The organism is Legionella nautarum (assembly GCF_001467895.1).
In the GTDB taxonomy this organism is placed as follows: Bacteria; Pseudomonadota; Gammaproteobacteria; order Legionellales; family Legionellaceae; genus Tatlockia; species Tatlockia nautarum.
The window spans coordinates 1-57,671 of record NZ_LNYO01000019.1 but is presented as its reverse complement, the minus strand read 5'-3'; the positions used below and the strand labels follow the sequence as shown (position 1 = coordinate 57,671).

The following is a 57,671-nucleotide window of genomic DNA, read 5'->3' as shown; positions in this document are numbered from 1 at the left end:
CCAAAGGCTGAATTTTTCCAACCACCAAAAGGATGGTTAGCAATGGGTACAGGAATTGGAATATTCACACCGACCATGCCTACTTGTACACGCTGGGTGTATTCACGGGCACTGTAACCATCACGGGTGAAAATCGCAGTACCATTGCCGTATTGATGTCGATTGACTAAAGATAAGGCTTGGTCAAAATTATCCACGCGAAGCACGACGAGGACGGGACCAAAAATTTCATTTTGATAAATCGACATGGATTCATTGACTTGATCGAATAAAGTGGGGCCAACAAAATAACCTTGCGGATGTTTAGCGTGCTTAAATGAGCGGCCATCAACGACTAACTTTGCACCCTCTGTTTCACCTTGATCGATAGCAGCAAGCACACGTTCCCGGTGAGCAGCACTAATGAGTGGACCCATATCAGATCCGGCAACATCACCTGCATCAATACGAATAGTTTTGATCAGCGGAACTAATTTTTCGATAAAACGGTCGGCTGTTTCGTTTCCTACCGCCACGACGGCAGAGATAGCCATACAACGTTCTCCAGCTGAACCAAAAGCAGCACCGACAATGGCATTAGCCGCTTGATCCAAATCCGCATCGGGCATAATGATAGAATGATTTTAGCACCGCCAAAAGTATGGGCGCGTTTGCCATGTGTTGTTGCGCTGGTATAAATGGCTTTAGCCACGGGGGTAGAGGCAACGGCGGTGAAGGCGCTAATATCGGGATGCGCTAATAAATAGTCGACTGCTGTCTTATCACCTTGTAAGCAATTAGCTACGCCAGCAGGCAAACCCGCTTCGGTTAATAATTCCAGCAGACGAACTGGCGCAGAAGGATCTTGTTCTGAGGGTTTCAATATAAAGGTATTACCGCAGGCGATAGCAGGGATGATCATCCACACAGGAACCATGACAGGAAAATTAAACGGAGAAACTCCCGCACAGATACCCAAAGGTTGGCGAATGGTATGGCAGTCGATATGCGTTGTCACGTCGGCAGAAAAACTACCTTGCAATTGATTAACCAAGCCGCAATGAAATTCAACGACTTCAATCGCGCGGGCAACAGAGCCTTTGGCATCTTCCAGTGTCTTTCCATGTTCTTTAGTGACTAGCTGGGCTAGGTCGCCCTGATATTTTTCTAAGAGATCCCTAAATTTAAATAAAATCCTTGCGCGTTTGATAGGCGCTGTTTCTGCCCATGCGGGGAAAGCGGCTTTGGCTGCAGCGATTGCTTTGTCACACACGTCTTTATCGGCAAAGTTGACTTTGCCAATGGCTTCTCCGAGTGCTGGATTGTAAATCGTATGAGAATTTGCGCAGGCTACGTCTAATTTTTCACCATTAATATAATGCGGAACTGTATAACCCATTATCGACTCCCTGTAGCAGTGGTTATTGGTCATTGTACTAGCTGGATTTTCATTATCTCCCCAAGCCGGAAGATGAAGAAAATTTTTTAATCTAAGAACGCGGTAATCGTGGCTTGGTAGTGCCGCTTGTTTTCTCCGATTTGCGAACCTCGAGTTTCAATGACCTCAAAGTAAGCATGTTCGCCGGCTTGCAGCAATGCATTTTCGATCGCTTCATCAATGCCAGACTCAGAGTATCCTATGTAATCTCCTTTTTTCACTGTTATCATTTTTTTACCATCCGTAGAGATTAGGGGGACACCAGTGTAGCACGAACCTTTTGTCAGAATGAACTATCCATTCAAGAAGAAGCTTGGGTTTTGATTTTATTCGAAAAGTATAGTGAATATAAAAATTGTATCGTGAAAGAATTTATTGAATAATAAATACCCTATGCAACCAAAGGATTGTCGTCATGCCAATAAATAAAATAGTTCGTGTCGCTGAGGGGATTGAGCTTACTGAAGAGTTACTCGCTAATCTGAAACGCATTTTGGATGTAGAAAAAATCACAATAGAACGCCCTAGTGATTCACCCAAGCTGCAGAAGATATATAAGAAACGCATTGAGATCTTATACCAAGCGTTTAATTTTGTTTTGGAAACAACGCCGCTGAAACCTGGCTCAGATCTGAAGCTACTTAAGAAATATCTTGTATGGTGTAAGGCCCAATGTGCCTTGCCTGATGAGGCGGATATTAAAATCTATCAAAATCTTCTCTCGCAATATACAGCTCTTTTAATTGGTGGTTTACTCGATTATTGTGATGTAACCCATAGTGACACAGCAAAAGGAGCAGAGGAGATAGCAGCCGAATTATTAAATGCAGCCGAAGAGTATGTCATCATGAAAAAAGGAGGTTATGACATCGTAACTCTCGTGCAAATGGATATCTACAATCCTAAAGATCTTGTTATGTTGTGGGATGAGCAACTTCCTCCTTGTTCTGAAGAAACGCTTGCTGACTTAGAAAGAATCGATAAAAGTCCTATCCAAACTACCCCCCAGTGGTTCCGTCAGCTACCCAGTGAGCAGCAAATTTATTTTCATTCTATCAAAAATCTCGATATTTCAATTCGCGATTTAAAATTTCAATTAAACAATTTTCAATTAACAACTTGGCCTGCTATCAAAGCCTTATACGAAGCCAAAAAAACTCACTCCGCGGTTTTTCAACAATCACTTAAATCGATTAGAGATAATGTGAGGTTACCTGCCTGGTTCACTGCCTTATCTTTTGAGCAACAACGATTTCTTAAGCAATTAATCACTGCCAAATCAGAAGAGCTGGGTTCTAACACGACGCTTTTGCAAGATTTGGCAGGTATAAAAGAGCAGCGAATGCCCGCTTGGTATTCATTTATAAATTCTGATCAGCAAAATTTTATTGGGGCTTTATTTTCTTCACAAAATAGCACGATTACTGATTTCGAACTCTGCATTAAAAAATTGGAAGAAACCTTTGCTGATATTGCTTCGAAAAATTCTGAAAAGTTTGTTAAAGACGTGGAGAATTTGAGAAAATTACCCTACTGGTTTTTAACCTTAGAAAATTATGAACAACGTTTTCTAAAAACAGGTATACATCAAGTCAGTAAAGAAACCGGTAAGCTTGCTGACGCAGTGGCATTTGTTCCTAGCCGGCAACGCCGCGTACCTGGATTGGCTAATTTTCGCAGATTGCACTCGTCTATTCTTGACATCCAGGGTAATACTCTAGAACAACACGAGCCAAGCTACGGTTTTGCCCACCTAGTTCCTCGAGATGAGCTAAAAAAACCTCAGCATGTTTTGGATGTTCATACTCGTCGCAATATGAAGACTGTTCTCCAATATGGTGATTTCTTTATATTTCAGACTCTAATTAGCCCTGTTCGAGGAAACTATCCAGATTATGAGCTTGAACAGCAACGTCAAGGAGTCTTGAGGTGGGTGGCTGAAACGAAAAAAGAGGTAACGATTATTCCCACAAACCATGCCCTTAACTTTGCAAAACACTTTGATTACACGACTTCGGATAACCCAAACTGTCTTCTTATTTTGAAAAGGGCAGAATCCTTTCTTTTATTGAACCAACTCCCTGAATTAGAAGGTAGTTGGGATGAATCAGGGATAAAAGAGTTGGTGGCAGAAGCGTTTTCTGATTTGAAGAAATCACCGCTTGATGAAAGCAAAATCAAAGATAAATTAATTGGGTTTATTAAAGCTAATATTGAAAAGTTTCAACCCTCGTCAAATTGGCAACCAGTATTCGTTAAACATTTATCTACCCTATATCGTCGAGAGTCAGATGTAGAAGGTTATGCAGCTTACAGGCAAGAACAAAAGGATTTGGCTGAGCTCGCACGCGAGTATAAAAGTATTCTCAATTCGGGTCCGGGTACGGCAACTTTTCGGGATTACAATGGCAGAGAACTGTTCTTGAGTACTTATGAGCGTTTATTGGCTCCTAAAATCGGTGCAAAAATTTGTGGAGGTTGTGTTAGTTGTAAGGATAGAGAATGGATTGTGCGTTGCCACACGATGGCGGCGCTTGTCTATCAAAGAAAATATGGCGAATGTCCAAGCTTATCTGATCTCGGCAAGAAGCGAGAAAACTTTGTTAATATTGTTGCAGATATTTTTGCCTGGGGGCATGGTTTTGCGGGCGCCGATAAAAATGCTGAAGGTTGTTTCGGCACAAAACATATCGATTCTTATCTGCCCAGCGACATCGTTACGGCAATTAAGGAACGAGTAAAAAATCCGAGTGCAATAGAAATCTACAATACGTTGGCATCGAATAACGAGGTTGCGGAGATTGGTAATGCCCTTGACTTAATCAAACCCGGCTTTTCAAAATTTATCATGCAAGCCTTAAAGTTATCGGATGAAAATCAACTAGAGACACTCAGCCGTCTAAGTGTTGTACTGCAAGAAAAGAAATATTGGCAAGCTAATATTTCCTATATGGCGAGCTTTTTCAAGTCAGGACCCAATGGAATTGGACAAATGCAAGATCGTATGAATACGCGTAAGGAAAGGGCAAATAGGGTCTTTATTTTAGCGGATATTTATTCAGATACTCAGCTACTTCCCAAAGAGAGATCCGATAGGTTTGACCCGACACAAAGAATTTATGATTGTATTTTAGAACTCAATGCAGCGCCCGATCCTAATGCTATCGTGCCGGATATTCTCAAAAGGTTGGAGCAAATTAAAATTGAAGCTTATGAATACAATTCCGGTATTATGAAGGTGGGGGTTTAGGATCTATGTTGGGGCCAAGATCCTGAAGAATCAGCCGATATTAATAGCTTATTTCTTTCGTACCTCTATTCTGAGCCCTGTACGTCATCTACAAAGATGACGTACAGGGTGATCAATCCCTAGAAGTTTCACTAATCGCCCAGCAAACTTTCCAAACCATAGTAGAGCTTATTCAGCCCAAGTACCCGCTGGCAGGCAAGAATAATACCGGGCATAAAAGAGGCTCTATCGATGCTATTGTGAGTTATCGTCAAGGTTTCTCCAAGAGTACCAAAAATAACTTGTTGATTGGCGAGGAAGCCGGGTAAACGCAGCGAATGGATTTTCACTCCCTGATGGGTTCCGCCTCGTACTCCTGGGGTTAGTTCATGCAAAGCCGGCTCCTTGTTGGGAGCGATTCTTGCCTTGGCAATCATTTCTGCGGTTTTCATGGCGGTGCCGGAAGGGGCGTCTAATTTTTGTTCATGATGAGTTTCTATAATTTCAACCTCAGGTAAAAATTTGGCCGCTTCGGCAGCAAAACGCATCATTAAGACAGCAGCAATTGAGAAATTGGGTGCGATAATTCCGCCCAAATGTCGTGTCTCACATTGATCTTGAAGCACTCGAATTTGCTCATCAACTAAGCCACTGGCTCCAATAACGGGACGAGCCCCACTCTCAATGATGGCTAAGCTATTGTCAAAAACGCAATCGGCACGAGTTAGGTCAACAACCACATCTGCTCTAGAGGCGGTAATAGTTTGGCGTAAATTGTCTTCTCTACCTAAGGCGCCTACCAGTTGAAAGTCGGGATGATTTTGAATTGTTTTGCAAGCAAGTGCTCCCATTTTTCCTTGCGCGCCATTAACGATTACTCGCGTTTGCATAGTAGCTCCAAATTAGAAAGAGACAGAAATTTATTCGATGTCTTTTTTAGTTTCTTCTGATTTTGCGAGGGCTTCTTTCTCTGCTGCTTGAGCGGCTTCTCTCGCTGCTTTTTTAGCGGCCTTTTTAGCTGCTTTTATTCTTCTTTTTTCTGCGAATTGAATTTTATTAGCATCACGAACAGTTCGCCAAGCCCAAATGCTTGCTGGAAGCCAACCAATAACGGTCGCTTGCATGATTAAAGCAACAAGGGCACCGCCAGGATTATCTTCGATTAACAAGGCTAACCAGGGGAAAAAAATTGCTAATAATGCCATAAAAAAAAGTTTAATCATCGGCAAGTTACCTAGGATTGACCTAAATAAAGTATACACTCATTAATTTTAAAATAGCGAACCCGAAAATATTCTTAACCTTTTCTTTGCGTTGCAATTATTAAATACAGGGCTTGCAAATCAACGGTAAACGCTGTACATTGTATGCGCATTTTGTAGCCGGAAATTTAGCAACCACATCCCCGCACTAGTTCTGAATAATCCTTTTAAGCGGTGTTGTTCTTGCTACAGGTAAAAGTTATCACACAAGGGTAGTAGCATGAGAAGACAAGAGCTTCATCCGCGTACAGCTGTAATTAATAAAGCACAAAAAAATAAATCTAAAAAAGCTCGTAATGAAGCTTTATCATGGTTAGCAAGTGCTTTTCCACAAATATTTGATAATAGTTTACGAATTCGACCCCTTAAAACAGGAATTATGCAAGATATCCTCGCTTATTCTGAACAAGCATTAGAGGCAGGAATATCGAAGAGTAAACTCCGCGAAGCGGTAGTGCTATTTACTCGCCGTATCGATTATTTAACTTGCCTCAAAGCGAGAGAAATGCGCATCGATTTACAAGGTAATCCAGTTGAGATGGTTACTGAAGAAGAGGCTGAGAAAGCTGCGCTCAAAATAAAAAAACGCGTTGAAAAAAGTGCACGTAATGCGCGTAAAAATCTAGCTAGTAAAATGCCAGGCCATAGCCCGAGAATAGCAAATTCGGCGAATAACCCTCAAACGAGTGCGGAAATGAGCTTTTCTTATCCAGAGCGGGCACCAGCCTACAGTGCGCAAAACGTAGCTCCACAAGCAAGAGTTGCTTCTGTGGTTGTGAAGCACAAAAGCACCCGTCAATTTGATCCCGATGCGGTCGCTCGATTAAAAGAAAAATTGGGTATTTCTCGTAAAACGGAAATTGAGAAGGAAAATATCGAATAAGAAGACCTATAGTTATGGATTAACTATAACCGTTCGGACTCTGGGATATCCCCACGAGATGAGTATCCAAGAAATTTGGGTTCATTTTCTCCCGTTCAGCCTGAGAAGCACGCATAGCGTGCGTCTCGAAGGCCTGTCCTGAGGCTCTCGAAGGGCCTGTCCTGAGGCTTTCCGACACTTCGAGACGGCGCTATGCGCCTCCTCAGTGCGAACGGTGTAAACATAACGCTTGATGAACTAAACCAGTCTATTTAATTTCGTGGGGATATTTCGGAGCCCGAACGGAGCTAGTTAGGAAGATCTTTTGCTAGGTTACGGGTTGAGCAGCTACACTAACGGCTCAACCAATTTTTTAAGCCCCTCAGGCAAAGGAACGGATTGACCCTTGTTATAATCTACCCATACGATTTTACTAGTCCCCTGTGTCATCAATTCCTCACCTTGATATATATCATGATCAATAACCAGGCTAGAGCGGCCGGGGCTGTGCAAAGAACTTGTCAATCTAAGCGTAGCCGGGTAAACAATAGGTTTTAAAAAAGTGCAACCCACGTGAATGACAACCGGACCTGTACCTTGCTTCATATCCAAATTGATACTTTCCAACCATTCAATGCGCGCTTGTTGGAAATAGTCGAAATAACGGCCATTGTTCACATGGCCTAAAGCATCCATATCACCCCATTCAATCGAAAAGATTTTTTGATGAACGGCAATTTTCTTAGTTGTTGTCATGATAAATCCATCGGGTCGATATCCACATTCCAGCGAACATTATTGCTTAATTTGTTCCTTGTCAACCAGAGTCTGAGCCTCGTCAGCGCGTTATGCAGTACTTTCCGTGAAGAAGATTTCACTAATAACTGCATGCGATATTGGTCGGCTTTACGAGCCAAGGGAGCGGGTGCTGGTCCAAGTACTCGGATTCCTTCTGTTTCCAATTGCTCTTTGCTGCTATGAAGAAAATGCAGCACTTTAGCGGGGAGTTTGTCTTGCGCACGAATGACTGCTAAAAAATGATAGGGCGGTAATTCGGCATGCTGACGCATCGCCAATAAAGCTTTAGCAAACGCATCATAACCTTGTTGAATGAGCAAATTCAGTAAGGGATGATTAGGGATATGAGTTTGAATCAGCACTTGTCCAGCATGTTGTGCCCGCCCTGCGCGTCCGGAAACTTGGGTTAAAAGTTGTCCTAGGCGCTCCAGCGCACGAAAATCTTGATTATAAAAACCAGCGTCGGTATCCAGCACGACCACTAAGGTTAAGCGTGGAAAATGATGGCCTTTGGCCAGCATTTGCGTACCGACAATTAATTGGGCTTCCCCATTATTAATTCGTTCGAGTTGCTGGTCGAGTTCATTCTTTTTTCTAACTTCGTCGCGATCAATACGCAAAAGATTCGTGTTAGGAAAATAAGTTTGTAAAAACTCATGTACGCGTTGAGTACCAGCGCCGATAGGAAGCAATTCCGTATTGTGACAAGAACGGCATTGGCTAGGAATTTTTTTTATTATTCCACAATGATGACAAACAAGCCGGCCTAATTTGCGATGTAAAGTAAGGTGGCTATCGCAGGCATCGCAATCAGCCATCCAACCGCAATGATGGCAAAGTAATACAGGAGCAAAACCGCGGCGATTGATGAATACTAAAACCTGATTTCCCTGAGCTAAATGTTCAGCAATGAGAGTCAAACTTTTAGCAGCTAAACCCTGTTGCAAATTAACATTGCGAATATCAAGAAGTTGATAGTGCAGCGGAGAAGTTGCCAGTGCCTTTTGATTAAGCCGTAAAAGCGTGTATTTGTTCAAAACGCAATTATGCATACTCTCTAGACTAGGGGTCGCGGAACCTAAGACTATGGGAATTTTAGCTAAATAAGCACGCATTAACGCCGTGTCGCGGGCAGAATAACGTACACCGTCCATCTGTTTTAAAGAAGCATCATGTTCTTCATCGATAATGATTAAGCCCAAGGATGGCATGGGAGTAAAAACTGCTGTGCGGGTGCCGATCACTAATTTGGCTAAATTATCGTTAGCTAATTGCCAAGCCACTTGCCGTTCTGTTTCGTTTAAGTTGGAGTGGATGACGACCATAGGTTCGCTGAATCGTGCCCTAAAGCGGGCTAATAATTGCGGCGTGAGACCAATTTCGGGAACCAAGATCAGCACCTGCCGTCCTTGCTTTAACAGCTTAGTAATGAGTTGTAAATAAACTTCCGTTTTCCCACTCCCTGTGACGCCTTGTAATAAAAAACAGTGATAAGTTTCTAGGTGTTCTGTCAATTTATGGAGCGCAAAAGCTTGTTCTTCATTCAAGGCTAAGGGTCTGTCTGATGGTGGGCTGGGTTGTTCTGGGAGGGCAATTTTCTGAGTGCTTGAAATAAGATTAAGCGCTAACAAGGCGTTTAATTGCGATGGACCAAACCCTTCTTTCACCAAAGCCGCTTTACTTAGAGGACCTTGCTGATTTAGATAATCAAGCAGTGCCAATTGTTTTTTTGCCCGAGGACTAAGGCTTTTTTCTGCTGTCTCTAGCGGCACAAGCAATTCATAATAATCGCAGCTAGGTAATTCTCTAGGGGCTCCTAAACGATATTTTTTAGGCAAGGCAAGAGGAATTACCTCCGATAAAGGCGATTGATAATAAGTACTGACCCATTGACACAATTCGAGTAGCGTTTCACTAAATAGCGGTTGCTCATCAATCAGGCTAGAAATTGATTTGAGTTGAATCTTGCCGTCTTCAGATGCGTGTTGACCAATTACTAGACCTAAACGAGTTTTATTGCGAAAAGGTACCCAAACACGAGCGCCGATAGAGGGATTTAAATTTCCAGCTTGATAGTAAAAATAATCGCGATTGGTATGCGGAATGCAGATTTTATATCGCGTGTTCAACTGCGTTGCCATTCGTGGCTTGCCGATTGGCCAGGCGCTGAAAACACTTTGATTAGGACTTTTTCAATGCGATGGCGATCTAATTCCCCCTTGTCTTTAATTAACTCCTCGACAAACCAGCGCGACAATTCTTCGACAGTGATATTGGTTACTGGCATGAGTGTGACATCTTCTTTGAGAAATGGAATTTTCTTATGGTTAAAGGTGAAATAATAATAAGCCTCATCTTCAGCATATTCCAAAAAAGGGGAAAATTGCGGCATTAAAAAAGTTTGATTTAAATAACGACATAATTTATGAACACGTTCTTTATAATAGCGATAATCAAAGGTCATCCCATTTTCTTCTACCCAAGTGGTGAGGGCTAAATAAACAGCATACATGTGGCCATGCAACGGTTCGCGCTCTGTTGCTGAGAAAATAGTGGTGTGGCCGGCTGAAAATTTCATCGACTCTTTTTGTAATTCCACAGTAGTTAAGTATTTTTTTATCATAAACTCGCTCGTTTATCTTGTAATTGAAAACCAGTTAAGGTCAATTCTATTTGTTTAGTGAGGGCAATCACCTTGAACAATTCGCCCATTTCACTGGGTTGAATGAGTTGTTTAACCGCTTGCTGAGTTTTCAATCGTTCAGGCCCATCAGCCAGATTTTCCAATAAGCTTAGCAAACCGTTAGCCAGCAAAAAAGAGGCTTGATTGCAGTAGCCTGCAATATGAAAACCGGCGGCATAAGCGGCTTCAGCGAGATGGGTAAAATCCACATGCGCAGTAATATCTTGTTCGCCGACATGAATGAGTGGATTCGTATGTGCCTGATGGTGATAGTGGCACATTAATGTGCCGGTATTGCGATCCGGGTGATAATATTCATGCCTGGGGAAGCCATAATCAATGATAAACATCGCGCCTTGATTGAGCATCTTAGAACACTGCAGGATCCAATCATCGATAAATAAATTCACTTCAGAAAGATAAGGGACTTGCTCTTTGGGAAAATTAGTTTCGAGATAAGCGAGTAACCGTGGATTAGTACAAGGTTTAAAAATTTCGATTAACTCGCCTTGATCATTAAGGCGAATAAAACTTTCCTGAATCCCTTCTGGCGTTTGTAAAAAGCGATGAACAGGCATGGCATCAAGTACCTCATTGGCAATGATCACGCCGTTGAATGCTTGTTCAGGCCAGCGTTCTAGCCAGGTTAGGCGATCAAACAAATGCGGAATTTCTTGTTGAATTAGCTCAGCCTGCCGTTGACGTAAATTAGCACTGACTTCAAGGATATAATAAGTTTGCGGCAAGCAGCCCATGCGCTCTAATGAGGTTAAGAGATCAACGCATAAACGTCCTGAACCAGCGCCGAATTCAAACAAAACCGGTGAGGACAGCGTTACTAGTAATTCTTTGCATTGATGGGCAAGCGTTTGTCCAAATAATGGCGTTAATTCGGGGGCTGTGATGAAATCGCCATTTATACCGAATTTTTGTAATCCTGCACTATAATAACCAAAATACGGTGCATAGAGCGCTTGCTGCATAAACTCAGCAAAAGGCAGATCGCTCTGCTCTAATTGAGTGTGAATCGATTTTAATAAACTCATAAACTGATTAAAATTTATAAAACGAGGAACATTACCTTGAATCAAGCCAATAAACAAGCGGTCAGAGTCGCATTAGTGACTGGAGCAAGCCGACGAATAGGTGCTGCGATCGCTAAACGACTGCATCAGGCCGGTTTTAAAGTGCTCATTCATTGTCACCATTCCTCGGACGAAGCGAAGAATTTAGCAGCCCTGCTCAATCAACAACGTCCCTGTACAGCACTTGTTTTACAATATGATCTTTGCGCGGAGGAGACAGCGAAGCGTTTGATTGCCGAGGCCATCGCCTGGGCGGGGCAGTTGGATCTTTTGGTAAATAATGCTTCAATTTTTACCCGTACTGAGTTAACTCATTTTGAGGGGAGTGTTTGGGATGCGCTATTCACGACTAATGTAAAAGCGCCATTTCTAGTTAGTCTTGAGGCTTATCCACATCTTGCAAAACAGCAGGGGGCGATTATTAATCTGACTGATATTCATGCAGAGAGGCCCCTCAAAGACTACGCCGTCTATTGTCAAACGAAAGCGGCACTGGTCATGCAAACAAAAGCCTTGGCGCGAGAATTTGCTCCACAAGTACGTGTTAATGCGGTTGCACCCGGGGCGATTGCTTGGCCCGAGCAAGCAAATGCAATTTCTTTGGAGTTACAGAAGGAAATTATTGCCAAAACACCATTAAAACGCCACGGCGACCCGGATTTTATTGCGCAAGCGGTCTTGGCGTTGGTGGAAAATTCTTTCATTACTGGGCAGATTCTTGCTGTCGATGGCGGGCGGAGTATTTAGTTCATTGATCGCTTTGTTAATACCGTTCGCACTGAGGAAGCGCGCAGCGCTATCTCGAAGTGTCGTTAAAGGCCCCCTCCCTTCGAAAGCCTCAAGATAGTTGTTACGCCTCCTCCTGACTTTTAACCAATAACCGATTTGCAAACGCGATAGAAAGTACCGACAGCAGCAAAGTCAAATGAATAACAACCTGCCACATCACTGTATAATTAGTTTGTTTCGTTGGATCAATAAAAGTTCTTAATAAATGAATGGATGAAATACCAATTAAGGCCAGAGCAAGTTTAATTTTCATTGCGCCTGCATCTAAATGATCCAACCACTCGGGTTGATCTGGATGAGTATCTAAATCAAGTCGTGAGATGAAGGTTTCATAACCACCAAGTACCACCATGATCAGTAAATTGGCAATCATGACCACATCAATGAGATCCAAAACACCCAACATGATATGAGTATCATTAAAGCCATTGATGTTCATGACAAGATGAAATAATTCAATCAGATAACGATAAACATAGGCTGCTAAAATAACTAAAAGACCTACGTAAAGAGGTAATTGTAACCATCGGCCCATAAAAAAAATCCGGCCGATAATTGTTTTGAGTTTAGACATTTATTTTTCCTGTTATGTTTCATAAAGCTACACAGTGTAGGCATTATGCACTGGCATCGCACTTAGTCAAGAGTAGATCTAAGCCAGGGTTCTATTTGCTCAAGTTGGTCCAAGCGATAAAAAACCTGTAATTGATTCGCGTTGAGTTGATTTCGGAAATAATACCGAACCAGCGATTTGCTTTGTAATAAAGCCTTATATTCGTTTTCTAAATCAGCCAAGCCTTGTAGATGTTGGATAAAAAGACTAATTAATCCATTGGTACTGATTTGCAGAGTTTCTTGCTTGAGTAAAGCTTGATATAGCCAAGGTTTACCAGTTCCTGCGCGAGAAATCATGAAGGCATCACAGTGAGTTTGATTCAAGGCTTTTTGCAAACTTTGGTGTTCAGAAATATCGCCGTTGGCAATAACAGGAATGGTTACTACCTGCTGCTTTATTTGTGCTATCTGCTCCCAGTTATTAGCTTGATCATAATCCTCAGTCCAGCGTCTACCATGGATGATTAATGCATCGGCGCCAGCTTCTTCAATCGTTTTAGCGAGCTTAAAATCAGACTCACTACCCAAAATACGAAGTTTAACGGTGAGTGGAATTTTAATGCTTTTGCGTACTGCGCTAACAATCCTCAGCAGTTCCTCGGGTTTTTCCAGTAAAGCACTACCTGCCCCTTTTTTGCGAATTTTGGTTTTAGGGCAGCCGCAATTAATGTCGATCAAATCAGCACCAATGGTTTCAAGGCGAGCGGCTGCCTGCGCCATAATTACCGGATTGGTGCCCGCAATTTGATAACAGAGCAACCCTTCATCGGCAGCGCGATGTAAGTAGCGTGAATGCAGGGCATGCTTATGAATGACATCATGGGCCGAAATCATTTCCGAAACACAATAAGCCGGGGGTATAAATTGCGCAAATAGTGTTCGGAAAGGAGCGCAACTAAACCCGGCCAAAGGTCCTTGAATAAGACGATGTGCTAAATTTAAGGAGCCTATCGATAGTGGACTATTGAAGAAAGAATGCATATCACTGAACTAGGAACGGATGAAATAAACGGCGATTGCGAGTATTATACCGCCTGTCTTTGTTTTTGGGTAAATGAATGGATAAAAAATATTATTCGCCTTTAGAATTGATTAAAATTGCGACTCAGCATGCTTATTGCGCCGAGCATTTATTGCAAGATAATGCGGAAATAATCCTTTCTGGGCGAGGAGTCATTGATACATTGGCCCCTGCCGTCAACCTTATGTATTCGGCGTTTGAATTAACGTTGAAAGCCTATCTGCTTCATGACTATAAAACGAACAATCAACACAAAAATCTCATCGAGTTGCTTGAATTAAGTTCCGAGCTGGGATTGGACAATAAGGATATTCAGTTACTAAAAAAACTTTCTCGGCAATATGCTTTTCGTAAAGGGGTTGACTACGAATTGTGGGATGATCGACAACAATTATTAGTTTTTTGTGCTGAAATAATTGAACTTTATGAGCGGATACAAGAATTAATGCCACTTGAGTTGCAAAAAGATTATCAATAGTGATTCCATGTCGTCCCGCCTCTTCTCCCAATCATCCCGAGCATAGCCCGGGATCTCTGCATGAGTAATGCAATGCCCGGTCATGGAGAACTCACGCTCGCGATGACGCGAGCTCATTTTCTACTAGAAAATCGTCCACTTTCTGGAAATGATCATCCCAAGTCGGCTTTTTAAAATGCTGCAACCGTATCATTTGAGCAGCCCTGTTTGCGCTATTAGGCTGTGCATAATTGATAATGAGCTCTTCCCAGCGTTTTCCATCTAAAGGGTCGACATAGTCAGGAATATCTCCGGCGATTTCTCGGTAAACAGGTAAATCACTGGCAATCACGGGGACCCCTAGAGCAAGCGATTCGACTAAGGGTAAACCATAGCCTTCTATAAACGAGGGAGTTAATAAAGCTTGACTATGGTGAATAAAATTTAATAATTGATAATCTGCACAGCCCGAAATTTCTGTAACCACTCCCTTAAGCAAACGGCAGCGATCCAATAGATCCAACACATTTTCGCATTGCCATCCGCGGTAGCCAATGACGAAGAGATGAGGGGTTTGTTCTCCTAAGCGTTGTGCTAAGCTGCGCCATATTTGCAGTAGTAACATATGATTTTTACGAGGTTCGATGGTACTTAAAATGACAAAATACGGTTTCCCGATAGGCCGCTCTCCAGGAGGGCTTAAAGGAATCCCGGATGCTAATAAAGCAACTTTAGCGGGAGGCATCATTTGGTGGGTTAACTTAGCATAGCGCTGTAAATCTTGGAGGGTTGCAGCAGAATTAGTAATTACCCCCGATGCAATTTTTAAAATGTAATCCATTTTTTGCCGATGCCTCAGGTCTTCCCCTGGATCACAAAACTCAGGGTAGTCTATAGCAATTAAATCATGGACAAAAAAAATAGGTTTAACATCTAACTTGCGAGTCAGCCGAAAATAATCGGATTGCCCAAGGCCAATATGCCCTGTGTTGATTAAAAAGGTATTTCCTTTATTGTTAAACTTTGAAAAAGAAAGAATTCCTTTGCCAATAATTTTCATTACAGCTGATTTTGAGCAAGGTGCAGCTAGCTTAGTAAATAATTCTTTGGATTTTTCATGAGATAAGATCCAGCTGCGACCCCACCAGCGTACCAGCGCGTAGGAGGTAGATTGATAATATTGCATATAAGCGATAGCAACCCGATCGATACCCGTTACCGTCATTCCTTTCATACGACGGCGAACTACCCGAGTAACATCAATAATAATATTCATGGTTTTCCCTTTATTAGGGTTTATGCAAAAATAATTTACCAGTGTTGAGCTTTCAGAATTAGCGAATTTTAGACTAATATGCTAATTGTTGCATTAACTTATTTATAAGCGGAATGATGATGGAAAAACGTATTTTACTTGGGGTTTCTTCTTGCCTTATTGGTGAAAAAGTTCGCTTTAATGGAGGAGATAAGCGCAATAATTATTTATGCGACCTTCTTGCCAATTATGTTGATTTCCTACCGATTTGTCCTGAGGTTGCAATTGGTTTGGGCGTACCGAGACCGGCTATCCGTTTGGTGGGTGATCCTAAATTCCCGCGTCTTGTCGAGGTCAATAATCCGCAACAAGACCACAGTCAGGCGATGATGGAGTTTGCTAGTTCAGCGATGAAACAACTCACTCATATCAGTGGTTATATACTAAAAAGCCAATCGCCAACCTGCGGCCTGAAGCGGGTTAAAATATATCAAGAAAAAGGAGTGGCGCCCAAATTAGGGCAGGGTCTATTTGCCAAGGTACTGGCAGAAAAATTCCCCTGCTTACCTATTGAAGAAGAAGGGCGATTAAACGATCCGAAGCTGCGTGAAAATTTTATTGAAAGAATTTTTATTTATCATGATTGGCAAACCACTTGCGAAAACGATTTTACAGCGAGTGCGCTCGTTAAGTTTCACACCCGTTATAAATTAACGCTGATGGCTCATCATCCTAGTAGAAGTCGAGAGCTGGGACAATTAGTAAGCCAGGTAAAGCAAAAAAATTTGTCCGCTTTGGCAGCAGAATATATTGATAACTTTATGAAGATTTTGTCTTTAATTGCAACACCTAGTAAGCATGCGAATGTTTTACAACATTGCCTGGGCTATTTTAAATCAGTTCTCAGTAAAAATGATAAACAGGAATTAGTTACCATTATCAATAATTATCGGCAGGGATTATTGCCTCTCATTGTACCCATTACCCTAATTAACCATCATTTAAGTCATTATCCGCAACCCTATTTAGAGAATCAAAGTTATTTATCTCCTTATCCTGCTGAGTTAATGCTAAGAAATCATATTTAATCCGCTGGTTATTTGATTGATTTATACTTTTCAGGGCTAATTGCCCTGCCTTATTATGCTCAACGATGGGGTGGGGAATAACCACTGCCTAAATGAATGGGAAATTTATGCGCTGGTGCCTCCTAAGGTTTATGGAGCTATTTAAGTGGTAGGGCTGCTAATTCAGGGCCCAGGTGTTCTACATACTCTCCCGAACGGTCAAATTTTTAGATCTAATCGGGGATCATACTCAGAACCGTCTTGGCATTGGTTTAGTTTCACGTTAGGATAATATTTTTTTGCACACAAGGTTAAACTTAATGGAGCAGTTAGATCTTAGTTCAACGCAAGCAGTGCAACAGCAACTCTTACAATTGAGTGAGTATCTTAATGGGCGCATTCTTGGACAAAAAGGATTAGTATCGCGTTTATTAATCGCTTTGCTTGCTGATGGTCATTTATTGGTAGAAGGGGCGCCAGGACTTGCTAAAACACGTGCTGTGAAAGAATTGTCCTCTGTGGTTGAAGGTGATTTCCATCGCATTCAATTTACTCCCGATTTACTGCCGGGTGATTTGACTGGAACGGATGTTTATCACCCGGAAAATGGCTCTTTTGTTTTTCAACCCGGTCCTATTTTTCATCATCTCATTCTCGCTGATGAAATTAATCGCGCTCCTGCGAAAGTACAATCTGCGTTGTTAGAAGCAATGGCAGAGCGACAGGTGACGATTGGTGGAAAAACTTATCCTTTGCCGGAATTATTTTTAGTGATGGCAACACAGAACCCTATCGAACAAGAAGGAACTTATCCCTTACCAGAAGCCCAGTTGGACCGTTTTTTAATGTATGTCCGCATTGGTTATCCTGATGCAAAAATTGAATATGACATTTTAACCTTGGCTCGACGAGAAGCGGCAGGTGATGAAGGAAGTCAAGCGCAAGCCATTCAGCCCTTGAGCCAAGTGACTTTATTTGATGCAAGGCAGCAAGTCTTGCAAGTCCACACGAGTGAAGCTTTAGAAAATTATTTGGTCCAACTAGTCGTCGCCACACGAAATCCGGCAGTTTATAGCGATGAGTTGGCGCGTTGGGTGCGTTTTGGAGCAAGCCCCCGAGCAACGATTGCCCTTGATCGTTGTGCAAAAGCACATGCCTGGTTAGCCGGCCGCAATTATGTCACACCAGAAGATATTCATGTGATTGCTCATGATGTGCTGCGCCATCGTATTCTGTTAAGTTTTGAAGCAGAAGCAGAAGGAGTAACCAGCGATGATTTCATCGATTCCCTACTGCGATTGGTTGCAGTGCCTTAGGATTCACTATGACTGAAGGGGTTACAGTTCAACTGGATGAATTAATCGCTCTAAGGCGTTATGCTCAACGAGTGAATTATAAACCCACGGGGAGCGCGATACGGGCGGGTAATCATCTGTCTAAATTACGCGGCCGAGGTATGGATTTTGCCGAGGCCCGCAATTATCAAGCCGGTGACGAAATTCGCCATATGGAATGGCGGGTCACAGCGCGTACGGGCCGCCCCCATGTTAAGCTTTATCAAGAAGAAAGAGAACGTCCGGTTGTTATTCTCAGCGATTTTAATCCCTCAATGTTTTTTGGTACCCGATTAGCGTTTAAATCGGTCATTGCTGCCCGTTTAGCCGCAATGCTCGCTTGGACTGCAATAAAACAGGGCGATCGCGTAGGCGGTTTATTTTTTTCAGCAAAAGAACATAATGAATTCACTCCTCGTAGTCGAGAAACAGGGGTTTTACCTTTATTAGCGTCTTTAAGCCAGTACACGCAGAGAGGAGTGGCGAATAATGGCGCTCAATCAAAACCCTTAAGTGATGCCCTAATTCGTGTTCGTCGCGTGATGCGTCCAGGTAGTATTTTAGTGTTGATTAGCGATTTTTATAATATGGATGCTGATAGCGAACAACATCTAAGTCGCTTGCGCTACCATAATGATGTCTTGGTTTATCACATCTGCGATCCTTTGGAGCTTTCCCCCCCAAAACCACAACATTATGCGATCACTGATGGGCAGCAAGAACTGTTGCTTGATACAACTATTCATGAGGTTACTCAAGGTTATAAAAAATATTGTGAAGAGCGTATTGCTCTTTTAGAGGCGCAATTTAAGCGCTTGCAAATTCAATATGTGCAATTGACCGCCGAGGCAAATTTACCGCAGGTTGTACGTCAGACTTTTCCTAGGAGGTCGCGTGGCTGAGTCACAAGCAATCTTGGCAAAGTTACATGATATTAAATTACCTAGCCCCATTGGTTGGTGGCCTTTGGCACCTGGATGGTATCTCTTGCTCGTGTTAGTTTTACTTCTTATCGCTGCTTTAAGTTATCTAGCGCGGCGTGCCTATCTCAATGGCAGACCAAAACGTCAAGCTTTGCAATTACTTGAGACTTATAAGCAGGAATATCAACATGAGCCTAATAGCCAAGTTTGTAGTATGAAAATATCTGAATTATTGCGTCGTGTGGCCTTGGTTTATTTTCCTAGGGAAGAAGTAGCGAGTCTTCAGGGTGACGCTTGGCTTAATTTTTTGACTAAGACTTCAAAGAAAATCGATTTTAACAAGCTGCGGGCTTATCTGTTAGAAACACCCTATCAACCGGCGAGTAACGTGGATTTAGAGCCCTTGTTTCGCTGCGCAAAAGCTTGGATCAAGCAACGAGGTGCGCCATGTTTGAGCTAGCTGCCCCTTGGGTTTTATTGGGTTTGCCCTTGCCTTTTTTGATATGGTTTTTAGTTCCGCGTGCGGTGCTGCAATTACCTTGTGCGTTGAAGGTGCCTTTCTACAAAGCCATGTTGTCAATTGTCGATAACAAAAAAACGGCTTTTGCAGGACAGGCTCAGATTGGTCTGTTCTTTGTTATTTGGTGCTTATTAGTGATTGCCGCGGCGGGACCGCGTTGGGTCGGTGAACCTCAAGCTTTGACCCGCGAAGGTCGTAATATCATGTTAGCTTTAGATTTATCGGGGAGTATGGAGTTGTCCGATATGCTGCTCAATGGTCGCCCTGTCAGTCGCTTAGCCGTAGTCAAGCGTGCTGCAGAAGAATTTGTGAAAGCGCGGGTGGGCGATCGCATTGGTTTGATTTTGTTTGGTACTCGTGCTTATTTACAAACGCCGCTTACTTATGATCGTCAAAATGTGCTACTGCGTTTAGAGGATGCGACAGTCGGTTTGGCCGGACAAACGACCTCTATTGGTGATGCCATCGGTTTGGCTGTCAAACGTTTACAAGATGTGCCAGCGCAGGGGCGTATGATTATCTTATTGACCGATGGTGCCAATAATTCAGGGATGCTACTGCCGTTAAAAGCTGCTGAATTGGCAAAACTCGATAATATCAAAATTTACACGATTGGTTTGGGAGCGGAATCTGATCCTCGCGCGACCGGCGGCCTCTTTTTTAATCCAAATCCCTCTTCGGATTTAGATGAAGAAACCTTGCAAGAAGTGGCAAAAATCACTGGTGGTCGCTATTTCCGTGCGACCGATATGCAATCTCTACAAGAGATTTATGAAAGCATTAACCAATTAGAGACGGTGAGTCAGGATCAGGCAACCATCCGACCACAAAAAGATTATTACCCTTGGCCACTCGGCTTGGCACTCCTGCTGCTACTCTATTGGCTTGGCAAACAAGCAGGATTAGACGCTCCCTTTTCTCGCAGGGAGGTTCATAGCTATGACTGAATTTCATTTTCTTCGCCCGTGGTGGCTGTTGGCAATTTTAGCTTTGCTTGCATTATTTTGGATGCTGTGGCGAAAAGGACCGCAAGCAGATGCTTGGTCAGCGGTCTGTGATAAGCATTTACTTGAGCATTTAGTGCAGTCAAAAGGACAGGGACGACGCAATTTAGCACTATTTTCGCTGCTTATTAGCGGATTATGCCTATGCATTAGCTTAGCTGGTCCGACTTGGTCGCGTTTGCCTGTGCCTTCATTTAAACAAATTCAACCTAGGGTCATCGTGTTGGATATGTCAAATTCAATGTTAGTCAGTGACTTAACACCGGATCGCTTAACGCGTGCAAAATTTAAATTACATGATTTATTTAAACGTCGTGATGTGGGTCAATTTGGTTTAGTGGTTTATACCAGCGAACCCTTTGTTGTTTCCCCTCTCACTGATGATGCCCAAACAATAGATGCGCTATTGTCCTCACTCAGCCCAGACATTATGCCCGTTGAGGGGCAGCAACTGGATACTGCTTTGGAAGAGGCGGGTCGATTGATTACGAATGCCGGCTATAAACAAGGCCAAATATTGGTGCTGACTGGGGACACACCGAGTTCTGCCGCCGCCATGGTGGCGAAAGATCTTGCTGCAAAGCAAATCTATACTTCGGTCATGCCAGTCATTGCTAATCAAACCTTGAGCCCTTTGTATCAAGATTTAGCGACAGCGGGTCAGGGGCAATTAATTCCGTTCTCTGATACTTCGGATGATCTCAATCAATGGTTAAAGAATTCGGTCAATCAAGAAAAATTTATGCTTAGTGAATCGAACGATATTCCCTTGTGGCGAGATGAAGGACGCTGGTTTTTATTGCCTGCGCTGCTTTTTTTGTTGCCGGTTTTTAGACGGGGCTGGTTGCAGAGGATAACCTCATGAGAGTTTGCTGGCTGGTATTATTATCTATTTTGACTTGTGACAGTTATGCCTGGAGTTGGGCTGATTTGTGGTCAACCAAGGATCAGCAGGCGCAAGATTTGATGAAACAAGGCCAATATAAACAGGCTGAGACTACCTTTCAGCACCAAGATTGGCGAGCAGCCGCGGCCTACCGTGCCGGAGATTATGATCAGGCAGCAAAACACTATCAAGCGCTGCAAAATGAACAAAGTTATTATAATCAGGGAAATGCCCTAGCTCATTTGGGACAGTATGAGAAAGCTATTAAAGCTTATAATCAGGCGCTGGCGCTAAATCCCAATAATAAAGATGCCTTATTCAATCGTAAACTATTAGAAGATTTATTAAAGAAAAATAAAAACCAGCAAAACCAGAATCAGCAGGATAAGAACCAGCAAAATAAAAATCAGCAAGGCCAAAACCAGCAGGATAAAAATCAGCAAGGTCAAAACCAGCAGGATAAAAATCAACAAGGCCAAAACCAGCAGGATAAAAATCAACAAGGCCAAAACCAGCAGGATAAAAATCAACAAGGCCAAACCCAGCAGGATAAAAATCAGCAAGGCCAAACCCAGCAGGATAAAAATCAACAAGGCCAAAACCAACAGGATAAAAATCAGCAAGGCCAAAACCAGCAGGATAAAAATCAACAAGGCCAAAACCAGCAGGATAAAAATCAGCAAGGTCAAAACCAGCAGGATAAAAATCAGCAAACCAAGACAAAACCAAATAAAAATGGTGAAACAAGCAAAGATAATTCGCAATCAGCTGAAGACCTTGAAAAACAACAAGCAAAAGACCAGTGGTTAAGATTAATTCCAGATGATCCAGGTGGATTGATGCGAGAAAAATTTTTGCGCGATCATCTACGTAGAGAGGGTGGGTGGTATCAATGAAACGATTATTACTAAGTTTATTGTTAATTTGCTGTAATAGTATTGCTTTTGCCCTGGTTACTTTGCAGGTCGAGGCACCACAGGTGCAAATGGGGGAAAATTTCACCTTAAATTTAAGGATTGAAGGTAATCAAATTAATTCAGTGCCTGATTTAACTCCTCTGCAAAAAGATTTTACGATTGTCGGGACAGAAAGTAATATTAATTACAGCATTATGAACGGTAAAGTCCGCGCCGTAAGCGAGTGGACCATCATATTAACACCCAAACGAAGTGGCGTTTTACCAATTCCTGCCTTGACAATAGGCCAAGAAAAAACCAAGCCAATTAGTATTGAAATTACCCAATATCCACCTTCAAGTAATCAACCAAATACAAATAAACCGGGTGCTATGCAGCAATCTCAGCAGCAAGATGTGATGTTGTTAGCCGATGCTGATGTCAGTCAGCCTTTTGTCAATCAACAAGTGATTTATACCGTTAAATTGTTCAACAGCAGCCGATTATTGGATGCCAATTATTTACCCCCGAAAGTTGACGACGCACTGTTCGTTCCCTTTGGTGATGGACGACGCTATCAAGTCACCAATAATGGTCGACTTTATGCCGTTGAGGAACAGCAATTTGCTTTATTTCCGCAAAAAAGTGGAGATTTGAAAATTAATCCTCCAACTTTTAGCGCTTTAGTTTATGATTTGAATGGGCCCAGGCGTGTTAATGTCGCAGCGCAGCCCATCGTACTTAAAGTACAGCCCATTCCTGCGCAAAATAGAGGAAAAAACTGGTTACCTGCTAAACAGGTCACTCTGAGTGAAAGCTATGATAAAAATACAAGCTCTTTAACTGAGGGATCTACGCTTGAGAGAACGGTGACTTTAAAAGCGGTGGCGGTACCGGCTCAATTACTACCTACTTTGAACTTTGGCAGCTCCGATCAATTCAGTATTTATCCAGATAAACCGACAGTGAACAATAGTTTTAAGCAGCAAGATCTTGTCGGTTCTTCCACAGTAAAAGTCACTTATTTGCTTAATAAAGTGGGTAAAGTCACTATTCAGCCCTTAACCCTGCCTTGGTTTAATACAGTGACCGGCAAAGAAGAAATCAGTTCATTGCCTGGGTTTACTATTAATGTGGTTCCTGCTGCAGGGCAAACTAAGCAAACTGCTAGACCTCCTGCTGCTGCAACAGTTAAACCGGCACCGGCACGGCAATTAAGCCCTCAATTAAACGAATCTAAACCGATAGAAAAACCAGTTGCGATATCTCATTCAAATATGGCTTGGTGGGCTGCTGGCGGATTTGCCCTCGCTTGGTTAATCACGATTATCGCGTGGCGCCGGCAACGCTCGAGTTATCCCCATAAACCGAGTAAAGGCCATGTGTTAAAGCAAGTCCAAGACGCCTGTTTAAGCAATAACCCAAGACAGGCAAGAGATGCCATGCTTAGATGGGGACGGATGCAATGGCCTGCGGCTAATTTGTTAAATTTAATCGATTTAGAAAACTTAGTGGATGATCCCGCTTTAAAACAACAAATAAACTTGCTTTCCCAAATTTTATATCACAATAATGGCGCTCAAAAAGCATGGCGAGGGGAAGCGCTCTGGCAGGTAGTGTCTAATTTCCAAGCTTCCTCCCCCTCCGAGAAAAAAAATAATAATCCGCTTCCACCTATTCATCGGCTATGAGATGCTTTCTCCCCAGCTCTCACTAGTATTGTTGGTGCAGCAAACCGTTCGGGCTGAGGAGGCCGTAGGCCGTCTCGAAGCCTTGGTGAATAACCACTAACCATAGTAGGCTTCGAGACGGCCTACGGCCTCCTCAGCCCGAACTGTTTAATTAGCAAGTAGCGCAGTAATGAGAAGTAGCGCACTAATGTAGGTCGGGCCTTGGCCCGGACAGATTCGTAGCTCACAAAGCACAAACAAATCTTGCTGGGTGCAATGTTGGGCCAAGCCCCAACCGACTATCCGTACGGTTAGGCCAATTTTTTAGGAAAGAACAGATGCAGTTTAGTGAATATTACAAACAAGACGCACATGATTTAGCGAAGCTCATAAAGACCAAACAGATAAGTGCTAAAGAAGCTTTGGATTGCGCAATCACACGCATGCACGAAGTTAATCCCGTGCTCAATGCTATCGTTGCAGATTGTAGCGATTGGGCTTATGAACAACTGAAATCGATGCGAGGAGACGAGCCCTTTTATGGGGTTCCCATTCTAGTAAAAGATTTAGGTTTTATGATTGAAGGCGTACCTTACACTGCCGGTTCTCGCTTTTGTGCTTCCTTTATTTCCCCAATAACCAGTGATTTTATTAAGCGTATACTAGCCTTAGGTCTGTTGCCTTTTGCCAAGACTAATGTCCCGGAACTGGGGTTATCTTATGTGACCGAATCCGTTTTACATGGACCTTGCAAAAATCCCTATGACTTAAAACGTACCCCGGGAGGATCTTCGGGAGGATCGGCAGCCGCTGTTGCAGCGGGAATAGCCCCGGTCGCTACCGGGAATGATGGCGGTGGTTCGATTCGTATTCCCGCGTCCTGCTGTGGTTTATTTGGCTTTAAACCGACACCTGGTTTAATACCCACCGGTCCCTTAGAGGGAGAGGCTTGGTCTGGATTGGCTACAAGTCATGTTTTAACTCGCAGCGTGCGTGATTCTGCTGTTTTATTTGAGTTATTGACTGCCGCGAATTTAAAAAATCTTGGGCAATCACTTCTGCAGCTGTCTAAACGACGCAACCCCCCTGGCCCGCTCACAATCGCCCTTTTAGATGGCGCATTTGCACCGGTATCTGTCGATAAAGCTTGTATTGAAGCATTAGAACAAGCAATTCACGTATTGAAATCGCTTGGACATCGTGTTGTCGAGCGAAAATTGGATTTGAATTTAGCGGCTATTGGCGAATCGGTTATCACCATGATTGCAGCAAATACTTGCGCAGAAATCGAAAGCGGAGAATTAATTATTAAGCGAAAAGTGAAGAAAAATGAGCTTGAACCAGTTACTTGGGAATTTATGGCACAGGGTAAGACGATAAGCGCTTCACAGTTGATTAGGGCAAAAAATAATGTTTATCAATGCATGCGTCCCGTTCATGAATTATTGATGGAAATCGATGTCATTTTAACTCCCGCTTTAGCGCAATTACCGCTGCCGATTGGCAGTCTGGCAACCGATGATAATTTTGCAGATTATTTACAAAAAAACACGGAGTTTTCACCTTTCACTTCCTTATTTAATCAAGCTGGCTTGCCAGCTATGGTTATGCCGGTTAGGTATTATGAAGGTCTACCTCTTGCGGTGCAATTTGCGGCAGCGAAAGGGCAGGATAAATTGCTTTTCGATTTGGCTAGTCAATTGCAAAAAGAATTTGTTAATTTTACACCGCCAACAATGTAAATTGGGCCTTGGCCCAACCTAATTTTCCACTGATAAATCGATAAACACTTGTTAAATATTTATCAAGTGCCTCGCTATTTAATAAGCACTAGGATATAATAATGCCACTTGTGCTTTTTTGTATTCCTAGTTGAAACATTTTCTTCGTGAAAATCCCTCCTTTTGTAGTTCAAAGTAGCGAAATCGCGTCGCAAAAAAATGCTTCTACCCCGGGTTTCACTAGTGCAAGTTGTTTTTAATTTAATTTGGAAAGTTGAAATGTCTGGTACAAAAGAAACCGGCCACGTTAAGTGGTTTAATGATGAGAAAGGTTATGGCTTTATTAGCCGTGATAATGGTCAGGACGATGTGTTCGTTCATTTTCGTTCGATCAACAGCACTGCTAATCGTAAGACATTGCTCGAGGGTCAACGAGTAGAGTTTTTAGTGACTAAAGGACCTAAAGGTCTGCAAGCGGAAGAAGTTAACGCTTTATAATCTTGCTGTTTCTCCATCTTTCCCCCTTTGTAGACGGACTTTGTGCGTCATTCAAGGGGGGATGATCCACTCTCTTTTCCTATCATTCAGAATGAGTATTAGTTATATATTCAACGACCGAATTTGAGTTAAACTAAAGAATAATCAATGAGTTAATACGGATTAATTGGATACGGAATGATAAGATTAATTGCATTATTTTTTGCAGTAATACCTCTTTTTTCCCACTCGTCAATCCAAGTCAATGGTCGGTTGAATGTTAGTAAATCATGCTCGGCATACCTGTCTAAAAATAAAAAAAATAATCCCGATCGACTGATTATCCAAGCAGGCCAACAATATGAAATCAAAGAAATTAATCGACTTTTTAATCCAAAGTGGTTAAGAATAAAATTGCATCCTCCTATAAATGCTTTGCGGTGGGTCAGTATTGAATGTGGAGAGTATACTTATCAGTTAAGCACTCATACTAGCTGTAATCTGCGCCCTGGTAGGGCTGATTCTTACGTCTTGGCGCTTAGTTGGCAACCTGCCTTTTGCCAAGCTTATGGGTATGAAAAAGGTAAACCGGAATGTTTGCAGCTACGTTCTAATTCATTTCAAGCTAGTCATCTCGTATTGCATGGTTTATGGCCCAGCCAGAGAAACTGTGGTCAACACTATAGTTACTGTTTAGGTTCAATCCGTAGTCGTAACTGTGATTACCCACCCCTTTCTTTAAGTGCGGCAGTCGCTACTAGCCTAAAAGAAATGATGCCGAGTTATGCTCATGGTAGCTGTCTTGAGCGCTATGAATGGAATAAACATGGCAGTTGTCAAAGCCTGTCAGCAGACGATTATTACTCCCTGGCAATCCGCTTGAATAAGGAGGCGAATCAAACTGCTTTAGGTCAGTTTTTGCATGAACATTTAGGATATACGGTGCAACGTGGGCAATTAAGAGAAATGATTCGCCGCTCCTTCGGTCAAAATACAACGCGAAAAGTTTATTTGGGCTGCAAGAAAGGCCTGTTAGTCGATATTTATATTCAATTACCGGCCTTAATCCCAGCCAATGAATCCTTACAAACTCTGGTGCAAAAAGCCCCCGATTTTGAGCATTATGAAAGTTGCCCCGGAAATATCGTCATTTCAGATTTTAATAACGATTCTTGGTTTTAATCGGGGTATCTATCTTGCGCATCATGATAACTTCCTCTAATGTAGGGAAATGCGATAATTAGAACGTGGATCATGTTGATGCGGTATTTTTTCTTGATGTTTAGCCTGTTACTACTTTCAAGTTGCATTCATCAGCCACAAGTACTACCCCCAACGTTAAAAGGAAGAGAGCAAGAACATTTCGTCCCTCCTTTTACCCAAGTAAAGGTTGAAGGGATCATTAATGTCAGTTTGCATAGCGGCTACAAAAATCAAGTCATCATTCTTCATGGCGATCCTCGAGACTTAGGAAATGTTCTTATTGATCCTAAAGGGGGCAGATTATTGATTAAATTGCCCAAAGGCCATCCTAACTTCGGTGAAGTGACGGCAGAAATTCGTGCCAATGTTTTAAAGGGTTTTTATTATGAAGGAGAAGGCACAATCGTAGGAAATAATATCCACTCAGGATTCCTTGAATTATCAATTGATAATTCTGGAGACACTACTCTTGGCGGCTATCTTGTCTTACGTAAACTGAAAGCAAGTGGCGGTGGAAATATTCAGATCAGTGGAGTCAATACACCCCATTTACAGCTGGATATTACAGAAAAAACTAAAGTGCAGTTATCCGGTGTCATCAATTTGTCTCGAATCAATCTAGCCGATAGTTCTGTATTATGCATGTATTGGGTCAAATCGCCCTTGTTATCGATTTGCCAACGGGGCAGTTCACTGGTTCGGCTAGCTGGCGTTGTGGATAAGCTCGATGTTGAGTTATGGGATACAGCTCATTTTAATGGCCGTTATCTACGCGCCAAAAATGCTTTTGTGAAAACACATGATCGCTCGGTAGCCGATATCATGGCGATAAAGCATCAACATACCTTAGCGACAGATGCTAGCGACATCTATTTTTATAAAGTATCGAAAACCTCCGCTGATTTTATGGCTTATGCCGGCTCTGTACTGGATATGCGTGACTGGAACCGCCCTGAGCTTCATGATTATACGCGCTACAATAGCCCAAGCTCGGCACCAGGAGAAGTACCTTTAATTGATGGGCTTTCTAAGTAAGACTTGATAGAATTGTCATCCCTGCCTTTCGCAGAGATTGACAATCCCTTTGTAGGGATACCTCAGCTTGTGATGGCGCTAATTCAACTTTCTTGTTTGCTGGCTAAATTTTTTTTGATACAAGCAAGAATAGTATTTTGATCGCCGTCTAAAGGTAAAACATGGGCTGAATTTGGAAGCCAGTGGATATTAATATTTTCTTTGTCAGTAAAACGATCAGCAACTCGCCAGGAGGATACAACTTCATCATGACAGCCCAAAAACAAATCGGTGGGGCATTTGGGAGTTTCGAATTGAAATTGTTGAATCAAGGTTAATATTTCAATGATTGTTGTAAGGGGTAATTGTCGATAAGCAATTTCACAGTTTTCAGCGGTGTATAAATTGCCAGCGGCTGAGCGTATTTTTCTGAAACCTAACCAATTTAATGCTTTGGCTATTTTAAGCCAATGACTTAATCCCAGGCGTAAATCAAGTGCAGGTGCTAATAGATAAAGATGATGTAGATTAAATCGAGTACTCAAATGGCAGGCTAATAGACCACCCAAAGATAGCCCCATCAGGTCAACTTGAGTGAATTGCTTGGTCAAAATCTCACAGGTTTGTTCGGTTTGTGAAATCCAATCCCTAGCTTTTGCATGAGCAAATGAATCAAGATTTTCAGCGTGGCCTATTAAAGCAGGGCAGACAACGGCATCATAGTAAAGAGTCAACGAAGGGAGTAGCAGACGAAAAACCGCCGGTGATGATGAAAAACCGTGTAGTAACAATAAAGCACGATGAGTTTTATTAGTCCGCTGTTCGATTGGCGCTAAAAGAAAAGAGTCTTGTTGATTTAAAGTAAACAGTTGTTTACCTTGACGCATGCAACGAAAAGCATCGATATTCATAAATTCCCTTTGATTAAAAATTTTGCAAAAAAATAGTAAATAGAGCATAACGATATTTTTTAGCATTCGCAATTTGCTATGATTGAAAATACGTTAATCTAAGCCAGTGAAAAGAGTGATTAAATGACTTCGCTTAGCGCTTAGAAAATCGATATGGACTATAATTGTTAATCCTATTAATTTTAGCTAAAAAATAGCGCGCTGTCTTATATGCTATCTTTAAATTAATAGATTAAACGAATTTAGAAGTATAGGTGATCATATGGTAGATACAGCAGGTGGTACCGGGGGCCAGCAAGATAGTACCAAGCAAGGGGCGCAGCCAACTCAAGCTAAAAAAGGTTCGCCGAAACCGACCAACCAGCGGCCTCAGCAAAGGGCTCCGCAAAGGTCGGTACCTCCAACGAAAAAAAATGAAGATGAAGATCAGGATTTATATAAAGTTCACATGAAAATGCTGCTAGAAACGGCTCAACTCATGAAAGATATCAAATCCAATCTAACCAACAGTATTTATGATTTTATAAAGAACTCTTTGGGCACTAAGAAGCCTAAAAATGACACGCCTGCTGCGGATAATAGCCAACAACAGCAGCAACAGGCCCAAGCTGCGCAACCGGTTCAACTAGCTCAACAAAGCCCACAAACCACCCCGCAAGGAGCACAGGCGGCCGATGCAACCAATGCTACGCCTACAGTATCAAATGATTCAACCCCTGAGGTTAATGTGGCAGATGCAGAAGATGTACTAGGCGAAGAGGTAAAGGAAGAAGAAAAGCTAGATAAGAAAGATGAAGGGCAAGAGCTAAAAGAAGACGAAGGGGAAGAAGACGTGGTCGATTTAGCAGAAGAAGCGCAACAGGGTCCCAAACCAGAATCAATGGCAAAATCCGAAGACGATGAATGGGAAGACGAAGAACTATCGGAGCTAGATGGGGATCAAGATGACATGGTAGAGATGGAGCCGTTTGAAGCGGATGCTTCCTCAAATAATGATGATGATTATGAAGCCGCCGCTCAACAATTTAATGGTGGAGGCGCGGCAGCAACTAGTGGTGCAACCGAAGAGGTAGCTGCTAAAGCAGTCGTAGTTGCGCTCTAAGACTCGCAATATTCACAAAAAAGAAGGGTTTTTTTAACCCTTCTTTTTTGTTTAAGGAGTTTTAAGCTTCCAGCAGTTTATGCGGCAAACTTTCTAATCTACCGGCTTGGGTAACGAGAACATAATTGAGTTTGCGTTGAAGTTCACTAATGGTATCCGAACCAGCATAAGTTAAACCGGAACGTAAACCGCCAACAATATCTGCAATAATTGCCTCTTGAGTTTTACGATAAGGCACTTCCGTGGCGACTCCTTCAGCAGTTTTCCATTCTTGCATTTGGCCTAAAAAGTCTTCTTGTGCTTCACGTGATGCCATACCACGGTAGCGCTTTACTTGTTTTCCGTCTTCTTTAGTGATGACTTCTCCCGGCGTCGGTTCAGTACCCGCTAACATTCCACCAATCATCACAAAATCCGCACCAAAGGCGAGTGCTTTAACAATATCACCAGAGGTACGAATACCACCATCAGCTACAATTGATCGATCAGCTCGAGCACAGTCTTGAATGCAAGTGAGCATAGGAATACCAAAACCGGTTTTAATGCGAGTGCTGCACACTGAGCCTCCGCCTATACCTGCCTTAATAATATCAGCGCCGCAAGAAGCAAGATAATCGGCCCCTGCATAGGTTGCAACATTTCCTGCCATAATACAGCGCGTCCCAAGTAATTTCCTTAGATTTTTTAGTGTCTTACCAACATATTTGGCGTGACCATGAGCAACGTCCACACAGAAATATTCTGCTCCGGCATCACGCAATGCTTCTGCACGTTGTAATTCTAAATCAGTACAGCCAACTGAAACAAAGACTGGTCCTGAGCAACGCTTAAATTCCGCAATATTATCTTCAATGCTTAAAAAACGGTGTAAAGCGCCAATACCACCTTTACTGTGCATGAAATTGGCCATTTTACTTTCAGTGATGGTATCCATATTCGAACTAATCACAGGTAATTGAATGTTGAGCTTACCGAGCCTGTCAGACATACTGATATCAACGACACGTCTCGACTCATGATGATTGTAAGCAGGAACTAACAAAACATCATCAAAAGTGATGGCTTGATTGTTCATGATGTATCCTCTCTAAAAGCACAGTTATTTGGGTAGGTAGTATATACTCATTCTACCCGAAGTTGCTGGTTTTTTTGCCGATAGCAAAAAAATAAGAATCTTCAGGTAGAGGGTCTATTCTAATTTATTGCTAGCCTCAATCTCCTATAAATGCTCTGCTGCATAGTATGCGAGTCTTGAACGCTCACCGCGTGTTAAAGTCATGTGGGCGCTATGTTGCCAATGTTTGAACCGATCGACAGCAAAAGTAAGACCGGAAGTGGTTTCTGTTAAATAGGGCGTATCGATTTGTTTGATATCGCCAAGGCAAACGATTTTAGATCCCGGTCCCGCACGAGTAACCAGCGTTTTGATCTGTTTTGAGGTTAAATTTTGTGCCTCATCAATAATAATAAAACGGTTTAAAAAAGTTCGGCCTCGCATGAAATTGAGAGAGCGAATTTTGATTTTATTTTGCAGCAGATCCTGAGTTGCACCGCGCCCAAAACTGCCTCCTTCTTGCGAACTGTGCAGTACTTCTAAATTATCCATTAAAGCGCCCATCCAGGGTGTCATTTTTTCTTCTTCTGTACCGGGGAGAAAACCAATATCTTCGCCGACAGGAATAGTGACCCTGGTCATTAAAATTTCACTATAACGATTTTGATCCAAAACTTGCGTTAAACCTGCAGCAATGGTTAATAAGGTTTTTCCTGTTCCTGCGGAACCTTGTAGAGTGACGAAATCAATATCTGGGTCAAGAAGCAGGTTTAAAGCGAAATTTTGTTCGCGGTTACGCGCATTGATACCCCATACTGAATGCTTAGCCTGATTAAAGTCGCGAGCGAGTTGTACGACGACACTTCCTTCAGCAATTTCTTTCACAATAGCTTGAAATTGACTATCGCAGGTACTTATACAATCGTTGTAGTTCCACTGATTTGTCAGTGGGCCACTGATACGGTAAAAGGTTTTCCCTTCCTCTTTCCAAGCCTCCATGTCTTTGCCATGGTTAGTCCAGAAATCGTCATCGAGAATATGTAAACCGCTGTGAAGAAGGTTAACATCATCTAACACTTTATCATTGTAGTAATCTTCAGCGGGAATACCGAGAATTCCTGCTTTGATTCGTAAGTTAATGTCCTTAGAGATAATAACAACTTGTCGCTCAGGATGCTTTTTTTGTAATCCTAAGGCAGTGGCAAGCAGGGTATTATCAGCCTTGTGACCTGGCAAAGAAGTAGGGCGAAGCTGTTCAAATTCATCCGTTTGAAAAAATAATCGCCCACTACTTTTTACTTTGTCAGAGAATGCGAAACTGGGAATAGGTAAACCAGCAACAATTTCTTTATGGCTGGCATTAGTCATGAGCTCAACTAACATACGGTTGGTTTGCCTCACATTGCGTGCTACTTCAGAGATACCCGTTTTGTGAGTGTCCAATTCTTCTAATACGACCATGGGCAAATAAATATCATGCTCTTCAAAGCGATAGATAGCCGAGGGGTCATGCATTAAAATGTTAGTGTCGAGTACGAAAAGTTTGGCCTCTCTTTTTTCATTATCCATGCTTCACCTTTAAGCTAAATTATTGATTTTGATGACGCTTGCAAATTCAGTCAAGCATTAATCTTGCCAAATATCCGAATAAATTGAACGGGTTAAATAAAAAAATTTACTCCAATTTTTCTTTAAGAAGCTTGTAAATTTTCCAAGGTTTTCATCACTTCAGCGACATGCCCTTTAACGCTTAGTTTTCGCCATTCATGTCGCAAAACACCTTGTGGATCAATAAGAAAAGTAGAGCGTTCAATACCTCTTACTTGCTTTCCATACATGGATTTCATTTTAATAACGTCAAACAGTTGACAGAAAATTTCCTCTTTATCGCTAATTAATTCAAAGGGAAATTCTTGTTTAGATTTAAAGTTTTCATGTGATTTTAAACTATCACGAGAAATACCAAATATTTCAGCATTAAGTTTTTTGAACTTTGCATAGGCGTCACGAAAATCTTGACCTTCGGTAGTGCAGCCTGGCGTGGAGTCTTTTGGATAGAAATATAAAATTAACCATTTTCCTTTGTAATCATTTAGATTTGATTGCAGACCGCTGGTTGCGCTAAAGGCTTGCGGGGGTAATTTATCGCCAAGTTTCATGAGTTTCTCCTCAATATGGAATAGGTCTATCCTAGTGGAAAATAGAGGGTTTGGCTATTTTTGTAGAGTGGGGCTTGACGCAACAGGCTGCCAAATCCGAAGGGCATTTAACGTCTAGCATTTCGCACTCGCGTGGGACTATGTATAATCACCCTTTTTGGGTTTTATAAATTGATTTCGGGTGTCTTATGACCACCAAACAAAATACAAGCATTGCACTGAATAGAAAAGCGCATTTTGACTATTTCATTGAAAATGAATATGAGGCTGGCCTAGTTCTTCAAGGTTGGGAGGTAAAAAGTTTGCGTGCGGGCAAAATAAATCTATCCGATGCTCACGTCATTATAAAATATGGCGAAGCTTTTTTATTGGGCGCACAAATTCAACCCCTTCCGACAGCGGCGGCCCATCTTTTTCCTGAGGCGAATCGAACTCGCAAATTATTACTCAATCGAAAGGAGTTAAATCAACTCATCGGGAGTGTTGAGCGTCAGGGTTATACCCTAGTTCCCCTAGCTCTTTATTGGAAAAATAACCGGGTAAAAGTGAAGATTGCTTTAGCAAAAGGTAAAAAAGCACATGATAAACGCGATACCATTAAGGACAGAGATTGGCAACGCGATCGCGCGCGTATAATGAAGAAACACAATTAACGCGCTAGGCTGGCGGTCTTAATGTCAGTTAGCTTTCATTGTGGCATAATTCGCCAATTTTACGAACTTATCACCTGTACTCTAAACTGAGAGTATAAGCTGATATAAAGGAGTATTTATGTGTGGGATCATAGGAGCAGTATCACGGCGTGATATCTCTAGAATCTTAATAGATGGTTTAAAACGCTTAGAATATCGCGGTTATGACTCTGCTGGCATTGCGGTGATTGATGCAACGGGTCATTTAAAACGTGTGAGAATTCAAGGTAAGGTGCAGGCTTTAGCTGATGCAATGCAAGAGACTGCTATTACCGGTACGGTTGGTATTGCCCACACGCGTTGGGCTACGCATGGAAAACCTTGCGAGCTCAATGCACATCCTCATATGTCGCACAATGAAATTGCTCTCGTGCATAATGGTATTATTGAAAACCATGACAGTTTACGGCTGAAATTAGAGCAGGCAGGTTACGCATTTGCTTCGGAAACGGATACCGAAGTGGCTGTACACCTAATCCATTATTATTACCAACAACATGAAGATTTATTGCTTGCTGTACAAGACGCTGCCCAAGAAATGCATGGGGCTTTCGCGTTAGGGGTAATTCATCAGCAGCGAAATCAAGAAATTGTTGCGATACGAAAAGGGAGTCCTTTGGTGGTTGGTTTGGGGATTGATGAGCTCTTTATCGCCTCTGATGGGCTTGCTTTGCAATCCTTTGCGCAATCGGTGTTATACCTTGAAGAAGGGGATAGCGTACGTCTCTATAATAGCGAGGTTCAATTATTCGATGCCGCAAGACAAAGAGTAGAGCGCAAAGCTTATCCACTGAATAATGATAACCAAGCAATCGCTAAAGGTCCTTATCGTCACTTCATGCTGAAAGAAATTTATGAGCAAAGCAAAGTATTGGCAGATACTTTAGAAGGAAGAATTTCAAGTCCAGAGGTGCTGCGTGCTAGTTTTGGTGAACGAGCTTCCTCTATTTTTAATCAAGTCAAACAGATTCATATTGTTGCTTGTGGAACGAGTTATCACGCGGGTCTAGTTGCTCGTTATTGGCTTGAATCCTTAGCGGGCTTACCTACTTTTGTGGAAGTCGCTAGTGAATACCGTTATCGCGATGTGGTTGTTAGCGATAAAACGCTTTTTATTGCTGTGTCGCAATCCGGCGAAACAGCCGATACCCTGGCTGCTCTGCGCAAAGCAAAGGAAATCAATTATTTAGCGACTTTAGCGATTTGTAATGTGGCAACCAGTACTTTAGTGCGTGAAGCCGATTGCGTGTTTCTGACTCGGGCAGGCGTTGAAATCGGTGTTGCTTCAACGAAGGCTTTTACTACCCAGCTTGTTGCTTTTCTAATGTTATCGGCCGCCTTGTGTCGAGATGAGCGTGCTAACAAGGTATTAGCTCAGTTACAAGAATTACCCGCCTCTTGCGAACGGGTATTAAAAATGAGCGATGAAATAAAATCCTTGGCTGCGACTTTTGTGCATAAAGAACATGCGCTTTTTTTAGGTCGAGGGGTACAATATCCTGTCGCTTTAGAAGGTGCATTAAAATTAAAAGAAATTTCTTATATTCATGCAGAAGCCTATCCAGCGGGTGAACTGAAACATGGACCACTTGCTTTAGTTGATAAGAAAATGCCTGTTATTGCGATAGCGCCCAATGATGAACTTCTCGACAAATTGAAATCAAATTTACACGAAGTGAGTGCCCGAGAAGGGCAATTAATTGTTTTTGTTGATGATTCACAAGCATGGCCGTCCAATGGTGCACATCTTGTTCATGTCCCCGCTTGCGGTCACTGGATAGCACCAATTATTTATACGATTCCCTTACAATTATTGGCTTATCATGTTGCCGTTGCCAAAGGAACTGATATTGACCAACCCAGGAATCTGGCTAAATCAGTGACTGTTGAGTAAGGATGATTGCCACTGCCGTTAAGTTAAAGGCCTAAACTCCTTTGATTTAACTTGCTTGAGTATTTCTTAATTGCGTTTTTTGCGGTTTCAGATTGGCTAAAATTCGCAAAATGAAATCTAATCGGTATATAATGACTGGGTTTTTTTATCATGTTTTACGGGGATGTGAATGGCTCAAAAGATACAAGCCTCAGCAGCAATTATAGCGCAGGAGCTTAAAGTCAAGGTGTCGCAAGTAGTAACGGCAATAGACTTATTGGATGAAGGTGCGACGGTTCCCTTTATTGCCCGTTACCGCAAGGAGGCGACAGAAGGTCTTGACGATACCCAATTGCGATTACTTGCTGAGCGGCTGCACTATATACGCGAATTGGATGAGCGCAGAGAGGTTGTGCTTCAATCTATTCGTGAGCAGGAAAAATTAACACCAGAGCTCGAAAAAGCCATTCTGGCTGCTGACAGTAAAACACGCTTAGAGGATTTATATCTTCCCTATAAACCAAAACGTCGCACTAAAGCACAGATCGCGAGAGAAGCGGGATTGGAGCCTTTGGCCCAAGCCCTATGGCAAGACCCCAGTCAAGATCCAGAAACTTATGCGCAGCAATTTATTAATCCTGAAGCTACTGTTGAAGACGCGAAAGCAGCGCTCGACGGTGCACAACAAATTTTGATGGAGCTTTTTGCTGAAGATGCTGAGCTTATCAATGAACTGCGAGAGCACCTCTGGCAAAACGCTGTTTTAAAATCTACCGGTAGCGCCGATAAAAAAGGGGCTGGTAACAAATTTGCAGATTATTTTGAATACTCTGAAGCAATTAAAAAGATCCCTTCGCACCGTGCATTAGCTCTGTTTCGTGGTCGACGCGAGAGTGTTTTACAATTAGCTTTAACGCTTGATGATGCCGAATACGGCGAAAAACGAGTTGCTTCCTATTTTAAAATTAGCGATGAAAAACGAGCAGCAGATGCCTGGTTGCTTGAGACTGTGCGTCTGACTTGGAAAGTTAAATTATTTACTAAACTGGAATTGGAATTATTGGCGCGTTTGCGTGAATCCGCAGATGAAGAAGCGATTAATGTATTTGCACGTAATTTACGCGATTTGTTATTGGCAGCTCCAGCAGGCCCGCAAGTGACAATCGGCCTTGATCCCGGCATTCGTACCGGTGTGAAAGTCGTGGTAGTGGATATTACAGGCAAATTGTTAGACTACACTACGGTATTTCCTCTGCCTCCTCAAAACGAATGGCATCAAGCTATTGCCGAACTTGCCAAGTTAGCAGCTAAATATCAGGTTAATTTATTCAGTGTTGGTAACGGCACTGGTTCACGAGAAACTGAGCGTTTAGTGTCCGATTTAATAAAAATGTACCCCGATCTTAAGTTATCCAAAGTAATAGTCAGTGAAGCAGGCGCTTCCGTTTATTCTGCTTCAGAATTAGCGGCGAAGGAATTTCCAGATTTGGATGTCACTTTGCGTGGTGCTGTTTCTATTGCTAGACGCCTCCAAGATCCTTTAGCCGAATTGGTGAAAATTGAACCGAAAGCGATTGGTGTGGGTCAATATCAACATGATGTGAATCAAAATCGCTTAGCGCGTAGTCTTGATGGTGTTGTAGAAGATTGTGTGAATGCCGTCGGTGTTGATGTGAATACCGCTTCGGTAGCACTATTAACCCGTGTTTCTGGTTTAAATGAAACGCTTGCTAAGAATCTAGTCCAATATCGTGATGAGCATGGCGTTTTTGCCAATCGTGAGCAATTGAAAAAGGTTGCACGAATGGGCGAAAAAACGTTCCAGCAAGCGGCTGGTTTCTTACGAATTATGCAGGGTGATAATCTTCTGGATTCCTCCGCAGTGCATCCTGAAGCCTATCCTTTGGTAGAAAAAATATTAGCTGATCAACAAATGGACATTCGCCAAGTCATTGGTAATCGTGACTTATTACAATCTATCAATGCAGAGCGCTATGTGACTGATGATTATGGCCTCCCGACAATACGCGATGTATTGCGTGAATTAGAAAAGCCAGGCCGCGATCCAAGACCGGAATTTAAAACGGCTAATTTCAAAGAAGGTGTTGAAGATATTAGCCATTTACATGAAGGAATGATTTTGGAAGGGGTCGTATCCAATGTCACCAATTTTGGTGCATTTGTGGATATTGGCGTTCATCAAGATGGTTTAGTGCATATTTCAGCAATGACGAATCGTTTTATCACCGATCCTCATGCGGTGGTGAAAGCCGGAGATATTGTCACGGTTAAAGTCGTTGAGGTGGATAAGGAACGACGCCGAATTGGGCTGAGCATGAGATTGACTGAAGAAAAAGCGTCTGTAGTACAGAAAAAGATAGCAAAACAGTCCCAGCCAATGAAAAAACCACAAGCAGTGAAGAAAAAAGAACAGGGTAAAAAAGTGGAAGACGCTAAGAAACCAGCCGCTGCAAAGAAAACCGTATTTAACACTGCCATGGCCGATGCACTAGCTAAATTAAAGCGTGGTTCCTAATGTCAACTATTCCACGCGGCGAAGTGACTATTCAAACGCTAGCAATGCCAGCGGATACTAATGCCAATGGCGATATTTTTGGTGGTTGGCTAGTGTCCCAGATGGACTTAGCAGCAGGTGTGTTGGCTAAAAGAATATCACGTGGCCGTGCGGTAACCGTAGCGATCAACTCGATGAGTTTTCTTAGACCAGTCCATGTTGGGGATGTAGTCAGTTGCCATGTGGAATTAAGTAAATGCGGTAAAACCTCGATGACCATAGATGTTGAAGTTTGGACTATGCGCTCGGATAGCAGAGAACATCTTCAAGTCACTCAGGGCTCATTTGTTTTTGTTGCTATTGATGAAAAAGGCAAGCCAAGACAGGTATATGATAAAAAATGACCGCTGATTTGCAGAGCTTGAAACAGTGGATCAAAGCGATGGCTATTTTGATCGAACAGAATGCCGAACCAGATCCACAACATTACACGCCTTTTTTACAAGAGCCTAATCTGTCTTTACGCCTCGTTGAGTTAATTGAAACTCTAGATGATGAAGTCGAGCAAGAACAGGCTTATTATTCTGCCTGTGTGTTCGCATTAGATATTTGCGTCGCTCAATTGCAATCCGCGCAAGAAAATGGGTCTAAGCCTGCGGCTAAGACCTTAGATGAATTAATGTCCAAAATTACCCAAGCAATTAATAAAGGTAAGCACAGTTTGAGTTTTTGGTTACCTATTTTGAACGCCTTTTACGAAGTTCATGTGGAACTGTCTCCCGCACTGAAAAATGCATATCTCGATTTAGCGGGCCAGGAAGAAGATTTAATATCTGAGAACGAGACTGATCATTTAAATTCTATTCGTGACATGATTGAAGAATTATCGGATTTATCCGTTTATGATATTGCGGAAAATTTCTTCGCCCAGAGCTATGCGATGCCTGCCGATTTCTTCACCGATCTCATTCTTGATCTCTACTCCATTGACGAGGGCCAGGATATTGCGCTATTAACCTTGCTACATCCTAAGCAAGAAGTGCGTGAAATTGTTGTAGCGACTTTCGAACATCTGATAGACAAAATTACTCTAAGCTCTACTTCGCTCTCGCGCTTACAAATTATTAAAACCTGGTACCCCACCAGTTATCATGAACAATTTAATCAATGGATTAAAATTCAACGCAAAAAAGGGGTTGTATTCAATACTGAAACTGAGAAACCAACAATACGGATTAAAGCATCTGAAATAGATGGCAGCGGGGCTCAGGGAATTTTTATTCATATCAAAAAAAATAAAAAAAACCGGCTTGCTGGCTTATTACTGAAACAAGATCTCGGCATTAAAGATGCTTGGATAACCCCCGAAATTGGCACCAAAGAAGTCCGTAAATATTACGATGAAGCCTTTGATGACAGTGTGACTCTTCGTGAAGTTGATCTCTCCTTTCTAATGATGATCGTTGGACATTTTTTAGAGTTGACGGTCAGTCAACATTTAATGCCCGATTTACATTTATTAGAAATTCAAGAATTGATTGGTATTCATTTTCAACCAAACTCGATCAATATTCCCCATACGGTTGAGGATTTGAGTATACAAATCATGCCTTTTACATCGGAAGAGATGCAAGCTTCTTTCAAACGTTCCAAAACCTGGATGAAAAATAAGCGTTTCGCCGAGTCTTGGTATATCGAGAATGCCCATGTTGATAAATTAGTTAATCGTTGTTGTACGTTTGTTGAGGGTGTGAAAGTCTGTACTCTAGCAGATGCTAGAGTAGAGGTGTTTGAACATGAGTTGGAGCCGCAGCGGGATAAATGGCTTTTTCATTTTTTATGGACGGCTTTATGGGCACGCTCAAAAATCCGTAAAAATGAAAAAATCTGGCAAGATAGTTTTTTCATCGCTTATGCAATTTATAGCGGCCAGCCTTTGGTCGACATACCGATTATGCATGAAATTTGTCATCAAACAGTATTAAATAGCATCGAAACAATGCAGGATCGCCGCACCTATCTAAATAAAGAATAAATTTTTAAGAGCTGGCGAGGGGGGGAAGGCATGGTTGCTAAGCAAAACCTGTGTTTATATTATGAAAATGCGCTTGCCTTGCATTTGCCAGCGGCCTATTTTGAAGATTTGGACCTAATTAATATCCAGCTGGGGAAAAAAAACTATTATTTCCTGGCAACTATCACTCCATTTAATGATGGCGCGAGTTCTTTCTTATCAAAAAATAAATATTTATTGAATAAAACGCTGGAGCAAGCCGGTTTTCCTGTGCCTCATGCCATAGCGCTCAGCAAAGAAGAGTTTCGTGACTATCCCTTAGAAGAATTGATCGCTGAGCTTAAGTTTCCTTTAGTGGTAAAACCTCTGAATTTAGGTCGAGGGAGAGGGGTTGTATCGAATATTAAAGAGCTCAGCACGCTCACTAAGACGCTCAATCAATCTTTTAATGAGCATCGAATTCTGCAAATTGAGGAGTATCATGGCGGTTTAAAAGAATACAGGGTCTTAATTTTTAAATCTAAAGTCATTGGCGTTGTAGAGCGTTTTGCGGCTAAAGTTGTCGGTGATGGACAGCACAGTATTGCGGAATTAATTGAGTTAGCGAATGATGAAAGGGCTAGGATGAATGAAAATGAAAAGTTCCTCACTCAGCGGCCCATGATCATCGATGAGGAATATAAAAATTGTCTTCGCGATCAGGGATTAGAGCTTAATACAGTGGTGCCAGAGGGAAAAACAATTCAACTTTGCTACACAGTCAATACAGGCCGAGGTGGCGATATTATTTCACATGGTAAAAAAATACATCCCCAAAATGCAAAAATTCTCTGTCAAGTCGCGAAGAAAGCTGGATTAAATTATGTCGGCTTGGATATTTTATGCGAAGACCTTAACCAATCCTTTGCCAACACAAAATGGTTAATTCTCGAGGCTAATTTTAACCCTGATATTACTCTCCACGAAGTACCCCCTCATGGTGAGCCCGTCAATGTTACGAGAAAACTGCTTAAAAATTTGATTTATCGCCATCCCTTTTCCTATTTTTATCATCTTTGTGCGAAAGGAAGGGGAGCGATTTATCTCAAAATAATAACAGTGATTGCGCTGGTTTTATTGTTGAGTTTTTTAGCTAGTTAAGCGGTTAAGCCGTAGTCTAACCATTAAGCGTTCGAGCTGAGTCTCTCGAAGGGACTCAGCCCGAACTGAGGTAACCTCAGGAATGAGGATCTAAGGAATTTGTATTCATTTTATTCCATTCCGTTCAGCCTGAGGAGCACGCATGGCGTGCGTCTCGAAGGCTTGAGGTTCTCAAAGGCATGTCCTGAGGCTCTCGAAGGGGGGTAGCCCTTTCACGGGCACTTCGAGACAGCGCTGCGCGCTTCCTCAGTGCGAACGGGATAAACAAAACGATCAATGAACTAAACAGTCTATTTAATGCCGTGGGGATACCTCAGAGCCCGAACAGAGCCGGGTAAATATGGAAAAATCATCTAACGGCCCTAGGTTGGAGCCCAACCTACAGGTTTTGGATAAAGCCAAGATGATCTCCCCTAAATTGTTTGCTAAAGTTTGTAAAAGAACCAACCCCTTGTCCTACCATGCCTATAAAAAATCCAGAACGATTCAGTCATGTTGAATTACAAAAAGAAACAATCCCCGAGGAGCGTCTGCACAGAAAGCAAAAATTAGCAGCCGCATTTCGTATTTTTGGCAAACTAGGACTATGCGAGGGAATAACAGGACATATCACAGTGCGCGATCCTGAATTCACCGATTGTTTTTGGGTTAACCCTTTCGGTCTATCGTTCAACCAAATTAAAGTATCCGATTTAATTTTATGTAATAGTGAAGGGGAAATTATTGAAGGAAAGCATACTCGTCTCAATCGAGCGGCTTTTGCCATTCATTCCAATATTCATAAAGCAAGACCCGATATCATAGCGGCAGCTCATGCCCATTCCCTTTACGGATCCACTTGGTCGGTATTGGGTCGATTGCTGGATCCAATCACTCAAACTGCTTGTGCGTTCTATAAGGATCATGCTTTATTTGATGATTACTCCGGGGTAGTTGTGGACTTGTCTGAAGGCGAACGTATCGCTGCGACCCTTGGGGATAGGAAAGCAGTGATACTAAAAAATCATGGTCTATTGACTGTTGGTGAGACGGTGGAGGCTGCGGCTTGGTGGCTTATATCAATGGAGCGTTGCTGCCAAATGCAGATACTCGCTGAGTCTACAGGAAATCCCCTTAAGTTGATTAAACCGGAAGTAGCAGAGCAAACGAGGGATGAAGCCGTTGGCTTTCCTTTAGTAGGATGGTTCAATTTTGAACCATTGTGGCAAGATATTCTAGCGGAAGCTCCGGATTTTATGGATTGAGCTCTCTGATACCTACGAATTTGTTGTCATCCCTGCGATCGCAGGGATGACAATTTAGGCCAAATGGGAATAGGAACTCAAATGCTCAAAAAAACTGGCGATGTCCAGCAGTAAATAACCTTGAATAGACTAGACAAAATATTGACATTATAAGAATACAAATGTTAGTCTGAAAACATCTTTTAACTTCGGAGAATTAATGATGATACCGAATCAATGTCGGCGACTTTCTTTCGCAGCTTTCCAACAATTTCCTTCTACTTTACTAAGCAAATCTTCTTCTTTCTCCACTGCTACCACCACCACAACCACCACCGCTTAATCAAGCGATTTTATTTCATATTTTTATAAACAAAAAAATTAAAACGCTCATGTTTTTTTAAACATTTATCGCGCATAAATTTTATTAAATTTAGGTGGTCAATCATGATATCTAATCATTTTTATTCTATTCATAAATTTGGTGGTTCTAGTCTTGCCAATGCAAAAAAATTCAAAGAAATAGGCTCTCTACTGGTTGGTACTCAAGAAATCATTGTCGTTTCGGCAATTCAGGGTACAACTTCCGCGCTACAATCTGCTCTTGACGAGGCCAGGTGCAGCATGGCCTATATAGACATTTTAGAGAAAATAGAAGAAAAGCATTTAACTCTAATCAATGAATTAGCGATTGATAAAACCAATCTTTTTACTACTATTCAAGATGATTTTTTTAAAATAAAAGATATCTTATATGCAGTTTATTTAACTGGAATTTATTCAAAAGAGGTGCAAAATCTCATTTTAGGTTATGGTGAATTATGGTCGGCTAATATTTTAAAAGAATATCTCGGTAAGAATAATAAAGTTGCCTTTTTAGATGCCTCAAAAGTCTTGTTTGTTTATGAAAAAGAAGCTGTGATTTGTATCGATTGGGAGAAAAGCAGAGCGGCCTTATTGTCTTATATGGAATCTGCCGATTTTAATCAACTTGTTATTACTGGATTTATTGCTTCAACAATAGAGGGAAAAAGAACTATTTTAGGAAGAAATGGCAGTGATTTTTCTGCGGCTGTTTTTGCTAATTTATTTGCTGCAAAATTACTAACGATCTGGACTGATGTCGATGGAATTTATAGCGCAGATCCAAATTTAGTGCGCTCTGCGTTTAGGATTGAGTCTTTGTCTTACAAAGAGGCGCTCGAACTTGCTTATTTTGGCGCAAAAGTTTTACATCCGATGACCATCGCCCCACTTGTCGAAAAGCAAATCCCTTTAATCATCAAGAATAGTTTCAATCCCCAGGCAAAAGGAACGCTTATTTCCGCTGAGCCGGAAAAATCGGTACAGCTCATTAAAGGCATTTCTTGCATTGAAAATGTGGCCTTGATCAATATCGAAGGGAGTGGTCTTATTAGTGTTTCTGGGCTGACTGCGCGTGTTTCAGATATCTTATATCGAGCCCAGATTAGTGTTTTGCTGATTTCCCAAGCAAGTTCTGAACATTCGATTTGCCTTGCGGTTCCTAATTTATTGCTGAATAAAGCACTCGAAGCGCTGTTTGATCGTCTTCATGCAGAGATCGAACGCAAGCATGTCGCAGGAATTTATGCACAGCGGGATTGCGCAATTCTATCCGCCGTGGGGGATGAAATGGTGGGAAGTATTGGTGTGGCTGGCCAATTTTTCATGGCCTTGGCAAAAGCGAATATCAATATCTGTGCTATTTCTCAGGGTTCATCGGAGCGGAATATCTCGGCGGTTATCAACAATTCAGAGATAAAAAAGGCAATGCAAGCCGTGCATGCTGGCTTTTATCTATCACCTAAAACGCTGGCCATAGGATTAATTGGGCCGGGGGCAGTAGGAAAAAAATTACTGCAGCAACTGCAAGAAACAATGCATCAACTAAGCGCTGCCTATCAGGTGAATCTTCAAGTGTTAGGGATTATGGATAGTCAGCAAATGTGGTTAAGTGATAAACCCATTCCTCTTGAGCATTGGCAAGAAGGTTTTGCCCAGCAAGCAGTCAAAGCCGATCAAGCCGGTTTTATGGCTCATTTCGCTCATGGAACGATTCCGCATAATGTGATTATTGATTGCACTGCAAGTCAAGAGGTTGCTCATAAATATCAATCTATTTTGCAAGAAGGGATTCATGTTATTACACCTAATAAACATGCTAACGCCGATGATCTAGCCTACTACAAGCAATTAAAATCACTGAGAAATTTAAATAATCATTATCTCTATGAAGCGACTGTTTGTGCAGGGTTACCAGTGATTTCGACGTTGCAAGATCTCATCAAAACAGGCGATGTGATCGAAGAAATTGAGGGCGTTCTCTCAGGAACTTTAAGTTATATTTTTAATGAAATGGCTAAAGGACGTTCATTTTCTTCGGTAGTCATTGATGCGAAAAATCGTGGTTTTACTGAGCCAGATCCCCGCGAAGATTTATCGGGAATGGATGTTGCCAGAAAATTGGTTTGTTTAGCCCGCGAAATTGGCCATGATGTGAGCTTGGATGAGGTGGCGATTTGTGACTTAGTTCCTGCGGAATTAAAATCTTGTGATCTTGCAGCCTTTTTTGTCAATTTATCCGACTATGACCATGCAATGAGCGAATGGCTAAGGCAAGCAAACGCTAAAGATCAGCAATTGCACTATGTTGGCTCCATCGATCGCGAAGGCAAATTGCAAGTCGCCATCAAAGCCTTGCCGGCAGAACATCCTTTTTCCAGGCTTGAAGGAACCGATAATATGATTATTTTTCGCACTAAACGCTATCATGAGAGACCTTTGATTATTCAAGGCCCTGGTGCTGGTGCAGAAGTCACTGCTGCAGGTATTTTTGCTGATTTATTACGTCTAGTTTCTTTTTTGGCCTGAGGAGGAAAGATGATTAATTCAAAAATACAGCATGCCAAAGCATTTGCTCCGGCCACTTGTGCGAATGTGGGCGTTGGCTTTGATATTTTGGGTTTTGCTCTTGAAACGGTTGGAGATGAAGTCACGCTGATTAAGCGTGACGACCGCAAGATTGTAATCGAATCCATCGATTCGCCTGAAAATTTACCGATGGCTAAGGATAAAAATACGGCTTCCTTGGTTATTGAAAAACTTTGTTCAAGCTTGAATTTAGATCTTGGTTTTTCAATTCATATTCAAAAAGGGATCCCTTTATGCTCGGGAATGGGCGGCTCAGCAGCTTCCGCTGTTGCTGCTTTGGTCGCTTGCAATGCTTTTTTACAATCGCCTTTGTCGCTTTATGAATTGGCGGAATTCGCGCGTTTAGGCGAGCAATTAGCGAGTGGGGCAGCGCATGCGGATAATATCATTCCTTGTCTTTTTGGCGGTCTTACTCTCATTCAATGTCAAGAGCCTTTAAAAGTCATTCAATTACCTACACCGAAACTCTATTGTGTACTCATTTATCCTCATTTAAAGGTCTCTACTCGTGATGCACGAAACCTGCTGGCAAAGGAAATTAGTTTAAAAAAACAGGTCCAACAGTCGGCTCAGCTCGCATCTTTTATTTCTGCTTTGTACGAAAACGACTATCAACGATTAGGGCAGTCCATGGAAGATGTCATTATTGAGCCGCAAAGAGCTCAATTTGTCCCGGATTTTTATAAAATCAAAGAGGCTGCTTTGCAAGCCGGCGCTTTAGGTATGTCCTTTTCAGGTTCGGGCCCCGCTTTATTTGCTTTTGCGCGTACAATAAAAGCTGCTGAACGAATCAAAGAGGCAATGCGTTTGCCCTTGCAAGCGAAAAACATCAAGTCTGATTGGTGGATTTCACCGATTAGTGACAGAGCTGCCCGTCTGATCTAAGTGTTATTGGAGACTCTTATGTATTATCTCAGCACACGTAACCAAATAACTCCAAGAGGCTTGTCTGCAGCTCTTGCTGAAGGTTTAGCCGATGATGGTGGCTTGTTTATTCCGCAGCAAATGCCTACTGTTTCTCATTCTTCTTTTCCTGCGGAATTATCTTATCCTGAATTCGCGAATCGCCTGCTCAGTTATTTCTTTCAAGACGATGCACTGGCCTCTTCGTTAATTCATTTCTGTTCTCGGGCCTTTAATTTTCCTGTGCTAATGAAGCAGCTCAATTCTCATACCTTCGTGCTTGAGTTGTTCCACGGTCCAACCTCGTCGTTTAAAGATTTTGGTGCACATTTTTTAGCTGAATGTTTATCGGCGATTGCGGATTGTCGTAAGACGATCTTGGTTGCCACTTCGGGGGATACTGGCTCAGCAGTCGCTAGTGCGTTTTATCGAAAATTGAATTATCGGGCTGTTATTCTTTATCCTGAAGGGCAAATATCGGCTAAACAAGAACATCAAATGACTTGCTGGGGTGAAAATATTTTTGCTTTCGCGGTGAATGGTAGTTTTGATCAATGCCAGCAATTAGTTAAATCGGCTTTTAAAGATCCTCAGTGGCAAGGGCCAGGTTTGAGTAGTGCCAATAGCATTAACATCGGCAGGCTTTTACCGCAAATTGTTTATTATGCCTATAGTTCAATGGCGTTTTTTAGACAATATCAAGAGAAACCTGGGTTTATTATCCCGAGTGGAAATTTAGGAAATGCGACAGCGGCCTTTTGGGCAAAAGCAATGGGTTTCCCAATTAGAGAGCTCGTTTTGGCGACGAATGCGAACCGGGTTTTAGTGGATTATTTAGAGACTGAAAACTATCAATCCCGGCCCAGCATTACCACACTGGCTAATGCAATGGATGTGGGTAATCCCTCTAATCTCGAGCGCTTGGAATCTTTGCTGGGTACGTTTAATGATTTTAAACAACAGGTAAAAGCGTTTTCTGTAGAAGACAAGGAAATCCAAAATACGATAAAGCAGATCTATAAGGATGATGGTTATATTTGCTGTCCTCATACAGCCACTGCATTTTACGCTCGTCAGCATTTAAAAGAACAGCCCTGGATCGTCGTTGCAACGGCGGATCCCTGTAAGTTTGACACAGTGATTGAGCCTATTATCAAAACCAAGGTTCCCATGGCAGAGCAGTTACAACGATTATTGGCTAAACCAAATCAAATTCAATCTGTCGAGGCTAACCTTGATGCAATAAGGGCACTTATTGAATGATTTTTTTTGAGAAAAGCTTTATAAAATAAGGGGCTGTGGATAAGTTTGCATAAAAATGGATTGATAGCGAAAAAAAAATGCATAAAAATAGCTAATTTATTGATTTTAGATGTATTTTAACCGTGATGCTTCTTAGCAGTTAATCCACAAATTCTGTGGATAACTCTGTGGGTTTGTTTTTGAATTCGTGAAAAAACTTAAGCTTAGCTGGATGCTCTGAATTTATACCAATATTCACTGACTCTGGAGCACTGTAATTAGCGGTTGGAGCAAAGCCCATAGCCTTTAGGACAAAGCTATGTTTATCCCGTTCGCACTGAGGAAGCGCGCAGCGCTGTCTCGAAGTGCCGCACTCAGGACAGACCCTTCGAGACACAAGCCATGCGAACGGGATAATTAATACAAATGCCTTAAATACTCATTTCCTGAGGATGGCTCAGAGCCTGAACGGAGTCCGATAAATGGGGAAAAATATCTTAGCTGATGTTGTGAGCTAAGTCCTCACTAAACTAAATCATTGCCTTATTAACACGCTTTCTTATATGATTTCCCATCGAAAACTCATTTGCCAAACCGCCTATGCTTGATCAAGTCTCCCAAGCTTTTCTTTTTTTCAGTAATGACTTTGTCGTTATTCCTTTACTTATCTTGGGTTTTATCTGGCTTAATAGGATCACTTTTTACCATGCAGTTTGTTTAATTTTTTTAACGATTTTGTTGAATGTCGCCTTAAAAATAAGCTTTCAAGTTCCTCTCTCCCCTGCTTTGCATAAAAAAGGTTATGCCTTTCCGAGTGGTCATATGCAGCTAGTGACTACTTTGTATACTTGGTTAGCTTTTAGAGTAAAAAATTGGTGGCTTAGCTTAGCTATAGCATTTTTACTGATTGGTATAGGCTTAAGTCTGGTGCATTTTGGTTATCATACTTACTACCAAGTTCTTGCTGGGGCTTTTTTTGCATTGCTCTTGCTTGTCAGTTATTATTTTGCTTTTTTAAAATGGCCTAAAAATACGCCTTGGTATATTTTAAGCGCGGCAACCCTTTTAATGATTTATATTTATTGGCGCGCTGGTGAAATATTAAGCTATGTTTGGACAAGCTATTATGGCCTTTGGGGAGTTACTCTTGCTGAGCAAATTGCTAGTAAAAAAGTGATATCTGCTTTTCGATCACATAAATTATTAGCCACTGTACTCTGTTTGGCTGCTCTATTGCTAGTTCAACTGTTTTTTTATTATCTAATCAATAATCAAGATGTAGCTATTTATGAATTACAATGGTTATTGGTTGGTTTCATTGTGCCCTGTGTCAACTTTTGTGCGACGGGCTTTATTAGCCGAATAAAAAAGAAACGGCTTTAGAGTAGCTACTTATGGATTTGCATCAGGCGTTTTAACAGTTACCCCGAATTCCTCTTTTAAACGTGTTGCCAATTTTTGTGCAGAATCTGACATGTCACGCAAATTGACCTCTTTAAAATCAACAACGGTAAGCCTTGAATTGGTATACAGAGTGAAACAAATAGCTTCCTCATTTTTGAAACCAAGCAAATCAACTTGATTATATTCTTCGCCCTCTTTATCAGCACATCTAAGCTCGCAGATATATAAGTCTTGCGCCATCATTGTTTTGAGTTGTAAAAAGGACCCATCAGTTCTTTGCTGGTTAGTCGGACGGTTAAGATAGGTTTTGATTGCTGCATTCAGAAACATCACGGTACCGTCTAGATTGGCTTGGTTTTCGAGGGTTTTAATTGCCATATAATCCCCTTTTTAAAACTCAACTCTTTCTAGTATAGACAGTATTCAAACAAGAAAAGGTCAATCGCGCGAATATTTATTAATTTATCGAAGTAGCAAATTTTTGCTACAGTTAAGGATAGGTATTTTATTTGTACAAAACTCAATTGCTTAGAACCTAGTATGTTTGCGCGACATACTGTAAAAATCAACCTGAAATAGGCTCTGTAACTATATGAATTTTTCTTTTAATTTATTTATTATCGTCGCTGATCAATTCATGTTGTTTATTATCAACATGCTGGTAGCCCGGCATGCAGGTGAAGAATTGTTTGGTGACTTTTCTGTAGCGACGAGAGCGTTGTTGCTATTAGCGACTATTATTACCTTCGGTATTGACACCATTATTGCCTATTATGTACCGAAATACTATCTGCGACAAAGATTCGATGAAATTACTGATTTAACCAGTTCGTTGAGAGAATTTCTGCAACCAATCTATACGAAACTTTTCTTTGGCGGAGTCCTCTTAAGTCTTGCGATTATCGCATTGAGCCGTGCTATGGGGGATATTAGTCTTTTCGAGATCACCCATCCCTTTTTTCTATTCCTTTGGGGCGCTGTGGGCATCTCTCTTTATTCGATATGTATTCAGCTTCTTCGTGCCATTGATTACATGCGTACAGCGATTGTTTTAAGCTTAATGCAAACCGTATTTTATTTCCTGTTAAGCTTAATCACTTATTTTTTTCTCTACCCGGTGCTGTTTCACGATAACCGACATTATTTTCCGCACGTGATGTTGATTGGTTTTATTGTCAGTTATGTACTTATTCTACCCCTGTCTTTCACTATCGAACAAAGAACAGAATTACAGCAGCTTTATAAAAAAAAGAAGGTGATTGCTAGTAATTTAGATTGGAAAGAAAAAATGTATGGCTACACTTTGCAGAATTTGAATCGATATATCTTTGCTACCATTCCATTATTGATGATTGAATTACTAGGTTCCAATGAAGAATCCGTTGGTTTGTTTTCAGCGGTAGTTTCTATTATTTCTTTGGCATTTATCGCTATGTATCCAATTGGTATTTTGATAGGGCCGGAGATTTCTGCTGCATTTGCAGAAACACGTGAGGTTTTAAAGAAAACAGTGACTAAGTATCTATTAATTAGTTTTTCAATGTCATTTATTGTTGTGGTGCTTATGGCTTTTTGTGCTAAGGATATTCTTTTATTTTATAAATCAGGCTTTATCAGGGCTTTACCTTATACTTATTTTTGCTTAATTAATATTGTTACTTTCTCTATTTCTATGCCTTTATCCAGAGTGATTCAGTTTTCAAAACAGGGTAATAAAATAGGGGCTAGATTAACTATTTCCATGTTAGCTTTGCAATTTTTGGCCTGTCTCATTTTAATTCCTTTATACGATTTAACCGGCGCTGTGATCTGTTTTGTAGGGATAAATATTGTTTACAATATAGCAATGATATGTCTGGCAATTAGAATTTATCATCACGATCCCTTCGGCCAAGAAGCGCTATAAACATTCCTGCCTATTCGGGTGGCTGCATGGGGTGGGAAGCATTACCCACGAGGGGTTGCGGAGTATCGTAGCGGTTTAATCTGTATGTTCCAAAAGCAATTCTTTAGCGTGAGAGCGCGTTTGCTCTGTAATCGTCAATCCGCCTAACATGCGAGCGATTTCGTCCACCTTTTCCGTTTGCGATAATTGCACAATTCGTGAAAAAGTTTGCTTACTGTCCGAGTGCTTTTCGACAATGAAATGATGATGAGCGCAGGAGGCGACTTGCGGTTGATGAGTAACACAAAAAACTTGCAAGCGCTCACCTAATTTACGTAATAATTGCCCCACGAGTGCAGCAGTTGCTCCGCCAATTCCGACATCCACTTCATCAAAAAGCAAGGTTGGTGTGGAGCCTCGTTCTGCGGTAATCATTTGAATCGCCAGGCTAATCCGCGAAAGCTCACCACCGGAAGCAATTTTTGCTAAAGAATCGGGTATAGTTCCAGGGTTAGTGCAGACCTTATACTCGATTTTATCCAAACCTTGTGGCTGCATTTTTTCTAAGGGACTAATCTCAATTAGTACTTGGCCTTTCGGCATCCCTAGTTGGCGGATGCTTTGCGTAATTTCAGCAGCTAGTTTTTCAGCATGAATTTGCCGTGATTTTCTCAGTTTTAGCGCGGCAACTTCAAACGCTTGTGTTTGCTGATGGTATTGCTGCTGTAATTGGCCAAGCTGCCGTTCAGAGTTTTGTAAACTCTCCAATTCATGCTGCAGGTTTGCAGCATGGGCCGCTAACTGAGTTGCCTCAACATGGTATTTACGTGCCGCCTGGTGCAAAACACTAATGCGTGACTCTACCTCATGCAAGCGCTCGGGATCCAATTGAACCTGTTCGGAAAATTGCTGCATTTCATCCAGTGCTTCTTCGCATTGAATTAAGGCTGAATTAATCAGTTCACAGGCATTTTTTATTTGCGGTTGTTCTTGCGGTAAAGCATGTAGTGCTTGCAAAACTTGGTTCAAGCCCTGACAGATATTCGGTTCATCGTCGGCATTTAATAGATGATGAATCTGCTGTGCATGTTGTAAATAATCGCGTGCATGATGAAGAAGTTGGTGCTCTTCATGCAGGGCTTGCATTTCACCCTCTTTTAAATCCAGGGTGAGTAATTCCTCAATTTGAAAATGTAAGAGATCTAGTCTGTCATTTTGTTTGTCGAGATTTTGTAAAAGGTCTAATTGTTGTTTTGTTTTTTGACATTCTTTATAAAGCTGGCCGACTTCATTGAGCTGTTCAATATGACCGGCATAATTATCAAGTTGTTGTCTATGGGTTTGATGTAGCATCAGGGTTTGATGTTGATGTTGGCCATGAATATGAACCAGCATTTCACTTAATTCTTTGACTTTTTGCAAGGGAAAGGGTTGGCCATTGATATAAGATTTAGAGCGACCTTCCGCATAAAGTACTCGACGTAGAAGGATTTCGCCTTCTTCGCATTGAATATCATGCTCGAGCAACCATTGGGCAGGCTCGGATTGTGCATCAAAATGAAAGCAGGCGCTAATGTCACATTTTTCCTCACCTACACGAATGACCGAGGCATCAGCCCGGCCGCCTAAGGCCAGCATCAGCGCATCAATCATAATGGATTTACCTGCGCCTGTTTCACCGGTGAAGGCTGTCATGCCACTGGTAAAATCGAGATCTAATTGTTTTACAATTGCAAAATTTTCAATGCGCAAGCTGGTAAGCATCGTTTTATCCCTGGTGTTTGGATTCCCATCCTAATTTGATTCTTAATGTATCATAATAATGATAATCACATGGATGTAATAAGCGAAGTTTCTGTGCATTCTTTTCAACCGAAACTAATTGTCCGGGTCTAACCATGCGTGATTCGTGTCCATCGCAGCTCACACGTAAATCACTTTCATTGCGGGTACTTATCTTTAGGTCAATTTTTACTTCCCCATCAACCACTAAAGGACGAGAACTTAAACTGTGTGAAAACATAGGCACTAGGACCATGGCATTCAATTGCGGGTGCATAATCGGCCCACCGGCAGATAAAGCGTAGGCGGTAGAGCCGGTTGGTGTGGAAAGAATAAGGCCGTCGGAACGGTAGCGACAGACAAATTGTTGATTGATGATGATATCAAATTCGATTAAATGTGTTTCATTGCCCCGCCCCAAAACCACATCATTCAGCGCATCGCCTTCGAAATAAATCGTTTCGCCATCGTGAATACGGGTATAGAGTAAAAAACGTTGTTCTTCTTCGTATTCTCCAGCGAGCACGGAGGCTAATTGGCCTTCTATATTATTGGGTGTAATATCGGTCAAAAATCCTAGTCGGCCGCGGTTAATTCCGATAACAGGGACATTGACCTTAATGGCCATTCGCGCAGCAGAAAGCAGGCTGCCGTCTCCCCCAACGACCACAATCAAATCTTGCTTGTGCCCCATCTGATTTCGCTCTAGGATGGGTAAATTAATATCAAAACTGGTTGCGGTATCGATATCTAAAAAGGTATCTACCTTTCGAGCTTGCAAAAAATCAACTAAACGATGCAAGCTTTCAGTAACTCCTTCATTTGCACGATATTGACGTGCATAGAGGATAACTCGTTTGAATTTTTGTTTCATGATTGTTAGTTTGAGTAGGTAGTCATTCGAAATGAAATAAACCCTATTCTACATTATTATTTTTTTTGCTCAAAAATTCTTTGACAGTGGAGCGAGGAGCTAGCTAGACTGTCATCAAATTCACCAGGGGTGCTTTGTTCCTCAAAGCTGAGAAACACCCTTAGAACCTGCACTGGGTAATGCCTGCGGAGGGAGAGTGAGCTTGATTAGCCAGAGTCATTGCTGCTTGCCTCCTATTTTTCTATTTTTATTGAAAGTAAGGAGTTAGGTAGTGAGAGCTCGCGACGTTCGTTTTTTTTCAACATCCAAATTTTTGCCTCATAGTCAATCGCCAGTCCATTTCAAGCTGGCTGACGTTCTTAAGCCCAGTGTTCCGCTTATTTCTGAGGTAGTTCATCATCCTTTTAATCTCGGAGTTAAGAAGGGTAATTTGCCGATCTTAGTTTTCAAAAAATACCTTGAGCAAGACAAGCACTATTTGCAAAAATTTGCCAAGTCGCTGCATATTATTTCCGAACGCTTGCATGAGCAAAATCATCAACAGCGCTTTAAGACATTTTCAGAAGAAATAATTGAAACGGAGCAGGAATTACATGAGAAATATTTAAAAAAGTTACTGCCTCACTCTCTTTTTAATCGTTCGAAAACAACCACAATAGAAGAGCTTCCTGTGGTGGGTTCATATACCTCTTATCTATTTGGCCAGGCTGAAAAGGAGCCCGTCGAAGAAGCGGTTGCTAGCCATCTCTCTTGCTTTTATGTCTACATGAAATTAGGGGAAGAAATTAAGGCGGTGCATTGTTTACGCGATAATCGTTATTGGGAATGGATTCGCTCTTATTCCAGTGCGAATTTTAGATTGTCAACTCAGCAAATGCTAAGCATTTTTGAGGAATTAATTGCCCCAATCCAATGTCCTGAAAAACAGGCAAAAATTTCCTTAGCCTTTCTCAATGCGGTCGAATTTGAGCATGCTTTTTTTGATGCGGTTTATCCAAAAAACAATATAAGCTGTCCTGCAACTTTTACGGCAAAATATAGATAACTAAGAGTAGAAAAGCAGTAAAAGCTAATAAAGGATGAAGAACCGCCAAGGCTTTGGGAATGGGTTTAGCGCGCCAATCAAAACTAAACAAAGTTAAACCTCCCAGTGCTGCGATAACGAATAAAATAATACTAGCGATGAGCAGCGGCTGGAAATGCCCCTTTAGCATATAGACAATGATGATGAGTAAACCGACTAGTGCCGCGCCTCCGTGAATCAAAATGACAGGCTTAGAAGTGGGGCGATCGCTTAGAACGGTCACCAATAGGCCCAGGCCAAAACATAGGGCAATAATGAATAAAAAAATGGCTGTCATTAACATATTTGCAATCCTTGTAAATGATGTTACAAAACTAATTTATTCCGTCATAGCTAACCCATCTCTAAGTCCCGCGGACAGGCCTGTGTTGCTGCAAATTTTAAGTCCCGCACCATGCCTGAGTTGTTGCAAATTTTAGCCCTCTTGCCTACTTACCGCGGCTTGTACGCGGTATCCAGGCGATCTTGCTCGATATCTAGATCTCGCGGACAAGCCACGGGACGTAGGTGGAAGAGGTTTTATTCTAAGGCAGCGCTATTATGTTAGTCTAGCATGCCTTAGTCTTCACTTGCAGCACGAGAGGCACGCTTGCGATCAGTTTCCTTCAACGCTTTTTTACGCAAACGGATCGATTGCGGAGTGACTTCCACTAATTCATCATCATCAATAAACTCTAATGCTTGCTCCAAAGAAAGCTTAATTGCCGGAGTAAGAATGATATTTTCATCACTTCCTGAGGCACGAATATTAGTTAATTGCTTTTCTTTGGTGACATTAACCACTAAGTCATTATCACGAGCATGGATACCGACAATCATTCCTTCATAGCAAGCTACTTGTGGCTCGATAAATAAGCGACCGCGATCTTGTAAGTTGAACAAGGCAAAGGCACGAGCAGTACCTTGACAATTCGCGATGAGCACGCCATTGTTTCGTTTGCCGATACGACCACGTACCGCAGGGCCATAATGATCATAGACGTGGTAATTTAACCCCGTACCCGAGGTACTTGATAAAAATTCCGTATGGAAGCCAATTAAACCGCGGGTTGGGATAATATAATCTAAACGCACACGGCCTTTACCATCAGGCAGCATGTTTTGGAGTTCACCGCGTCGCTCACCCAATTTTTCCATAATGCTGCCCTGATGCGCCTCTTCGACATCAACTGTTAAGCGTTCATAAGGTTCCAACAGCTCTTCATTTTCTTCACGCATGATCACTTCAGGTTTAGAAATGGCTAATTCAAAACCTTCTCGGCGCATGGTTTCAATAAGAATTGATAAATGTAATTCACCGCGCCCTGATACTCTAAACTTATCAGGATCGTCAGTATCTTCTACGCGCAAGGCCACATTATGAAGTAATTCAGTTTGTAAGCGCTCACGAATTTTGCGGCTAGTAACAAATTTTCCTTCCTGTCCAGCAAAAGGGGAATCGTTAACGACGAAGGTCATGCTAATTGTTGGCTCATCCACAGTTAAGGCTGGTAGCGCTTCAACAACATTTGGATCACAGATGGTGTCAGAAATATTAAGTTGTTCTATCCCTGTTATCGCAATAATATCGCCGGCATTAGCTTCTTCTACCTCGACTCGTTCAAGTCCTTTAAAACCAAGAAGTTGTAATAAACGGCCGCTGCGGATGTTTCCATCTTTATCAATAATTTTCACTGGAGACTTGGCTTTAATCTGGCCTCGACGAATCCGGCCAATACCAATGGTGCCTACATAAGAAGAATAATCCAAGGAACTGATTTGCATCTGGAATGGACCTTCTTCATCCACATCGGGTGGTGCGACGCGATCAATGATCGTTTGCAAAAGGGGAGCCATATCGCTGGAGTTATCTTCCAAATCTAATTTGGCATAACCATTTAAAGCAGAAGTATAAACGACTGGGAAATCCAATTGTTCATCGGTGGCGCCAAGGTTATCAAATAAATCAAAAACTTGGTCCATAACCCAATGTGGTCTAGCGCCTGGGCGGTCGATTTTATTAATAACGACAATTGGCTTTAAGCCGCGTGCAAAGGCTTTTTGAGTAACAAAACGTGTTTGTGGCATAGGGCCATCGACTGCATCAACCAAGAGCAAAACACTATCAACCATCGATAAAATACGCTCGACCTCTCCGCCGAAATCAGCATGTCCAGGGGTATCCACGATATTAATCTGATGACCGTGCCAGTGTACGCAGGTATTTTTAGCCAGAATGGTAATTCCGCGTTCTTTTTCTAAAGCGTTAGAATCCATCATACGTTCGACCTTGGGGGCGCGTTCGTTCAAGGTACCAGTTTGTTGCAATAATTTATCTACTAAGGTAGTTTTACCATGATCGACGTGCGCGATAATGGCGATATTTCGAATTTGTTCAATCATAATTGACCTATTTTGGGCGATAAAGCGGGCTATCTATCTTTTAAGCAGTGAAGCAAAAGCAGAATATTTGTTCATGGATTCGACATTATACACTGATTGGTCTGTAAATCCTATTATAATGGTCGCAGGTATTCGCCAAGGTTGGGCTTTCACTCACTCATAGTCATCAGGCTAAGATATTTTTCCATATTTATCTGGCCCGTCCTCGAAGGTGACGTGGTCAACCAAATTGTTACACCCCAGTTAAGCAACTTTCATTAAAAAATCATTTTGTTTTTCAAATTGATTTGGG

The 57,671-nt window shown here is 41.9% G+C and carries 50 protein-coding genes, 1 pseudogene and 1 riboswitch (1 of these 52 running past the window's edge); of the genes and pseudogenes, 31 read left to right on the top strand and 20 right to left on the bottom strand.

From position 1 onward, the window contains the following. Positions 1-1,378: pseudogene (locus Lnau_RS16915) on the bottom strand (CoA-acylating methylmalonate-semialdehyde dehydrogenase); it reaches 121 nt to the left of the window's first position. A gap of 86 nt (positions 1,379-1,464) precedes the next feature. Next, positions 1,465-1,647, bottom strand: coding sequence for a dodecin domain-containing protein (locus tag Lnau_RS10340; protein WP_058505073.1), 183 nt, complete (start codon positions 1,645-1,647; stop codon positions 1,465-1,467). 185 nt (positions 1,648-1,832) lie between these two features. Here Lnau_RS10340 and Lnau_RS10335 point away from each other — a divergent pair, with 185 nt between their 5' ends. After that, a complete protein-coding gene (locus Lnau_RS10335; protein ID WP_058505072.1) occupies positions 1,833-4,667 on the top strand; it encodes a hypothetical protein in 2,835 nt (944 codons plus the stop codon). Positions 4,668-4,798: 131 nt separating this feature from the next. Here Lnau_RS10335 and dapB read toward each other — a convergent pair whose 3' ends face one another. After that, a complete protein-coding gene (gene dapB / locus Lnau_RS10330; RefSeq protein ID WP_058505071.1) occupies positions 4,799-5,536 on the bottom strand; it encodes a 4-hydroxy-tetrahydrodipicolinate reductase in 738 nt (245 codons plus the stop codon). A gap of 30 nt (positions 5,537-5,566) precedes the next feature. Further along, positions 5,567-5,869, bottom strand: a complete 303-nt coding sequence (locus Lnau_RS16985) for a YqaE/Pmp3 family membrane protein (protein ID WP_058505070.1) — start codon at positions 5,867-5,869, stop codon at positions 5,567-5,569. 259 nt (positions 5,870-6,128) lie between these two features. Here Lnau_RS16985 and Lnau_RS10320 point away from each other — a divergent pair, with 259 nt between their 5' ends. Beyond that, on the top strand, positions 6,129-6,791 hold the full coding sequence (locus tag Lnau_RS10320) for a ProQ/FinO family protein (RefSeq protein WP_058505069.1): 663 nt from the start codon (positions 6,129-6,131) through the stop codon (positions 6,789-6,791). A 327-nt stretch (positions 6,792-7,118) separates the two neighbouring features. Here the strand turns inward: Lnau_RS10320 and Lnau_RS10315 are convergent, their stop codons facing one another. The 4 genes from Lnau_RS10315 to Lnau_RS10300 are packed head-to-tail and all read right to left on the bottom strand — an operon-like array spanning position 7,119 to position 11,297. Next, entirely contained in the window at positions 7,119-7,526 is a 408-nt protein-coding gene (locus Lnau_RS10315) for an acyl-CoA thioesterase (protein WP_058505068.1), read from the bottom strand. Next, positions 7,523-9,697 carry a primosomal protein N' gene (locus Lnau_RS10310; RefSeq protein ID WP_058505081.1) on the bottom strand — a complete coding sequence of 725 codons (2,175 nt, stop codon included), beginning with the start codon at positions 9,695-9,697 and terminating at the stop codon, positions 7,523-7,525. The genes Lnau_RS10315 and Lnau_RS10310 overlap by 4 nt, the downstream gene beginning before the upstream one ends. Then, entirely contained in the window at positions 9,694-10,188 is a 495-nt protein-coding gene (locus Lnau_RS10305) for a 6-pyruvoyl trahydropterin synthase family protein (RefSeq protein WP_133134945.1), read from the bottom strand. The genes Lnau_RS10310 and Lnau_RS10305 overlap by 4 nt, the downstream gene beginning before the upstream one ends. After that, a complete protein-coding gene (locus tag Lnau_RS10300) occupies positions 10,188-11,297 on the bottom strand; it encodes a class I SAM-dependent methyltransferase (RefSeq protein ID WP_058505080.1) in 1,110 nt (369 codons plus the stop codon). The genes Lnau_RS10305 and Lnau_RS10300 overlap by 1 nt, the downstream gene beginning before the upstream one ends. Before the next feature lie 36 nt (positions 11,298-11,333). Between Lnau_RS10300 and Lnau_RS10295 the strand changes: the two genes are divergently transcribed. After that, a complete protein-coding gene (locus Lnau_RS10295; RefSeq protein WP_058505066.1) occupies positions 11,334-12,083 on the top strand; it encodes a pteridine reductase in 750 nt (249 codons plus the stop codon). Positions 12,084-12,186: 103 nt separating this feature from the next. Here Lnau_RS10295 and Lnau_RS10290 read toward each other — a convergent pair whose 3' ends face one another. Together Lnau_RS10290 and Lnau_RS10285 are read right to left on the bottom strand one after the other, a co-directional pair. Continuing rightward, a complete protein-coding gene (locus tag Lnau_RS10290; protein ID WP_058505065.1) occupies positions 12,187-12,699 on the bottom strand; it encodes a TIGR00645 family protein in 513 nt (170 codons plus the stop codon). Between the two features lie 62 nt (positions 12,700-12,761). After that, complete coding sequence (locus Lnau_RS10285) at positions 12,762-13,721, bottom strand: tRNA dihydrouridine synthase (protein WP_058505064.1); 960 nt, start codon at positions 13,719-13,721, stop codon at positions 12,762-12,764. A 77-nt stretch (positions 13,722-13,798) separates the two neighbouring features. On the opposite strand from Lnau_RS10285, the gene Lnau_RS10280 reads away from it, so the two are divergent. Beyond that, the gene (locus Lnau_RS10280) at positions 13,799-14,239 is read left to right on the top strand and encodes a HEPN domain-containing protein (RefSeq protein ID WP_058505063.1); all 441 of its coding nucleotides are present in this window, start codon (positions 13,799-13,801) and stop codon (positions 14,237-14,239) included. 91 nt (positions 14,240-14,330) lie between these two features. Here the strand turns inward: Lnau_RS10280 and Lnau_RS10275 are convergent, their stop codons facing one another. Further along, complete coding sequence (locus Lnau_RS10275; protein WP_058505062.1) at positions 14,331-15,494, bottom strand: glycosyltransferase family 4 protein; 1,164 nt, start codon at positions 15,492-15,494, stop codon at positions 14,331-14,333. A 113-nt stretch (positions 15,495-15,607) separates the two neighbouring features. Between Lnau_RS10275 and Lnau_RS10270 the strand changes: the two genes are divergently transcribed. From Lnau_RS10270 to Lnau_RS10215, 12 genes are all read left to right on the top strand, one after another. Continuing rightward, positions 15,608-16,561 carry a YbgA family protein gene (locus tag Lnau_RS10270; RefSeq protein ID WP_058505061.1) on the top strand — a complete coding sequence of 318 codons (954 nt, stop codon included), beginning with the start codon at positions 15,608-15,610 and terminating at the stop codon, positions 16,559-16,561. 299 nt (positions 16,562-16,860) lie between these two features. Further along, positions 16,861-17,856, top strand: a complete 996-nt coding sequence (locus Lnau_RS10265; protein ID WP_058505060.1) for an AAA family ATPase — start codon at positions 16,861-16,863, stop codon at positions 17,854-17,856. Positions 17,857-17,864: 8 nt separating this feature from the next. Beyond that, on the top strand, positions 17,865-18,776 hold the full coding sequence (locus Lnau_RS10260) for a DUF58 domain-containing protein (protein ID WP_058505059.1): 912 nt from the start codon (positions 17,865-17,867) through the stop codon (positions 18,774-18,776). Continuing rightward, a complete protein-coding gene (locus Lnau_RS10255) occupies positions 18,769-19,257 on the top strand; it encodes a DUF4381 domain-containing protein (protein ID WP_058505058.1) in 489 nt (162 codons plus the stop codon). The genes Lnau_RS10260 and Lnau_RS10255 overlap by 8 nt, the downstream gene beginning before the upstream one ends. Then, complete coding sequence (locus Lnau_RS10250) at positions 19,245-20,264, top strand: vWA domain-containing protein (RefSeq protein ID WP_058505057.1); 1,020 nt, start codon at positions 19,245-19,247, stop codon at positions 20,262-20,264. The genes Lnau_RS10255 and Lnau_RS10250 overlap by 13 nt, the downstream gene beginning before the upstream one ends. Continuing rightward, on the top strand, positions 20,257-21,186 hold the full coding sequence (locus tag Lnau_RS10245; protein WP_058505056.1) for a vWA domain-containing protein: 930 nt from the start codon (positions 20,257-20,259) through the stop codon (positions 21,184-21,186). Before Lnau_RS10250 ends, Lnau_RS10245 begins: the two co-directional genes overlap by 8 nt. Then, positions 21,183-22,103 carry a tetratricopeptide repeat protein gene (locus Lnau_RS10240; protein WP_058505055.1) on the top strand — a complete coding sequence of 307 codons (921 nt, stop codon included), beginning with the start codon at positions 21,183-21,185 and terminating at the stop codon, positions 22,101-22,103. Before Lnau_RS10245 ends, Lnau_RS10240 begins: the two co-directional genes overlap by 4 nt. Further along, positions 22,100-23,794, top strand: coding sequence for a BatD family protein (locus Lnau_RS10235; protein ID WP_058505054.1), 1,695 nt, complete (start codon positions 22,100-22,102; stop codon positions 23,792-23,794). The genes Lnau_RS10240 and Lnau_RS10235 overlap by 4 nt, the downstream gene beginning before the upstream one ends. Before the next feature lie 317 nt (positions 23,795-24,111). Continuing rightward, positions 24,112-25,515 (top strand): amidase, encoded by a 1,404-nt coding sequence (locus Lnau_RS10230; protein WP_058505053.1) that lies wholly within the window; start codon positions 24,112-24,114, stop codon positions 25,513-25,515. A 258-nt stretch (positions 25,516-25,773) separates the two neighbouring features. Beyond that, on the top strand, positions 25,774-25,992 hold the full coding sequence (locus tag Lnau_RS10225) for a cold-shock protein (protein WP_058505052.1): 219 nt from the start codon (positions 25,774-25,776) through the stop codon (positions 25,990-25,992). A 177-nt stretch (positions 25,993-26,169) separates the two neighbouring features. Further along, positions 26,170-27,153: a ribonuclease T2 family protein gene (locus Lnau_RS10220; RefSeq protein ID WP_083503822.1), complete on the top strand. Its 984-nt coding sequence runs from the start codon at positions 26,170-26,172 to the stop codon at positions 27,151-27,153. A gap of 78 nt (positions 27,154-27,231) precedes the next feature. After that, positions 27,232-28,209 (top strand): GIN domain-containing protein, encoded by a 978-nt coding sequence (locus tag Lnau_RS10215; protein ID WP_058505051.1) that lies wholly within the window; start codon positions 27,232-27,234, stop codon positions 28,207-28,209. Positions 28,210-28,292: 83 nt separating this feature from the next. Here Lnau_RS10215 and Lnau_RS10210 read toward each other — a convergent pair whose 3' ends face one another. Further along, entirely contained in the window at positions 28,293-29,099 is an 807-nt protein-coding gene (locus tag Lnau_RS10210; RefSeq protein ID WP_058505078.1) for an alpha/beta hydrolase, read from the bottom strand. A 262-nt stretch (positions 29,100-29,361) separates the two neighbouring features. Here Lnau_RS10210 and Lnau_RS10205 point away from each other — a divergent pair, with 262 nt between their 5' ends. Continuing rightward, positions 29,362-30,201 carry a hypothetical protein gene (locus Lnau_RS10205; protein WP_058505050.1) on the top strand — a complete coding sequence of 280 codons (840 nt, stop codon included), beginning with the start codon at positions 29,362-29,364 and terminating at the stop codon, positions 30,199-30,201. Positions 30,202-30,262: 61 nt separating this feature from the next. Here the strand turns inward: Lnau_RS10205 and Lnau_RS10200 are convergent, their stop codons facing one another. The 3 genes from Lnau_RS10200 to Lnau_RS10190 form a co-directional block, all read right to left on the bottom strand. Beyond that, positions 30,263-31,276: a guanosine monophosphate reductase gene (locus tag Lnau_RS10200; protein ID WP_058505049.1), complete on the bottom strand. Its 1,014-nt coding sequence runs from the start codon at positions 31,274-31,276 to the stop codon at positions 30,263-30,265. A 144-nt stretch (positions 31,277-31,420) separates the two neighbouring features. Continuing rightward, positions 31,421-32,824 (bottom strand): PhoH family protein, encoded by a 1,404-nt coding sequence (locus Lnau_RS10195; protein ID WP_058505048.1) that lies wholly within the window; start codon positions 32,822-32,824, stop codon positions 31,421-31,423. A gap of 122 nt (positions 32,825-32,946) precedes the next feature. Continuing rightward, the gene (locus Lnau_RS10190; RefSeq protein ID WP_058505047.1) at positions 32,947-33,414 is read right to left on the bottom strand and encodes a peroxiredoxin; all 468 of its coding nucleotides are present in this window, start codon (positions 33,412-33,414) and stop codon (positions 32,947-32,949) included. A gap of 188 nt (positions 33,415-33,602) precedes the next feature. On the opposite strand from Lnau_RS10190, the gene smpB reads away from it, so the two are divergent. From smpB to Lnau_RS10135, 12 genes are all read left to right on the top strand, one after another. Then, positions 33,603-34,067 (top strand): SsrA-binding protein SmpB, encoded by a 465-nt coding sequence (gene smpB / locus Lnau_RS10185; protein WP_058505046.1) that lies wholly within the window; start codon positions 33,603-33,605, stop codon positions 34,065-34,067. Between the two features lie 118 nt (positions 34,068-34,185). Continuing rightward, a complete protein-coding gene (glmS, locus tag Lnau_RS10180; protein ID WP_058505045.1) occupies positions 34,186-36,000 on the top strand; it encodes a glutamine--fructose-6-phosphate transaminase (isomerizing) in 1,815 nt (604 codons plus the stop codon). A gap of 169 nt (positions 36,001-36,169) precedes the next feature. Continuing rightward, positions 36,170-38,515: a Tex family protein gene (locus Lnau_RS10175; protein WP_058505044.1), complete on the top strand. Its 2,346-nt coding sequence runs from the start codon at positions 36,170-36,172 to the stop codon at positions 38,513-38,515. Beyond that, positions 38,515-38,898, top strand: coding sequence for an acyl-CoA thioesterase (locus Lnau_RS10170; RefSeq protein ID WP_058505043.1), 384 nt, complete (start codon positions 38,515-38,517; stop codon positions 38,896-38,898). Before Lnau_RS10175 ends, Lnau_RS10170 begins: the two co-directional genes overlap by 1 nt. Continuing rightward, a complete protein-coding gene (locus Lnau_RS10165) occupies positions 38,895-40,529 on the top strand; it encodes a hypothetical protein (RefSeq protein ID WP_058505042.1) in 1,635 nt (544 codons plus the stop codon). Before Lnau_RS10170 ends, Lnau_RS10165 begins: the two co-directional genes overlap by 4 nt. A gap of 30 nt (positions 40,530-40,559) precedes the next feature. Next, entirely contained in the window at positions 40,560-41,648 is a 1,089-nt protein-coding gene (locus Lnau_RS10160; protein ID WP_058505041.1) for a hypothetical protein, read from the top strand. A 461-nt stretch (positions 41,649-42,109) separates the two neighbouring features. Next, the gene (locus Lnau_RS10155) at positions 42,110-42,892 is read left to right on the top strand and encodes a class II aldolase/adducin family protein (protein ID WP_058505040.1); all 783 of its coding nucleotides are present in this window, start codon (positions 42,110-42,112) and stop codon (positions 42,890-42,892) included. 199 nt (positions 42,893-43,091) lie between these two features. Next, entirely contained in the window at positions 43,092-43,214 is a 123-nt protein-coding gene (locus Lnau_RS16875) for a hypothetical protein (protein WP_274520273.1), read from the top strand. 104 nt (positions 43,215-43,318) lie between these two features. After that, on the top strand, positions 43,319-45,763 hold the full coding sequence (thrA, locus tag Lnau_RS10150; protein WP_058505039.1) for a bifunctional aspartate kinase/homoserine dehydrogenase I: 2,445 nt from the start codon (positions 43,319-43,321) through the stop codon (positions 45,761-45,763). Positions 45,764-45,772: 9 nt separating this feature from the next. After that, positions 45,773-46,708, top strand: a complete 936-nt coding sequence (locus Lnau_RS10145) for a homoserine kinase (RefSeq protein ID WP_058505038.1) — start codon at positions 45,773-45,775, stop codon at positions 46,706-46,708. A gap of 18 nt (positions 46,709-46,726) precedes the next feature. After that, entirely contained in the window at positions 46,727-47,989 is a 1,263-nt protein-coding gene (thrC, locus tag Lnau_RS10140; protein ID WP_058505037.1) for a threonine synthase, read from the top strand. A gap of 579 nt (positions 47,990-48,568) precedes the next feature. Further along, positions 48,569-49,351, top strand: a complete 783-nt coding sequence (locus tag Lnau_RS10135; protein WP_058505036.1) for a phosphatase PAP2 family protein — start codon at positions 48,569-48,571, stop codon at positions 49,349-49,351. A gap of 9 nt (positions 49,352-49,360) precedes the next feature. Here Lnau_RS10135 and Lnau_RS10130 read toward each other — a convergent pair whose 3' ends face one another. Next, positions 49,361-49,750: a hypothetical protein gene (locus Lnau_RS10130; RefSeq protein WP_058505035.1), complete on the bottom strand. Its 390-nt coding sequence runs from the start codon at positions 49,748-49,750 to the stop codon at positions 49,361-49,363. Between the two features lie 214 nt (positions 49,751-49,964). Here Lnau_RS10130 and Lnau_RS10125 point away from each other — a divergent pair, with 214 nt between their 5' ends. Next, on the top strand, positions 49,965-51,278 hold the full coding sequence (locus tag Lnau_RS10125; protein ID WP_058505034.1) for an MATE family efflux transporter: 1,314 nt from the start codon (positions 49,965-49,967) through the stop codon (positions 51,276-51,278). A 75-nt stretch (positions 51,279-51,353) separates the two neighbouring features. On the opposite strand, the gene recN is transcribed toward Lnau_RS10125, so the two are convergent. Beyond that, complete coding sequence (recN, locus tag Lnau_RS10120; protein WP_058505033.1) at positions 51,354-53,021, bottom strand: DNA repair protein RecN; 1,668 nt, start codon at positions 53,019-53,021, stop codon at positions 51,354-51,356. A 4-nt stretch (positions 53,022-53,025) separates the two neighbouring features. Beyond that, positions 53,026-53,913 carry an NAD(+) kinase gene (locus Lnau_RS10115; RefSeq protein ID WP_058505032.1) on the bottom strand — a complete coding sequence of 296 codons (888 nt, stop codon included), beginning with the start codon at positions 53,911-53,913 and terminating at the stop codon, positions 53,026-53,028. A gap of 115 nt (positions 53,914-54,028) precedes the next feature. Beyond that, a riboswitch (TPP riboswitch) is annotated at positions 54,029-54,125 on the top strand. 59 nt (positions 54,126-54,184) lie between these two features. Between Lnau_RS10115 and Lnau_RS10110 the strand changes: the two genes are divergently transcribed. Further along, positions 54,185-54,958, top strand: coding sequence for a TenA family protein (locus Lnau_RS10110; protein WP_058505031.1), 774 nt, complete (start codon positions 54,185-54,187; stop codon positions 54,956-54,958). On the opposite strand, the gene Lnau_RS10105 is transcribed toward Lnau_RS10110, so the two are convergent. Together Lnau_RS10105 and typA are read right to left on the bottom strand one after the other, a co-directional pair. Then, entirely contained in the window at positions 54,939-55,280 is a 342-nt protein-coding gene (locus Lnau_RS10105; RefSeq protein WP_058505030.1) for a hypothetical protein, read from the bottom strand. The two genes, Lnau_RS10110 and Lnau_RS10105, sit on opposite strands and share 20 nt — an antisense overlap. A gap of 275 nt (positions 55,281-55,555) precedes the next feature. Continuing rightward, complete coding sequence (gene typA / locus Lnau_RS10100; protein ID WP_058505029.1) at positions 55,556-57,379, bottom strand: translational GTPase TypA; 1,824 nt, start codon at positions 57,377-57,379, stop codon at positions 55,556-55,558. Positions 57,380-57,671 lie beyond the last annotated feature (292 nt).

What these genes read in the sequence shown, in the direction of transcription:
- Lnau_RS10340 (WP_058505073.1), bottom strand. Translation starts at nt 1,647, where the DNA reads ATGATAACAGTGAAAAAAGGAGATTACATAGGATACTCTGAGTCTGGC.
- Lnau_RS10335 (WP_058505072.1), top strand. Translation starts at nt 1,833, where the DNA reads ATGCCAATAAATAAAATAGTTCGTGTCGCTGAGGGGATTGAGCTTACT.
- dapB (WP_058505071.1), bottom strand. Translation starts at nt 5,536, where the DNA reads ATGCAAACGCGAGTAATCGTTAATGGCGCGCAAGGAAAAATGGGAGCA.
- Lnau_RS16985 (WP_058505070.1), bottom strand. Translation starts at nt 5,869, where the DNA reads ATGATTAAACTTTTTTTTATGGCATTATTAGCAATTTTTTTCCCCTGG.
- Lnau_RS10320 (WP_058505069.1), top strand. Translation starts at nt 6,129, where the DNA reads ATGAGAAGACAAGAGCTTCATCCGCGTACAGCTGTAATTAATAAAGCA.
- Lnau_RS10315 (WP_058505068.1), bottom strand. Translation starts at nt 7,526, where the DNA reads ATGACAACAACTAAGAAAATTGCCGTTCATCAAAAAATCTTTTCGATT.
- Lnau_RS10300 (WP_058505080.1), bottom strand. Translation starts at nt 11,297, where the DNA reads ATGAGTTTATTAAAATCGATTCACACTCAATTAGAGCAGAGCGATCTG.
- Lnau_RS10290 (WP_058505065.1), bottom strand. Translation starts at nt 12,699, where the DNA reads ATGTCTAAACTCAAAACAATTATCGGCCGGATTTTTTTTATGGGCCGA.
- Lnau_RS10285 (WP_058505064.1), bottom strand. Translation starts at nt 13,721, where the DNA reads ATGCATTCTTTCTTCAATAGTCCACTATCGATAGGCTCCTTAAATTTA.
- Lnau_RS10280 (WP_058505063.1), top strand. Translation starts at nt 13,799, where the DNA reads ATGGATAAAAAATATTATTCGCCTTTAGAATTGATTAAAATTGCGACT.
- Lnau_RS10275 (WP_058505062.1), bottom strand. Translation starts at nt 15,494, where the DNA reads ATGAATATTATTATTGATGTTACTCGGGTAGTTCGCCGTCGTATGAAA.
- Lnau_RS10270 (WP_058505061.1), top strand. Translation starts at nt 15,608, where the DNA reads ATGATGATGGAAAAACGTATTTTACTTGGGGTTTCTTCTTGCCTTATT.
- Lnau_RS10265 (WP_058505060.1), top strand. Translation starts at nt 16,861, where the DNA reads ATGGAGCAGTTAGATCTTAGTTCAACGCAAGCAGTGCAACAGCAACTC.
- Lnau_RS10260 (WP_058505059.1), top strand. Translation starts at nt 17,865, where the DNA reads ATGACTGAAGGGGTTACAGTTCAACTGGATGAATTAATCGCTCTAAGG.
- Lnau_RS10250 (WP_058505057.1), top strand. Translation starts at nt 19,245, where the DNA reads ATGTTTGAGCTAGCTGCCCCTTGGGTTTTATTGGGTTTGCCCTTGCCT.
- Lnau_RS10245 (WP_058505056.1), top strand. Translation starts at nt 20,257, where the DNA reads ATGACTGAATTTCATTTTCTTCGCCCGTGGTGGCTGTTGGCAATTTTA.
- Lnau_RS10240 (WP_058505055.1), top strand. Translation starts at nt 21,183, where the DNA reads ATGAGAGTTTGCTGGCTGGTATTATTATCTATTTTGACTTGTGACAGT.
- Lnau_RS10235 (WP_058505054.1), top strand. Translation starts at nt 22,100, where the DNA reads ATGAAACGATTATTACTAAGTTTATTGTTAATTTGCTGTAATAGTATT.
- Lnau_RS10230 (WP_058505053.1), top strand. Translation starts at nt 24,112, where the DNA reads ATGCAGTTTAGTGAATATTACAAACAAGACGCACATGATTTAGCGAAG.
- Lnau_RS10225 (WP_058505052.1), top strand. Translation starts at nt 25,774, where the DNA reads ATGTCTGGTACAAAAGAAACCGGCCACGTTAAGTGGTTTAATGATGAG.
- Lnau_RS10220 (WP_083503822.1), top strand. Translation starts at nt 26,170, where the DNA reads ATGATAAGATTAATTGCATTATTTTTTGCAGTAATACCTCTTTTTTCC.
- Lnau_RS10215 (WP_058505051.1), top strand. Translation starts at nt 27,232, where the DNA reads ATGCGGTATTTTTTCTTGATGTTTAGCCTGTTACTACTTTCAAGTTGC.
- Lnau_RS10210 (WP_058505078.1), bottom strand. Translation starts at nt 29,099, where the DNA reads ATGAATATCGATGCTTTTCGTTGCATGCGTCAAGGTAAACAACTGTTT.
- Lnau_RS10205 (WP_058505050.1), top strand. Translation starts at nt 29,362, where the DNA reads ATGGTAGATACAGCAGGTGGTACCGGGGGCCAGCAAGATAGTACCAAG.
- Lnau_RS10200 (WP_058505049.1), bottom strand. Translation starts at nt 31,276, where the DNA reads ATGAACAATCAAGCCATCACTTTTGATGATGTTTTGTTAGTTCCTGCT.
- Lnau_RS10195 (WP_058505048.1), bottom strand. Translation starts at nt 32,824, where the DNA reads ATGGATAATGAAAAAAGAGAGGCCAAACTTTTCGTACTCGACACTAAC.
- Lnau_RS10190 (WP_058505047.1), bottom strand. Translation starts at nt 33,414, where the DNA reads ATGAAACTTGGCGATAAATTACCCCCGCAAGCCTTTAGCGCAACCAGC.
- smpB (WP_058505046.1), top strand. Translation starts at nt 33,603, where the DNA reads ATGACCACCAAACAAAATACAAGCATTGCACTGAATAGAAAAGCGCAT.
- glmS (WP_058505045.1), top strand. Translation starts at nt 34,186, where the DNA reads ATGTGTGGGATCATAGGAGCAGTATCACGGCGTGATATCTCTAGAATC.
- Lnau_RS10175 (WP_058505044.1), top strand. Translation starts at nt 36,170, where the DNA reads ATGGCTCAAAAGATACAAGCCTCAGCAGCAATTATAGCGCAGGAGCTT.
- Lnau_RS10170 (WP_058505043.1), top strand. Translation starts at nt 38,515, where the DNA reads ATGTCAACTATTCCACGCGGCGAAGTGACTATTCAAACGCTAGCAATG.
- Lnau_RS10165 (WP_058505042.1), top strand. Translation starts at nt 38,895, where the DNA reads ATGACCGCTGATTTGCAGAGCTTGAAACAGTGGATCAAAGCGATGGCT.
- Lnau_RS10160 (WP_058505041.1), top strand. Translation starts at nt 40,560, where the DNA reads ATGGTTGCTAAGCAAAACCTGTGTTTATATTATGAAAATGCGCTTGCC.
- Lnau_RS10155 (WP_058505040.1), top strand. Translation starts at nt 42,110, where the DNA reads ATGCCTATAAAAAATCCAGAACGATTCAGTCATGTTGAATTACAAAAA.
- Lnau_RS16875 (WP_274520273.1), top strand. Translation starts at nt 43,092, where the DNA reads ATGATGATACCGAATCAATGTCGGCGACTTTCTTTCGCAGCTTTCCAA.
- thrA (WP_058505039.1), top strand. Translation starts at nt 43,319, where the DNA reads ATGATATCTAATCATTTTTATTCTATTCATAAATTTGGTGGTTCTAGT.
- Lnau_RS10145 (WP_058505038.1), top strand. Translation starts at nt 45,773, where the DNA reads ATGATTAATTCAAAAATACAGCATGCCAAAGCATTTGCTCCGGCCACT.
- thrC (WP_058505037.1), top strand. Translation starts at nt 46,727, where the DNA reads ATGTATTATCTCAGCACACGTAACCAAATAACTCCAAGAGGCTTGTCT.
- Lnau_RS10135 (WP_058505036.1), top strand. Translation starts at nt 48,569, where the DNA reads ATGCTTGATCAAGTCTCCCAAGCTTTTCTTTTTTTCAGTAATGACTTT.
- Lnau_RS10130 (WP_058505035.1), bottom strand. Translation starts at nt 49,750, where the DNA reads ATGGCAATTAAAACCCTCGAAAACCAAGCCAATCTAGACGGTACCGTG.
- Lnau_RS10125 (WP_058505034.1), top strand. Translation starts at nt 49,965, where the DNA reads ATGAATTTTTCTTTTAATTTATTTATTATCGTCGCTGATCAATTCATG.
- recN (WP_058505033.1), bottom strand. Translation starts at nt 53,021, where the DNA reads ATGCTTACCAGCTTGCGCATTGAAAATTTTGCAATTGTAAAACAATTA.
- Lnau_RS10115 (WP_058505032.1), bottom strand. Translation starts at nt 53,913, where the DNA reads ATGAAACAAAAATTCAAACGAGTTATCCTCTATGCACGTCAATATCGT.
- Lnau_RS10105 (WP_058505030.1), bottom strand. Translation starts at nt 55,280, where the DNA reads ATGTTAATGACAGCCATTTTTTTATTCATTATTGCCCTATGTTTTGGC.
- typA (WP_058505029.1), bottom strand. Translation starts at nt 57,379, where the DNA reads ATGATTGAACAAATTCGAAATATCGCCATTATCGCGCACGTCGATCAT.